This window comes from Phenylobacterium sp., assembly GCF_030680185.1.
Classification (GTDB): Bacteria; Pseudomonadota; Alphaproteobacteria; order Caulobacterales; family Caulobacteraceae; genus Phenylobacterium.
This window is the reverse complement of the sequence record NZ_JAUXVZ010000015.1, coordinates 1-56,778: the sequence shown is the minus strand read 5'-3', so window position 1 is coordinate 56,778 and position 56,778 is coordinate 1. Positions and strand designations below refer to the sequence as shown.

The window sequence follows — 56,778 nt, the reverse complement described above, 5'->3', positions numbered from 1 at the left end:
GAAGGCCGGCGCCATGCAGAACACGGGTTCCGGCAACCCCCAGCCGAACACGCGAATGGGCAGGCTGAACAGCAGGGTGGCCAGGAGGCACTGCAGGATGGGCAGGCCAAGCCAGCTCAGAGGATCAAGACGGCCAGCCGCGAGGCTCAAAACACCGGCTCCAGGGCGGGCGGCGGGGGCTCTGCTGCGGGCGCAGGCGTGGGCTGGGCCGGCGCCTTCTGAGCCGGAGGCCTGGCCGCGGGCGCCTTGGGCGCCGGCGCTCGGGTCGCAGGCGCCTTCTGAGCGGGGGCCCGGGCCTCAGGCGCGGCGGCCGAGGGGCTGGGCGGCGGCGGCGAGGTGACCCCCACGGCCGGCAGGGCGTTGTTGGCCGGCGGTTCGGAAGGCGCGTTCAGCTCCTCCTGGTCGACCAGCTGGGAGAAGTCCTCGAACAGCAGGATGCGCACGAAATCCACCGCCTCGGAATCGGCGCTGAGCACCACCCGCCAGGCGCCGTCCACGCCGCGCACCGCCACCCCCACCGGCAGGCCCCGGGGCATCAGGCCGCCGTCGCCGGACGTGACGATACGGTCGCCTTCCTTCACCGGGTCCTGGCCGCGCAGATAGTCGAGCTTGGGATTGGGGCCGCCGTCCCCGGTCAGGATGGCCCGGGCGTTGGTGCGATCGACCATCACCGGCGTGCGCGAGGCGATATCGGTCAGCATCAGCACACGGCTCGCCCCGCGGGTGACGCCGACCACACGCCCCACCAGGCCGTGCTCGCTCATCACCGGATTGCCGATCCGCACATTGCGCTCGCGCCCGGCATTGGCTAGGCGGGTGTTGGCGAAGGGCCCTCGGGCGTCGGCCACCACGCGGGCCGAGACCATGGGGATCGGCGGATTGGTCTGCAGGCCCAGCAGATCGCTGTAGCGCTCATTGAGGTCGCGCAGGCTCAAGACCTCCTGCTCGAGGGCGGCGGCGGCTTCCAGCTGCTGGCGAAGGCGGCGGTTCTCCGACACGGCGAAGAAGTAGTTCCCCACCGCGCTCGAAAGCGAACCCAGCCAGTGGAGCGGCGCCGAGACCACGCCGGTGACCGGCGCGCTGACCGCGTCGCTGACCTCCCGGGTAACCCCATAGGCCTCGTTGCGGAAGGTCTCCCGGCGGTCCCCCAGCAGCAGGGCGGCGGCCACGACGACGGCCACGATGAGGGCGACGCCGGCGGTCCAGACCAGCGGCACTCGGATCTCACCGAAGGGATTGTCCCGTAAGGACACCTAAGCCCGTCTCCCCGCAGACACGAAGACGGCCAAGCGCCGCCTGCGTCAGTTCAGCAAATCCTAGACCGACCTTGCCTGATTCCGACGGTTTCGTCCGAACCGGAACCCGCTTAGGCCAGGGTGGATTCCAGAACGCCCTTCATCCACTTGGGATGTTCCAGAACCTTGCCGCAGCCCAGCGCCACGCAGGACAGCGGATCATCGGCCACGGTCACCGGCAGGCCGGTGTGGTCGCGGATCTCGGCGTCCAGACCGCGCAGCAGCGCCCCGCCGCCGGTCAGCATGATGCCCTTGTCGGCGATGTCGGAGGCCAGTTCGGGGGGAGTCGCCTCCAGCGCCATCTTCACCGCATCGACGATCTGGCCGACCGGCTCCGACAGGGCGTCGGACGCCTGCTTCTCGCTGATACGCACTTCGCGGGGCACGCCCTGCATCAGGTCGCGGCCCTTGACCTCGATGGACAGACCCTCGCCGTCGGCCGGGGCCCGGGCGGTGCCGATTTCCTTCTTGATCCGCTCGGCGGTGGTCTCGCCGATCAGCAGGTTATGGTTGCGGCGCATATAGGAGATGATCGCCTCGTCCATCTTGTCGCCGCCGACGCGGACCGAGCGGGAATAGACGATGCCCGAGAGCGACAGCACCGCGACCTCGGTGGTGCCGCCGCCGATATCGACGACCATGGAGCCGGTGGGCTCATGGATCGGCAGGCCCGCGCCGATGGCCGCGGCCATGGGCTCGTCGATCAGGCCCACCCGGCGGCCGCCGGCGTTTAGGCAGGAATCGTTGATCGCGCGACGCTCGACCGCCGTGGCGCCCGACGGCACGCAGACGATGACCTTGGGGTTCACGAAGCCCTTGCGGTTGTGAACCTTGCGGATGAAGTACTTGATCATCTCTTCGGCGACTTCGAAGTCGGCGATGACCCCGTCGCGCATGGGGCGGATGGCCTCCATGTGGCCCGGCGTCCGGCCCAGCATCTGCTTGGCCTCGATGCCCACGGCGTGGACGATCTTTCGGCCGCCGATATTTCTGAGCGCCACCACCGAGGGCTCGTTCAGCACGATGCCCTTGCCCTTCATATAGATGAGCGTGTTGGCGGTGCCGAGGTCGATGGCGATGTCGTTCGAGATGGCGCCGAAGAGGGACGAAATCATGCAGGGCCCTGGTGAAATGGGGGGCTTGGAGAACGCTTTCCAACGAATGCCCGACCCTATGGACGCCGACTCAGGCGCGTGGGCGGATCAGGCTGTCGCGAGAAGGACTTGGGGTTCGTGTGCCCCGCCCCTTTGTTGATTTCAAGGCTTATTCACCTATCGCCTCAAGACCGGCCCTCTGCGGGGCGCGGAGCCGTGAGAAATTCAACCGCAGCGGGACCGGGCGGACCGTGCGGCGCGCGGTCGCGCCGACCGGTGATTCTCAGGGCCCGGAACATCTAGCCCAGCGCCGTCAGGATAACGCCTGTTGCGGTGGCCGCCCCGGCCAGGGCCTGACGCAGGGTGAGTCGCTCCTGGAACAGTCGGCGACCGGCCGCAGCGGCGATGGGCGCCTCGATCACGCCGACCGCCCGGACCATGCCCGCCGGCGCCAGGGCGAGCGCGGAGAACCAGCAGGCTGAGGCCGCGGCGCCGAAGAACCCGGCCCCCAGGGACGAACGCCACGCCCGCGCCACGGCCACCAGCGACTGGGGTCGGGTCACCGCCAGATAGGCCCCCAGCCCCAGGGTCTGCAGCGCCTGGGCCACGCACACCGCCGCCGTGGCCGCGTAGATTGGATAGTTCGGCTCCAGGGCCAGGCCGGCCTGGCGATAGCCGTTCAGCGCCACGGCGAAGGCCGCGCCGGAGGCCAGCCCCATCGCGCTGCCGATCAGGGCGCCGCGGGCCGCCGCCCGGCCGGGCCAGGACAGGATCACCAGGCCGACGGTGGTCAAGGCCACGCCCGCCCAGGCCTGCGTCCCGAGCTGGTCGCCGAAGACCACCAGCCCCATGATCGCCGCCAGGGGCAGAGAGGCCTGCTGCATGAAGGTCGCCACCGCAAAGCCCGACCGGCGCATGGCCACCAGCAGGGCCGCGGTGGCCAGCACCTGACCCAGGGCGCCGGCGCTCACCGACACCCAGAACCTGGCGGTCGGGGTCGGATCAGCAAGCGGGTGAAGGGCCGCCACGACGGCGAAGATGGCGAGCGCGAACGGCAGGCCGAACAGGAAGCGGACCAGGGTCGCGCCCCACGGCCCGGCCTCGGCCATCAGGCCGCGCTGCAGGGCGTTGCGGGCCACCTGCAGGGGCGCAGCGGCGATCGTCAGGACGATCCAGAGCATGGCAAAGCCTCGCCCCTCCCCCTTGCGGGGATGGGTTGGGGTGGGGGTGCTGGCGAAGGCCTAGGATGAGGGCGCGCAAGCCCTCACCGCGGTCTCCGTCCGAACGGGGATCGACGTCGCGCGATCAGAAGCCGCTGGCGATGGCGTCCGGCGCGGTCTTTTCCTTGCGGGCGAAGAGGTTGTTCAGCGCGTTCACATAGGCCTTGGCCGAGGCCGTCAGCGTATCGGTGTCGGCCGCCTGGCCGGTGGCTATACGGCCGTCCTCCTCCAGACGGACGGAGACCTGGGCCTGGGCGTCGGTGCCCTCGGTGACCGCATGCACCTGGAACAGGCGCAGGATGGCGGTGTGCGGCACCACCTCGTGGATGGCGTTGAACACCGCATCCACCGGCCCGTCGCCCGTGGCCGTGGCCGCACGCTCGACGCCCTCGACCGTCACCGTCAGATGCGCCTCCTGCGGCCCTTCAGTGCCGGCGATCACCCGCAGGTGCTTGACCTGGATGCGGTCTGCGCCGGAGGCCAGGGCGTCGTCGACCAGGGCCACGATGTCGTCGTCGAAGACGTGCTTCTTCTTGTCAGCCAGGTCCTTGAAGCGCTGGAAGGCTTCGTTCAGGGCGTTCTGGCCCAGCTCGTAGCCGAGCGCCTTCAGCTTTTCGCGGAAGGCATGGCGGCCGGAGTGCTTGCCCATGACCAGGTTGGACGCGCCCTGCCCGACGCTTTCCGGCGTCATGATCTCGTAGGTGCCGCGGTCCTTCAGCATGCCGTCCTGGTGGATGCCGCTCTCATGGGCGAAGGCGTTCTTGCCGACGATCGCCTTGTTGAACTGCACCGGGAAGCCGGTGATGGCCGAGACGTAGCGGCTGGCGCGGGTGATGTGCTGGGTCTCGGCGCCGGTGAAATAGGGCAGACGGTCGCCGCGCACCTTCAGCGCCATGACCACCTCTTCCAGGGCCGCATTGCCGGCCCGCTCGCCGATGCCGTTGATCGCCACCTCGACCTGGCGCGCCCCGCCCTGCACGCCGGCCAGGCTGTTGGCCACGGCCAGGCCCAGGTCATTGTGGCAGTGGGTGGACAGGATGATGTTGTCGATACCGGGGACGTTCTCCACCAGGTCGCGGAACACCGCCTCATATTCCGACGGATAGGTGTAGCCGACGGTGTCGGGGATGTTCACCGTCTTGGCCCCGGCCTTGATGGCGGCCTCGACGCAGCGGCGCAGGAAGTCCTGCTCCGTGCGGGTGGCGTCCTGGGCCGACCATTCCACGTCGTCGCACAGGTTGCGGGCGTGGGTCACCGAGCGGGTGATGGCCTCCAGGATATCCTCCTGGCTCATCTTCAGGATGTGATCCCGGTGCGAGGGGCTGGTGGACAGGAAGGTATGGATGCGGCCGCGCTTGGCCGGGCGGATCGCCTCGGCGCAGCGCTCGATGTCGATGGCCGCGGCCCGGGCCAGGCCGCAGACGGTGCTTTCGGTGACGATCTCGGAGATCTGGCGCACCGCTTCGAAGTCGCCGTTGGAGGCGATGGGGAAGCCGGCCTCGATCACATCGACGCGCATCTCCTCCAGGATCTTGGCGAGCTCCAGCTTCTCCTCCAAGGACATGGAGGCGCCGGGCGACTGCTCGCCATCACGCATGGTGGTGTCGAATACGATGACGCGATCGCGTTCGGGCGCGGCGTTGGAAGCTTGGAAAGTCATATCAGGATCTCTTCGCGGGAGCTCATTCTAGAAAGGTCGGGCGGCGGGGTCATCCCCTGAGCGCCCGGCCCCGCGAACTTTCGCGCGAGCCTACAGGGGCGCCCAGGGGCGGCTAAGCCCCAGCGAACGGCCAAGAAGCAGGTTGTCGCGCTGCGTAGACATGGGCGAGTTCTTAGCGAACCGCAGGCCTTGGCGCAACAGAATTGCTCAGAAGATCTCGAGATGGCGGGCGCGAGGGATGATCCTTGCGCCGAGGCCTCCAGGCTTCAGGCGCCGGGCTCGGGCGGCCCCTTTGCCACGGCGGCGGCCTCGCGGGATTTCAGCCACTTGCGGGCGAACCAGCCCATGACCACCCAGCCGACAACGATGGCGACCAACAGGCCGATGTGCCCGGCTCCCCCGCCCCGCATGGCCTGGGCGATAGAGTTGCCGGCGAAGGCGGTGACGCCGATCTTCGGGATGATGCCGAGCGCGGTGCCGGCGAAGAAGTGGAACAGCCGCATCGGCGTCACGCCGGCGGCCATATTGACGACGATGAAGGGGGCCGAGGGCACCAGCCGCACGATCAGGCTGGCCCAGAAGCCGTTACGTCCCACCAGGGCCATGAACTGCCGGACGCCGTCGCCGGCGAACGCGTCCAGCACCTTCCCCCCGGCCACCCGGCCGATGAAGAAGCCCACCAGGGATGAGGCGAGCGTTCCGATCCAGCTATAGGCGAAGCCGGTCCAGGGGCCGAAAGCCACCACGGCGGCGGCGATCAGGACGAACTGCGGCACCCCCACAAAGGCCAGCAGGGCGAAGGCCGCCACGGCCGCCGGCAGCGCCAGCGGGCTATGGGCGGCCATGCCCAGCCACTGTTCCACCGTGGCTTCGCCGTCAAAGCCCAGCACCTGGGCGCCGAACAGAAAGACCAGGCCGACGCCGCCGAACAGCACGAAGGAGACCGCCACGCCCCGCCAGGCGCGGGCGTCCATATTGGTCAGAAACCGAAACAGGCGGCGCATGGCGCACGCCTCGCCGATCCTGAGCCATGGGTCAAGCGTGCCGCCGCCCCGCCGATGGCCTCGCCTCAGGTCTCGCAGCGAACCAGGGTGGGGGCCTCGCCGCCCGGCGCGCCCTGGACGCTCATGGTCCACCCCGTCGACCCGAAGCTGAGATTGAGCCGCCGGCTTTCAGGCGGCGCCTGCGAGGTGCAGAGGGCGGCGATCTCATAGCCCTTATCGAGAGCCGCCACGCCCTCGAACCGGCACGCCACGTCCCCAGGCGCCGTCAGGCCGTCATGGCGAAACTCCCAGGCCCGGTTGGCGCACAGGGCCGGATTCGCCGCCCAGCGCCCCACATAGGGCGGCTGACCTGTCGGATTCGACGCCGCTTCAGTCCCCACAGGCGATGGGTCTGCCGCCGGCGTGGGCTCGGGCGCGCCCTCGCCACAGGCGGCCAGCGGCGTCAGCAGGGCGAGGATCAGGATCGTTCGGATCATGGAAGACTTCTGTCGTCATACGGCTGTGCTGTGGCCGAGACGCAAACGGCCGCGCCTATCGCGCCGTTCCCACCGCAGCCGGGTTTGCGCGGGCCATACCTTGAGTTAAACCCGCCGTCTTCCCCACTCGCTCCAAAGGGAGTCAGCCCCCATGTCGCTGCAATCGTCCACGCTCGCCCGCGTCAAGCCGTCCGCCACCATGGCGACCGACCAGAAGGCGCGTGAACTGAAGGCCCAGGGCCGCGACATCATCAGCCTGGGGGCCGGCGAGCCAGACTTCGACACGCCGCAGAACATCAAGGACGCGGCCATCAAGGCCATCCAGGACGGCAAGACCAAGTACACCACCGTCGACGGCATTCCCGAGCTGAAGGAGGCCATCGTCGCCAAGTTCGCCCGCGAGAACGGCCTGACCTATAAGGCGAGCCAGGTGAACGTGTCGCCCGGCGGCAAGCCGGTGATCTTCAACGCCATGATGGCCACCCTGAACCCGGGCGACGAGGTGGTGATCCCGACGCCTTACTGGGTCAGCTATCCCGACATGGTGCTGCTGGCCGGCGGCACGCCTGTCTTTGCGCCGACCACCGCCGAGACCGGCTTCAAGCTGCTCCCCGAAGACCTGGACAAGGCGATCACGCCCAGGACCCGCTGGGTGTTCCTGAACTCGCCGTCCAACCCGTCAGGCGCGGCCTATACGCGCGCCGAGCTGAAGGCGCTGGCCGATGTGCTGATGCGCCATCCGAACGTGTGGATCCTCACCGACGACATGTACGAACACCTGCTGTTCGACGACATGGAGTTCGTGACCATCGCCCAGGTCGAGCCTGGCCTCTATGACCGCACGCTGACCATGAATGGGGTCTCCAAGGCCTACGCCATGACCGGCTGGCGGATCGGCTATGCGGCCGGCCCCGAAGAGCTGATCAAGTTGATGGCCAAGGTGATGAGCCAATCGACCTCCAACCCCTCGTCGGTGTCGCAATGGGCGGCGGTGGAGGCCCTGAACGGCCCGCAGGACTTCATCAAGCCCAACGCCAAGCTGTTCCAGGGGCGTCGCGATCTGGTGGTCTCGATGCTGAATCAGGCCACCGGCCTGAAGTGCCCGACGCCGGAGGGCGCCTTCTATGTCTATCCGTCCTGCGAGGGGCTGATCGGCAAGACGGCGCCGAGCGGCAATGTCATCGGCTCGGACAAGGACTTCGCCAACGAACTGCTCGAAGCCGAGGGCGTGGCGGTGGTGTTTGGCGAGGCCTTTGGCCTGTCGCCCTTCTTCCGCATCTCCTACGCTACCAGCAACGCCGTGCTGGAGGACGCCTGCGGACGCATTCAGCGCTTCTGCGCCTCGGTCAAATAGGCGAACGGCCCCTCCGCGTCGGAGGGGCCGAACCGCCCACAGGGCCTGTCGAGCCTAGTGCTTTTCGCGCCAGGACGACTTTGCCGCATCCTTGGTCAGGTTCAGGCAGACCTTGTCGTCTTCGATGCGGTCCACCCAGGTCAGGGGAATCATGTGGTGCTTGAGACCGGCGCCCATGTCGAACTTGGCCAGCTCGATCTCCGTGCCGACCACGTGGTCGACGCGGCCGACATGGTCGCCATCCGAGCCCACGACTTCCATATGTTCCTTGATTTCAGCCGCTTGGATCATCTTGCATCTCCGTCTTGAGGGGCTTGCAAGACGAACGCCCTGAGACCGATCCGGTTCACGCCACCTGGCCGACCGCCATCATCTCGTTGGCCACCTGACTGGGCGCCAGGAAGGTGATGACGCAGCGCACGCCCTGGGGACGAAAGCTCAGATCGACCTCCCCGTCCAACTGATGGGCCAAGCCCCCGACAATCAGGCGTGAGCCGAATCCCCGCCGCTTCGGCGGCGTGACCGGCGGGCCGCCGTGCTCCTCCCACACCAGGGTCAGGCGCTCCTGATCGGCGCTCACCGGGGTCAGCGTCCATTCCAGGGCGGCATGGCCCTCGGCGTTGGACAGGGCGCCGTACTTGACCGCATTGGTGGTGAGCTCGTGCAGCGCCATGCTCATGGCCACCGCGGTGTTCGGCGACAGCCAGGCGGCGGGTCCGACGATCTCGATCCGCGCGCCATCGGCCCCGGCATAGGGCCGCAGCTCGATTTCGGCCAGTTCGGCCAGGTTGGCGCCGCGCCAGGCGTCCCGGGTCAGCAGGTTGTGGGCGTGGGACAGGGCGATCAGCCGATCCTCGAAATTACGCCGCACGCTTTCCACATCGCCGGTCTGCCGCAGGCTCTGGGCGGCGATGGACTGCACAGTGGCCAGCGTGTTCTTGACCCGGTGGTTCAGCTCGTCGAGCAGCAGCTTCTGCCGGGCCTCGATGGCGGTGCGGGCCGACAACTCCCGCTCGGCGGCCATGCGGGCCTTGCCCTGCCGCCAGGTGGCGATGGCCACAAGGCCTGTCGCCAGAAGCCCACCGAAGGCGAAGACCCAGGCCAGCTGGTGGGCGGCGCTGGGTCCGAACCGGGGGCCTGCCTCATAGACGATCGTCCAGGTTCCGCCGGCCACCGACACCTGGCGCGTCGCCGACATGGCCGATACGGGAACTGCGCCCCCGGGCGGGAGGCTCGCCGCCAACAGATTTTCCGGCGCCACCTCGCCATTGTAGACGGCGTAGCCGAACTCGCCCTGGTCGATACCAGCGAACACCGCCTGCAGCAGGTCATCGGCGCGAAACGGGGCGTAGACGAAGCCCAGCAGGGCGCTGCGCCGCGCCTCCTGCGTCTCCGGCCGGTCGCCGCCAACATAGACCGGCTCGTAGATCAGGAAGCCGGCCTGCTTGTCGGCGTCGATTTCCTGGATCAGCTCGACCTTGCCCGACATGGCCGCCAGTCCGGTGTCGCGCGCCCGGGCCATGGCCTGACGGCGGACGGGATCGGCGTACATGTCAAAGCCGATGGCCGCCCGGTTTCGCGCGTCCTCGGGCTCCAGGAACAGGACGGCGTGCCGTTCGTCGGCGGGCGGGCCTGGGGGGCGATGGAAGGTGAAGGCCGGCCGCCCCCCTGCTCGCATCCGCGCCGCCAGGGCCGCGTCGCCGCCGGGCGGAATCCGCGCCGAAAAGCCCAGGCCCTGGATGCCGACATAGCGCCCGCTCAGGTCGACCCGCTCGGCGAAGGCGCGGAACTCATCATGGGTCACCTCCTGGCTGGCGGCGAACAGCCCGGCGCCGGCGTGGAGGATGGCGACATAGGTCTGGAGCTGGCCGCCCAGGGCGTTGTTGGCCTGATCGACCACGCTGTCGAACCGCTGGCGGTCGCGGATATCGCCCAGGCGATCGACCAGCAGGGCGCCGGCGACCGTTGCGGTCAGGCCCAGGACCAGGATCAGGACGGGCAGGACCGGCGTCGTACGACGCAGCCGCCTGAGCACCGTCGAAACTGATCTGCCGGCCAATTCGGCCCCCCTTCACACAGCCCCTGAGTGCACCATTCGCGCATCGGTGTCGAGAATGCGCCGGGTCCGGATGGCGTCGCGCGGCCTTGCGAAACCCGTCGGCGCGGCGCAGGCTTTCCCGGACCGGCGGAGAGGACCGATGGGCGAAATCGTCAATCTGAACAAGGTGCGCAAGGCCAGGACCAAGGCCGAGACCCAGGCGCAGGCCAAGGCCAATCGCGTGAGCCACGGCCGCGCGAAGGCCCAAACCCTGGCCGAGCAACTGGAAGCCGAACGCCAGCGCAGCAAGCTCGACCAGGCCCGCCGCGACGACGACTGACCGTCCTCTCCGCTTACGCCTGCGCCTCGTCGCGGGCCTCAGGCGGGATGGCGTCATAGATGGTCGGCGGGGTGATGTTCAGCCGCCGGCGCGCCGCATCCAGGGGTTCGGCCATCAGGGCCTCATAGTCTTCGCCCAGCAGCCAGGCCGCCGCCCTGCCCCGCTGATAGCCCTGCCAGATGGCCTTGGCGTAGGGGTGTTTGGCCTTGCGGCCGCGAAGGGCGCCGCCCACGGCGATCAGCGCCCAGCCCAGGCCTCGGGTCTGGGCGTAGGAAAAGGCCACCAGACACGCCTCCCCCAGGCCGTCACGATGATAGCCGCTGAGGATGTGCCAGATGTCATGCACGTCGCGCGTGCGCCGGCCGAACCAGGCATAGGGATGCATCACCTCGATGGGCTTGGCGCCCACCCGGCTGATCTGGGCCAGGCCCTCGGCCGAGAGTTGCTCGCTGCGCACGAAGTCGCGATAGGCGTGGCCGACAGAGCCCTGCGGCAGACTGTCGAGCCAGGCGTCATCCATCAGCCGGGCCTCGAGCTCTGCCCGCTCATAGGCGATACGGCCGCCCTGCGGCGTCTCCAGCAGGCGGTGATAGCCCCAGGCCGAGGCGCCGCCATTCAGAGCGCGCATGATCTCGAACACCTGGACGGTGTCGTCCTTGTCGGCCAGCAGGCGGCGCAGGGCCTTGAGCGCCGCGCCCCACTGGAGCCTGGGCTTGGGCAGGCGCTCTGGCGCAGGGGCTCGGGCCGATGTGGGGGCGTACCTGTCTGAGGCGAGGCTCATGGGTCAGATCTCCCGGGCGGACGCCAAAGATGACGCCAGCGTCACGATCTATCAATGCCCAAGAAGGATTGCCGCGGTGTTTCCCCCGCGCAAGAAAAGGCTCAGGAAAGAGCCATGACGCGCCTGAAGAAGAGATCCGTCCTGCTGGCCGGCCACGCCACCTCGGTGGCGCTGGAGCCCCAGTTCTGGGCGGCGCTGGAGGACCTGGCCGCCCATCGGGGCCTGAGCCTGGCGGCCCTGGTCACCGAGATCGACCTGGCCCGCGGGGACCAGGGCCTGGCCTCGGCCTGCCGGCTGGCGGTGCTGGCGCACCTGAGCGCCAGGGCCGGGTAGCGCATCGAGGCGGGAGCCGCCGCAGGCGGCGACGGCTCCCCCTCAACTCGATCAGAAGGTGCTGCTGACCCGCACGCCGATGCTGCGCGGACGGGGCGAGAAGACCCGGATGCCGTCGGGGGATTCCACGACGCCGATATAGGCCGCCTCATTGCCGAGATTGTTCGCAAAGAGGGCCAGGTCCCAGTTGTCCCGGCGCACGCCGATCTTGGCGTTGACCAGGGTGTAGGCCGGAAGCTTGGTGTAATACTCGTTCTGGCTGTTGAAGGTGGTGAAGGACTCCCCGCGATAGGCGAGGCCGCCCTGCACATAGCCATCCAGGCCATAGGCCAGCGGCTGTTCGTAGCTGGCCTGCAGCGAATAGGACCAGTTGGGCGTCAGCGGGATGTCGTCGCCCTCATAACCGAAGGTGCCGGCGGCGAAGACGTCGGCGGGCAGATCCTCGGCCAGCTTCGCGTCCACATAGTTGATGCTGCCGGCGATGTTCAGGCCAGGCATGGGATCGAACGAGCCGTTCACCTCGACGCCGTTCACCTCGGTCTTGCCGGCGTTGATCGTGTAGCCGAAGGCGCCGGCCGCCTGGGCCGAGAGCTGCTGGTCGCTCCAGTCGATCCGATAGACCGACACGTCGGCATAGAGCCTGCGGTCGAGCCAGTAGCTCTTCACGCCGGCTTCGTAGTTCCACAGGCTGTCGGGATTGTAGGTGCCGGGGAAGACGACGCCGGCCTGCTGGGCCAGGGAGGTGGCGGTATTGACCCCGCCCAGGCGGAAGCCCGACGCGGCGCGGGCATAGACGTTGATGTCCGGGGTCGCCTTCCACATCAGCGAGTAGTTGTAGCTGGTGTGCGAGTTGGAGCCGCGGCTGTCGCCGGTGATCGAGGGTGTGGTCACCTGGCCGAAGATATAGTCCGGGAACACGGTCTGCAGATTGACCACCGTGTCGTGGATGCTGGCCTCGAAATACCGGATGCCGACCGTGGCCGTCAGCGTGTCGGTGATCTCGTAATCGCCCTGGGCGAACAGGGCGTACTGGCCCACGCCCCGCTTGGTGCGGGTGCCGAACTCATAGAGGCTGTTGCCGCGGCCCGGCCGGTGCAGGCCCTTGGCGACGCATTCGTCATAGCTGTAGCAGAGGGCCGTGCCAGTCGAGGTCGCGAGCACCGAATTGGTCTGATAGGTGCTCTGGCTGTTTTCGTAATAGCCGCCCGTCACCAGCTGGAACGGCCCGTCGAAGTCCGACGAGAAGCGCAGCTCCGACACCACATTGCGGAAGTCCACCGAGGCGATGAACAGGGTCGAACCCGGCAGGCCGAAGCTGTTGGCGGTCGGCGTGCTGTCCTTGGGGTTGGTCACCCGCTGGCTGGAATAGGAGGTGGACGCAATCACCGAGCCGAAGCCCAGATCGTACTCGCCGGTCACCGAATAGAGGTTGTAGTTGTCCCGGTAGAACTCGATCGTCGGCGAGGTGGTCTCATAGGCGCCGTCGGCCTGCAGCCAGGCCTGGGTCCCGTCGACATCGATCTCCTGATGCAGAGCCATGGCCGTCAGGTTGAAATTGTCGGTCGGCCGCCAGAGGCCGACGATGCGGCCGCCCTTCACATGGGCGTTGTTGTTGTTCTCATACAGCGCGCCATTGATCGTCTGATCCACATAGCCGCCGCCGCTCTCGCCCCAGCCGGTGATGCGCACGCCCAGGGTGTCCTCTGTGATCGGCACGTTCAGGGTCGCCGAGCCGTCGAAGAACTCGTCGCCGCCCTTGACCGTAGCCGCCGAAGCCTCGACCCGACCGCCGAACTCGAGAAGGTCGGGCTTGCGGGTGATCACCCGCAGGGTGCCGCTCATGGAGCTGGAGCCGAACAGGGTGCCCTGCGGCCCCTTGAGAACCTCCACATGCTGGATATCGTGCAGGCGCACGCCCGGCTTGCCGTCGCCCAGGATGTTGCCACCCAGGCCGCCCACCAGGGGCGCTTCGTCGAGATAGACGCCCGACGTGGCGCCGACGTTCGATTCGATGCCGCGGATGACCACCTTGGTCTGCGAGGCGCCGAAGCTCTGGACGTTGAGGGACGGATCCAGGCGGGTCAGATCCTGCAGGCTGCTGATCCCCTGCTCTTCCAGCTGCTGCCCCGAAAAGGCGGTGACGGCCAGCGGCGTGTCGGCCACCGAGACCGCGCCGCGGCGGGCGGCGGTGACCACCAGCTCCGACAGGGTTTCAGGCTCGGCCGCAGCCTGAGCCTGGGCCTGTCCGGCCATCAGCCCCAGCGCCACCGCGCTGGTCGAGGCCAGAAGCCCCAGGGACCGGCGAAGCCGGAAGCCGCCTTGGCGGCGCAGTGCGGTGTGCGACATGTTGATCTATCCCCAATCTATGTCTTGCGGCAGGGCGGCCCTCAGGGAGACGCTGACGGGACGCCTGGTTTTTTTGCGCCTCGCCATGCCCCCGTCTCCGTCTGGAGGCCTATAGTTTGTCAGACAAACCTACAGTCATACACGCGGGCCGACCCGCCCGCGCCGTCCGCATCCGGTCGATTTCCGCCTGACGCCAAAAGCTTGGGCGCCCAGCTTTGCCTTTGTGCAGCCGACGGGCGCCTCGGCCGCAATTGCGGCTCTCTGGTGCGCCCGGCGGCCGCTTCGACCCTGGAAAATCGCCTGGGATGACGAGCGATCCCGCCTTTTGGTCACATCCCAGGCGCCTCGAGACGGCGCATTATATTGTATGACAATCATATTGACCCCGCTGGTGCGGCGGGCGAGGTCGGGAGACCAGCCAGGAGCCAGCCATGTTCACCACCCGCCCGGAGATCCGCGGCACGTTCGGCGTCGTCACCTCCACCCACTGGATCGCCTCCCAGGTGGGCATGGCCATGCTGGAGCGGGGCGGCAACGCCTTCGACGCCGCCGTGGCGGCCGGCTTCTGCCTGCAGGTGGTGGAGCCGCATCTGTGCGGACCGGCCGGCGAGGTCCCGATCATCTTCCACAGCGCCGCTACGGGCAAGATCGAGGTGCTCTGCGGCCAGGGCCCGGCGCCGGCCGCCGCCACCATCGCCGCCTTCCGCGATCTGGGCCTCGACGCCGTGCCGGGATCAGGCCTGATCTCGGCCGTGGTCCCTGGCTCCTTCGGCGCCTGGCTGACCCTGCTGCGCGACCACGGCCGCCTGCGGCTGGAGGAGGTGATGGCGCCGGCCATCGGCTATGCCGAGCACGGCCATCCCCTGCTGCCCGGCGTCTCCCGCGCCCTGGCTGAACTGAAAGACGCCTTCACCACCGAATGGCCGACCTCAGCGCCGGTCTGGCTGCCCGGCGGCGAGGCGCCCCAGCCCCACGCCCTGTTCCGCAACCCGACCCTGGCCTCGACCTGGAAGCGCATTCTCGCCCAGGCCGGCCAAGGCGCGCGGGAGGTTCAGATCGAGCGGGCGCTCAGCGCCTGGTACGAGGGCTTCGTGGCCGAGGCCATCGGGCGGTTCGGCCAAGCCGAGGCCCTGATGGATTCCAGCGGCCACCGCCACAAGGCCCTGCTGACGGCCCAGGACATGGCCGGCTGGCGGCCCGCCTATGAAGCGCCGGCCACGCTCGACTATCACGGCTGGACGATCTGCAAGACCCGGCCCTGGGGCCAGGGGCCGGTGCTGCTGCAGGCCCTGAGCCTGCTGCGCGGCTTCGATCTCGCCAGCCTCGATCCCAATGGCGCGGACTTCGCCCACCTGGTGCTGGAGGCGTCCAAGCTCGCCTTCGCCGACCGCGAGGCCTATTACGGCGACCCCGATTTCGTCGATGTCCCGCTGGACGCGCTGCTCGGCGAAGACTACGCCGCGGCCCGTCGCGGCCTGATCGGAGAGGCGGCATCCCACGAGCTCCGCCCTGGGGTCCTTCCCGGCTTCGAAGACCAGGTGACCCGGGCGCTAGGCATGGTTCGCGTGGCGTCGGGCGACGGCGGCGGTCTGGGCGTCGGCGAGCCGACCATGGCCCACCTCAAGCCCACCCTGAAGCCCGGCGACACGGTGCATCTGGATGTCATCGATTCCTGGGGCAACATGGTGTCGGCCACCCCGTCCGGGGGCTGGCCGCAGTCCTCGCCGACCATTCCCGAGCTGGGCTTCGCTCTGAACACGCGCGCGCAGATGTTCTGGCTGACCGAGGGCCTGCCCGCCAGCCTGGCGCCGGGCAAGCGGCCCCGCACGACTCTGACCCCCACGCTCGCCCTGCATGACGGCCGCCCGGCCCTGGTCTGCGGCACGCCCGGCGGCGACCAGCAGGACCAGTGGCAGCTCGCCCTGCTGCTGCGCCGGATCCATCACGGGTTGGGGCTGCAACAGGCCATCGACATGCCCCTGTTCCACACCGTCCACTTCCCCTCCTCCTTCTATCCGCGGGAGGCCATGCCGGGCGTCTCGGTGGCCGAGGAGTCCATGGGCGAGGCGGTGATCGCCGACCTGCGCCGCCGGGGCCACGACATCCAGGTCGCGCCAGCCTGGTCGGCGGGCCGGCTGACCGCGGCCGAGCGCGGCGCCGACGGCGTCCTGAAGGCCGCCGCCACGCCCCGCCTGATGCAGGCCTACGCCGTCGGCCGCTAGCGCGACGCCAGGGCGCGGAAGCTGGGGCGGCCCAAGGTGATCAGGCCGGCCGCGATCAGGCCGGCGGTCAGGCCGACCAGTCCCATGGAGCGGCCGACCGCCAGGGGATCTGCGAACGCATAGTCGGTCAGCAGCGCCACGGCGGTGGGGCCGACGCCCATGCCGATCAGGTTCAGGGCCAGCATATAGACCGCCGCGATCCGCCCGCGCAGGTCCGGCGGACAGATGATCTGCAGGGCGGCCGGCGCAGCGCCCATGGGAAACATCATCATGAAGATCGCCCCGTAGAGCAGGACCACGGTGGCCAAGAGGCCCGGCGACAGGATCAGGCCGCTGAGCATGGCCGCGGCCCCCAGGGCGCCGATCAGGGCCATGCGCAGATTGGCGTCGATACGCCCCGCGGCCAGCCAGCGGTCGGCCACCCAGCCGCCGAGCAGCAGGCCGACGCAGCCGGGACCGAGGAAGCCCAGGCCGAGGATCAGGCCGATCTGGCCCTGTTCCAGCTGATGGACCCGTCCCAGCAGGGTCGGCGCCCAGGCGCTGAGGCCGTGGAAGGCGATATTGACCACCGAGCAGCCGACGATGACGACCCCATAGGCTTGCCAGTGGCGGCGCAGGGCGCTCAAAGCCGCAGCCGGCCGGGCGGCGAGCGAGGGACTGGCGAGTGAAGGACTGGCGAGCGAGGGACGCGCCGCCTTGCGCCGCGGCTCGGCCACGGCCAGCACCAGCAGCGCCACCAGCAGGCCCGGCGCGCCGACCACCAGGAAGACCAGGCGCCAGCCGCTGAATTCGCCGAGCAGCGGCAGGCTGACCGGCGGCAGGCCCGAGACGGCCATGATGGTCCAGCCGCCGATCAGGAAGGCGAGCCCTGAGCCGAAGCAGGCGCCCATGGCGTAGACCCCTTGCGCCCGGCTGCGATGCTCGGGCCGGAAGAGGTCCGGGATCAGGGAATAGGCCGCCGGCGACAGGGTCGCCTCCCCGGTCGCCACGCCGATGCGGGCGGCCAGCAGGCCCCAATAGTTGGTCGCCGCGCCGCAGAGCACGGTCATCAGGCTCCAGACCGCGACGCCGGCCGCGGCCAGGCCCCGCCGGCTGGCCTTGTCGACGATCATGCCGAACGGCAGGCCAAGGGCGGTATAGAAGATGGCGAAGGCCAGCCCGGTCAGCAGGCTGATCTGGGTGTCGCTGAGATGGAGCTCAGCCTTGATCGGCCCCACCAGCATGGCCAGGATCGTCCGGTCGATGAACGAGAAGGTGTAGGCCAGCACCAGGATGGCCAGGGACGACGAGGCCCGCGCCAGGCTGGGATGGCTTATGGTCGCCGGCATGGCCTCGCCTGGGACCGACATCAGGCGGCCCCGTCCAGAAGCCAGACATCGCCGCCTTCGACCTCGACCTTGAAGGTCTTCAAGGGGAATTTGCAGGGCAGGCTGCAGGCCTTGCCGGACCGGACATTGAAGCTGCCCCCATGCATCGGGCAGAAGATCACCTCGCCCTCCAGCCGGCCCTCAGACAGGGACGCGATGGCGTGGGTGCATTCGTCCTCGACAGCCAGGAAGGCGCCATCCACATGGCAGAGCGCGATGGGGTCCATGCCCTCGGGCTCCACCTTCAGGATCTGGCCCTCAGCCACGTCGGCCGCCGTGCACAGTCGAATTCGCCCCATTTCATAGCCTTCCAGAATCGTAAGCTCAGACACACAAGACTGGCCACGACCCTGATCGGCCGCGGCGTTTGACGAACAATTGTCCGATTGTCATACAATGCAAGCGCCTGGAACGCTGCCGGGGCGAAAATCTGCAACTGATCGGAGATTGGGCATGAGCCACGTCCTGGTGCTGGACGCCGGTGGAACCATCAGTTCGCAAGCCGACGCACGCGGCGTTCTGGGCGGCGGTCAGGGCCTGTCCCTTGGCGGCGAAGCCGGGGCCGTTCGCCTCAGCCTGCGCCAGGTGCATGCAGGCCTCAGCGACGAACTGAGCCTGGCCGACGCCGCGGCCATCGTGCGCGCGGCTCAGGTGGCGGCGGCCGAGGGCGCAGACGACCTGGCCGGGATCGTCGTCGCCCATGGCACCGACACCATGGAGGAGACGGCCTTCCTCGCCGATCTCGTCTGGACCTCGCCCCTGCCCCTGGTCTTCACCGGCGCCCAGCGAGCGCCGGCCCACCCGGAATTCGACGGCGCCCAGAATCTGGCCGACGCGGCGGCCCTGGCCGCAGATCCGGCGGCGCGTGACCGCGGCGTGCTCCTGGCCTTTGGCGGCCGCGTCATGCCGGCGCGCGGCGCGCTCAAGGCCCACACCTCTGAGCTGGCGGGATTCGCCAGCCGGCAGGGCGAGGCGGGAAGCGTGGAGGACGTCCTGGCCCGGCTCCCGCGCCTTGGAGATCGACCGTCCGCCCTGCCCGACCTGCGCCTCGACACATCGGTGGAGATTCTCGCCGCCAGCCAGGGCTCCGGCGGCGGCCTAATAGATGCGGCGGTCAGCCTTGGCGCCCGGGGGATCGTGCTGCAGGCGCTGGGCCGCGGCAACGCCAGCCCGGCCGTGGTCGAGGCTGTCGCCAGAGCCTGCGCCGCCGGCGTCGTCGTGCTGGTGGCCTCCCGCTGCCCGTTTGGCCAGGTGGCTCCGGACTATGCGTCGGGCGCCCGGCTGGCCGAGGCCGGCGCCATCTTCAGCGAAGACCTGGGGGCGAGCCAGGCGCGCATTCTGTTGAGCGCGATTCTGGGTCTGGAAGCGGTCTCCGAGACCGCTTCGGCCCGCATCCGCGCCTGGCTGGCCCTTTAAGTGCTGGGCAGGTAGCGCTCGGCCCGGATCGCAGACAGGGGCGCGCCCAGCACCGCGAGCGTGGTCCGCGCCGCCTCGACCATGGCCGGGGGTCCGCAGAGATAATAGGCGCTGCCGGCCGCCACATCGGACGCCTTCAGCAGCGAGACCGCCGTCCCCTGGCTCGCGGCGGGTCCGGGCTCGCCGATGAAGACGGCGAACCGCGCCTGGGCCTGGCCATGGGCGGCGGCCAGGGTCTGAAGTTCGGCCACATGGAAGAGGTCCAGCGCGCTGGTCACGCCGAAACAGACCACCACCTCGCCCTCGCCGGGCGCCATGTCGCGCAGCATGGACAGCGCCGGGGCCAGGCCCGTTCCGCCGACCACGAAGACATGGCGGCTGGCCCGCGGATCGCTGGCGAAGGCGCCCAGCGGCCCCTGGATCTTGACCGCGTCGCCGGGGCTGGCCGCCGTCGCCACCCATTCCGACGCCAGGCCGCCGGGCACGTGGCGGATCAGGAATTCGAGCTGGCTCTCGTCGGACGGGGCGCTGGCGATGGAGTAGATCCGCGCCCCGCTCTTGCCGGGGGGCCGCAGGCGCACATACTGGCCGCTCTGAAAGCTGAATTCCTCCGGCCGCTCCAGCGACAGGCGATAGACACTCTGCGACAGGCGCTCCACCTTCTTCACCCGGGTCGAATGGCGCGCGGGCGCCGAGGGCTGCGGCTCGAGCGCATAGGGCAGATCGAAGGCCGCATCGCCGTTCAGCCGCGTCTGGCAGGTGGGCCGCAGACCCGTCGCCGCCTCGGCCGCCGAGATCGGCGAGGGGCCGGCGGCGTCGAACTCCGCCTCGCCCGAGGTCAGCTGGGCGATGCAGGCGCCGCATTCCCCAGAGGCGCAGTCATAGCGGATCGGCGCGTCGATCTGCATCGCCGCCTCCAGCACCGTCTGGCCCGGCGCGACCGGGACCGAGGTGACGCGACCATCGGAAAAGGTGAAATGCGCGGCGTACATCGCCCCTCGCCATTTGACTGAAGTTTGTATGACGATATGACATTACGGCGTGAACACAAGAGGCGGTCTTGCAGGCCGCGCGAGCCCCTATGGAGGATCTCATGAGCCCGGCCAGCCAGACCGAACAGCTCGCCCGCCAACTGCTGGACGCCTATGAGGGGCCGCGCATGGCGCCGATCCGCGACGCCTTCGCCCCCGGCGACGTGACCGCCGCCTATGAGGTGCAGCTGGCCCAGGTCCGTCACTGGACGGCCCAGGGACGGCGCGTCGTCGGGCGCAAGATCGGCCTGACCTCCAAGGCCGTGCAGGCTCAGCTGGGGGTCGCCGAGCCCGACTTCGGCCACCTGTTTGCCGACATGGTGTTTGGCGACAACGAGGAGCTGCCCTTCGCCCGCCTGCAGCAGCCCAAGGTCGAGGCCGAGGTGGCGCTGATCCTGGCCCGCGACCTGGACCTGCCCGACTGCACGGTGGCCGATCTCTATGAGGCCGTGGCCTGGGTGGTTCCGGCCGTGGAGATCGTTTCCAGCCGCATCGCCGACTGGAAGATCAATATCCTCGACACCGTGGCCGACAACGCCTCGTCCGGCCTCGTGGCCCTGGGCGGGCCGGTGCGGCGGCTGGACGGGCTCGACCTGATCGGCTGCGCCATGACCATGAGCGTCAATGGCGTGCGGGCCTCCCAAGGCACGGGCGCCGACTGCCTGGGCAGTCCCCTGAACGCCGCCGCCTGGCTGGCCCGGCGCTCAGCGGCGCTCGGCCATCCCCTGCGCAAGGGCGAGCTAGTCCTGACAGGCGCGCTCGGCCCGATGGCCAATGTCTCGCCTGGCGACAAGGTGGTGGCCGAGATCGGTGGCCTCGGCGCCGTCAGCCTGAATTTCAGCCTCTAGGGCGCCTGAAGAATAGGCGCCGCGCATCCCTGCGGTTGCAGGGCTAGGCCTAGGCTTGCCTCAAGCTCTTCCGTCATATTGTCATACAAACAAGATCGCCAAAGTCGGCGCCGCGTCAGAGTAGGAATCCCATGAGTGAGGATCATTTCGTCAATCCTGAGGTCGCCAACGCGGTCGGCGACTGGAAGGGTTATGTGGAGGCCAAGCTCGGCTTCCGGAATCACTGGTACCCGGTGCGCTTCTCCAAGGAGATCGCCGAGGGCGAGGCGATTACGGTCAAGCTGCTGGGCGAGGCCCTGATCCTCAAGCGCATCGACGGCAAGGTCTATTCGATCCGCGACCGCTGCCTGCACCGGGGCGTGCCCCTGTCGAAGAAGCTGGACTGCTACACCCGCGACACCATCACCTGCTGGTACCACGGCTACACCTACCGGGTTCAGACCGGCGAGCTGGTCAATATCCTGGCCGTGCCCGACAGCCGCCTGATCGGCCGGCGCAAGATCACCACCTTCCCGGTCGAGGAAGCCAAGGGCGTGATCTTCGTCTTCATCGGCGACACCGAGGAGGGCCCGCCCCCGCCCCTGGCGCACGACGTGCCGCCGGGCTTCCTGGACGACGACGTCATGATCCTGGGCAAGCACCGGGTGGTGAACTCCAACTGGCGCCTGGGGGCCGAGAACGGCTTCGACGCCCTGCACATCTTCATCCACAAGGACACCACCCTGCGCCACTACCGGGTGTTCAACTTCCCCATCGGCCATACCCCCCTGCCCGGCGCGGTGGAGACGGTGGAGGCGCCTGATGGGCCCAAGGGCGTGATCGACGACTTCGCCCTCCACAAGCCGGCCTGGGAGGGCGAGGTGGACGGCGAGGTCGTGGTCCGTGGCGTCCGCACCGGCGAGGCCAGCGGCACGTCTGCGGCCATGAAGACCTCGTGCTGGCTGCCCGGCGTGCTGAAGGTCGACTCCTTCCCGGCGCCCGGCCTCACCCAGTTCGAGTGGTACGTGCCGATCGACGCCGACACCCACATCTACTTCCAGACCATCGGCCACGAGGCCAAGACCGACGAAGCCCGCACCAAGTTCGCCAACGACTTCGAGACCATCTGGAAGCCCCACGGCCTGGACGGCTTCAACGCCGACGACATCTGGGCCCGCGAGGTCACCCAGCCCTTCTATCAGGACGACTATGGCTGGCTGGACGAGATGCTCTGCGAGCCGGACGTGACGATCCTCGAATGGCGCAGGCTCGCCAGCCGCTGCAACCGCGGCATCCAGACCCCGGAGCACCTGCGATGAGCGCTGAGATGAAGCTGGACGGAACCGGCGTCGCCAGCCGGTTCATCGACGCAGGTGGCGTCCGCACCCACTATCTGGAGGCCGGCGAAGGCCCGCCCATGGTCCTGGTGCATGGGGGCGGCGCCGGCGCCGACGCCTATGGCAACTGGATCGAGTGCCTGCCGATCTTCGCCCGCACCCACCGGGTGATCGCCCCGGACATGATCGGCTTTGGCCACACCGACAAGCCCTCGCCCGAGACCTATCTCTATGACCAGCCGGGCCGGAACGCCCACCTGGCCGCCTTCCTCAAGGCCATGGACCTGGGCCCCGTCGTCCTGGTGGGCAATTCCATGGGCGGCGCGGCCTCGATCGGCGTGGCCCTGGATCATCCGGAGATGGTGGAGCGCCTGGTGCTGATGGGCAGCGCCGGCCTGCCGATCCCCGAAAAGCCCTCGCCCGACCTGATGAAGAACCTGCAGTACGACTTCACGGTCGAGGGCATGCGCCGGGTGGTCTCGGGCCTCACCGGCCCGGCCTATGTCCCGCCCGAGGAGATGATCCAGTACCGCTACGAGATCGTCGACGGGCCTGAGGCCCGCGCGGCGCTGGCGGCGATCAACGCCCAGACGAAGACCGGCACGCTCAACTATCCCGAAGAGCGGCTGGCGACGATCAAGCACCCGATCCTGGTGGTGAACGGCAAGGAGGACGGCGTCTCGATCCTGCCGCGAGCCTACCGGTTCCTGGAGCTGTTCGAGAACTCGTGGGGCTATATCGTCCCCCACTGCGGCCACTGGGCGATGATCGAGCAGCGGGACGATTTCTGCCGCGCCGTGCTCGACTTCGTTCAGCCCCGGAGCCTCTAGGCATGGCCGCGCCCGAGGGCGTTCACGCCATGATCCACCACCTGATCGCCACCCCGGCCGACCGGGGGCTGATCAGGACCGATCCCGCCCAGCTTTACGACCGCTTCGGCGTGCCGGAAGGCGCGCGGGACGTGCTGAGCCAGGGCGGGCGCGATGATCTGCATGGCCTGGGCATCCATCCGAACCTGATCATCAAGTGGCTGATCTGGTCGGGCCGGGCGACCATCACGCCGTTTTCTATCAGCTATTATTTCGACCGGAGGTAGCCCATGGGCCAGATCGTCGGAGCCTTCGCCACCTCCCATGTGCTGGGCGCGCCGGACGGCGTGGAGGACCAGGCCGAGCGGGTCTTCCAGGGCATGCGCGAGATCGGCCGCCGGCTGCACGCCGCCCGGCCCGACGTGCTGGTGGTGATCACCGCCGACCATCTGAACAACTTCCACGCCGACCAGCCCGCCCCCTTCGCCGTGGCCCTGGACGACGTGCTGGTTCCCTATGGCGACATGGGCCTGCCCACCGACCCCATCCCCGGCGCCGCGGCCTTCGCGAAAGGCCTGGCCGATTTCCTCGATGACCAGGGCCAGGCGGTGCAGACCCTGACCGGCGCCCGCCCCGACCATGGGGTGATGATCCCGCATGGGGTTGTGGACCCAAACCGGACCCTGCCCACCGCCCTGCTCTATGTGAACGCCGCCATAGCGCCGCCGCCCGAGCCCGAGGCCTGCTGGCGCCTGGGCGGCTTGCTGAAGGCCTATGTGGAGACCGTGCGCCCGGCGGGCGAGCGGGTGGCCCTGCTGGCCGGCGGCGGTCTGTCCCACTGGCTGGGCGTGCCAGAAGAAGGCCAGGTCAACGCCGACTGGGACCTCGCCTTCATGGACGCCATGGTCGAGGGCCGCGGCGTCGAACTCGCCCGCATGACCAACGCCGAGATCCTGGAGGCGGCCGGCAATGGCGGCCTGGAGGTCAGCGCCTGGATCGCCCTGGCCGGCGCAGCCCCCGGCGCCCTTGGCGAGCGCCTGTACTATGAGCCCATGCCCAGCTGGGCCTCAGGCATGGGCGGGGTGGCGCTGACGCTCTAAGCCGCCGGGCAGCCCGGCGTGGTCGGGTCAACCCGCACCGCATCGGGGCGCGCCGGACCCAACAGCGGCCGGCCGGGCATGGCGCCCGTGAGCGCGCCGGCACGGATCACCGGCACGCCATTGATCACCACATGGCGGATGCCGACGGCGTACTGGTGCGGGTCCTCGAAGGTCGCCTTGTCGGCGATGGTGTCGGCGTCGAAGACGGTGATGTCGGCGAAGGCGCCTTCCGCCAGCCGGCCGCGCTCGGTCTGGCCCACCTGGTCGGCGGCGAGAGAGGTCATGCGGCGCACGGCGTCCTCAAGCGTGATCACCTGCTGTTCGCGCACATAGCGGGCCAACACCCGGGGGAAGGCGCCATAGGTGCGCGGATGCGGGAGGCCGTCGCCAAAGCCCACCGGGTCGCCGTCGGTCTCGATCATGGCCAGGGGGTGCTGCAGGATGCGCACCACGTCGGCCTCGTCCATCACGTGATAGATGGCGGTGAAGCCGCCCTTGAGCTGCAGCTCGATCAACAGCTGGATGGCGTCCTCCGGCGTGCCGGCCAGGCCACGATCCTTGGCCAGATCCGCCAGGGTCCTGCCGTTATACGACGGGTCGGCCGCCAGGCTGCGGAACTGCAGGCGCTCCAGATCCGCCCCGCCCCGCTGGACCATCAGGATCCGCATCATCTCGGCCTCGACCCTGGCGCGGACCTCGGCGTCCTCCATCCGGGCCTTGAAGCCTTCGGGGCCGCCAGCCAGGGCCCAGCCGGGGAACATCACCGCCGAAGACGAGCTGGAGGCCGAATAGGGATAGAGGTCGTGGGTGATGTCCAGGCCGCGGGCGCGAGCCTCGTCGATCATGGCCAGGGTCTTGACGCTCCAGCCCCACTGGGTGGAGCCCATGGCCTTATGGTGGTTGATCTGGCCCGGCAGGCCGGCCTTGTCAGCGACCTCGATCACCTCGGCCACGGAGTCCAGAACGCCGGCCCCCTCGTCGCGCATGTGCGAGACATAGATCCCGCCCCAGCAGGCGGCGACCTTGGCCATGGCGATCACTTCATCGGGCTCGGCGTAGTTGGCCGGGACATAGACGAGGCCCGTGGACATCCCCAGCGCCCCATCGGCCATGGTGTCGGCGATGATCTTCTGCATCCGCGCCAGCTCGGCGGGGCTCGGCGCGCGGTTCTCCATCCCGAGCACCTGGGTGCGGGCGAAGCTGTGGCCGGCGAAGAAGCCGACATTGGGCGCGACCTTCAGGGCCTCGACATAGGGCTTGAGCGGATAGGGCTGCGGCCCGCTGTGCAGGCTTGCGATGATGCTGGTTATGCCCTGGCGGACGAAGTTCTCGGCCAGGGGGTATTCGTGGATGTTGTCGGCGATGTGGGCGTGGTTGTCGATGAAGCCCGGCGCCACGACGAGGCCGCGGGCGTCCAGCACGGCGTCGCCATCCTCAGGCCTAAGGCCGCCCGGTGCGATCCTCACGATCCGGTCGCCCCGCACCGCCAGGTCGGCGCGATAGGCAGGCTTGCCTGTGCCATCCACCACCTGCCCCCCCAGGATCACCAGGTCGAACTCGGCGGCCTGGGCGGCGCTGGCGCCCATCAGGGCGGTGGCGAGCAGCAGGGATTTCAGGGTCGCACGGCGCATGAATGTGGTCCTGGACTGGAGGAGGCCTGATGAAGACGTTCGGGCCGGAGCCGCCTGTGGGGCGACGGCTCCGGCCCTGGCCAGCGCGGCTAGCGGCCGCGCAGGATGACGCGGCCGGCGCGTTCGGCGGTGACTTCGCCCTGCGCCAGGGCCGCCTTGCCGTTGACGAAGACGTAGTCCATCCCCTGGGAATAGGCGTGCGGCTTGGGATAGGTGGCCACGTCGCGCACCGTCTCGGGATCGAAGACCAGCACGTCTGCATAGGCGCCGGCGCGGATCACGCCGCGGTCGGGAATGGCGAACACCTCGGCCGGCAGGCCGCTGGACGAATGGATCGCCTGGGCCATGCTGATCACCTCGCGCTCGATCACATAGCGCCGCAGCTTGCGGGGATAGGCGCCGTAGGCCCGGGGATGCTCGGCGCCCTCGCCAAAGGTCACCAGGGCCCCGTCGGACGACGTCATCATCCAGGGCTGCTTCATCAGCAGCTCCAGATCGTCCTCGTTCATGTTGAACGACACGATGCCGGCCCCGCCCTTGATCAGCAGGTCGATGGCGGTGTCCAGCGGGTCCTTCAGGTCACGCCTGGCGATCTCGTCCAGGCGCATCCCCTCCAGGGAGGGATCGGCGCTGTAGCTCGAGATCATGATGGCGTTGGCGCCGGCCCGGCGGGCCAGATTCTCGACCATGCCCTCGCGGATCAGGGCCCGCTGTTCGGGGTTCTGCAGGCGCTTGGACAGGGCCTCCTGCCCACCCTCCTGCGCCCAGCCGGGGATCAGGGCCGCCGACAGGCCGGTGCTGGAGGCGGCGTAAGGATACTGGTCGGCCCAGATGGACAGACCTTCCGCCCGGGCGGCCTCGATCATCTGCACCGCCTCGTCCGACTGACCCCAGACGGTGGGGCCGAGCATCTTCATGTGGCTGACGACGCCGATGATGCCGGTCTGGCGGGAGACCTCGATCAGCTCGGCCACCGAAGCCAGGACGCCGATGTCATAGCTGGACTCGTCGCGGATATGGCTGGTGTGGAAGGCGTTCGGAAACTCGGCCGCCACCTTGGCCAGGGCGGCGATCTCGGACGTGTCGGAATACTTGCCCGGCACATAGAAGGGGCCGCTGGACATGCCCAGCGCGCCGAAGGTCATGGCCTCGCGCACCAGGCCCTGCATCTGCGTGAGCTCGGCGGCGGTGGGCTTGCGGTTCTCCAGCCCCATGACGGCGCGACGCACGCCGTTGTGGCCAATCATCGGGAGCACATTGACGCCGGGCTTGTTCGCTTCGATCGCCGCCACCTGCGGGCGCAGGTCGGCCGGGCCGCCGCCGTCGGGATTGATCATCGCCGTGGTGATCCCCTGCGTGAGGACCGAGATGGCCGGCGCCAGTTCCGGGGTCTCGATGCCCGGGGCCGCGTGGGAATGGGTGTCGATGAAGCCGGGGGACACATACTTGCCCGTGGCGTCCACGACCGTAGCCGCGGTGGCGGCGGCCGGGATCTCGCCGACCTCGACGATGCGGTCGCCCTTGATCGCCACGTCGGCGGCCCGGCCCTCGGACCCCGTCCCGTCGAACAGCAGGCCGCCGCGGATCAGGACGTCATAGTCCTGGGCCAGGGCCTCGCCCGAAACTCCCGCCATCAGACCGAGCGCCAGACCCGCTGCCAGGACCCGGCGGCGGAGGAAGAATGGGGGCGTCTTCATGTCGGATCCTTGTTCAAACTGGGCCGTCCGAATTTGGACCATCCGGGCTGGCGACGCGGCCAAATACCGGCGCGCGGCTGAATATTGACAGGATGACTGCCCGAATCTTCGCGCGGACGCCCCGGCGCCGAAGACGTCTTGCCCCGGCCCTCAGGAAGGGTGTCAGTCCTGTGACATTAGTGTCAATCGAGATGGCCCTTCCGAATATTGCGCGATCAATAGCCTGACGCCATGGGCCGCTCCAGGCAGGCCGCCGATCCGCTGCGGCGCCCCGAATCCGTCCCTGGCGCGCCCGGAATCGGGCGAAGTCTCCGTCGCAGCGTGCGCGACCTCGCCCCGTTAAGGGCTTTGAGACTCCTGTCGAGCAGGTCCCGCAAAGGTAGGCCCGCCAAGGCCTCCTTCAGTCGCCACGCCGACCGCAGCCGCCACACCTATGTCTGTGGGTTATAGGCCCTGCAATATTCCGAAGGGGAGCCGGCGTTGACACCCGAGAGGGGGGCCGACAACCTCGATATGAATACGGACGCAGATCATCTCTGTTCCGGCGAATAATAATAAAGCCGGCCGTCAGATGAACATTCTGCTTATCGTCAATTCCGAGGGGGCTAGTCATGTCAAGAAATCTTCAGATGCACAACGTCCGAGCGCAGGGGCTTAAATCTGCCCGGAAATTGGGCCTGGCCCACGGGGCGTCGGCTATGGCCCTGCTGCTCGGCGTCGCCGCAGCCGGAGCGGCCAGCGCGCAGACCGCGGCGCCGGCGGACGTGGCCAGCGTCGAAGAACTGGTGGTCACCGGCACGCGGGTCGTCCGCGACGGCTATCAGGCGCCCACCCCGCTGACGGTGATCAGCGAGACCGAAATCCTGGCGGCGGCCCCCTCCAACGTCGCCGACTTCGTCAACGACATCCCCTCCATCGTCGGCAGCGCCACGCCGCAGACCTCCAACGCCTCGATCAGCGCCGGCACATCGGGCGTCAACGCCCTGAACCTGCGCGGCTTGGGCGCCACCCGCACCCTGGTGCTGCTGAACGGCCAGCGCTCGGTGGGCTCGACCATCACCGGCGCGGTGGACGTCAACACCTTCCCGCAGGGCCTGATCAGCGGGGTTCAGATCGTCACCGGCGGCGCCTCGGCGGCCTACGGCTCCGACGCCGTCAGCGGCGTGGTCAACTTCATCCTCGACACCGACTACCAGGGCTTCAAGGGCTCGATCGAAGGCGGCCAGACCACCTACGGGGACGATGACCAGTACCGGGTCAACCTGACCTACGGGACCCAGTTCGCCGGCGGCCGCGGCCATCTGCTGCTGAACGGCGAGATCGTCGATCGCGAGGGCATCTATGGGGTGCCGCGCGACTGGAACAACGACGGCTGGTACATCATCACCAACCCGAACTACGTTCCGGGCAATGGCCAGCCCGAGCGCTTCGTCACCCGCGGCGCCGGCCTGTCCAACGCCACGCCGGGCGGGATCATCGTCAACACCCCCCTGCGCGGCACCACCTTCGGCGTCGGCGGCGTGGTGGGCCAGCAGGCCTATGGCCTGACCCGCGATCCCTGGATGATCGGCGGCGACTGGCAGTCCGTCCAGGTCAATGACAAACAGTCCCTGAACGCCGACGATCGCCGCAAGGGCTTCTTCGGCCGGGTCAGCTACGACCTCACCGACAATATCGAGATCTTCGGTCAGGTCTCGTACAACGAACACGCCTCGCTCGGCTGGACGGGCGTTCAGTTCAACCAGGGCAATGTCACCATCCGGTCCGACAACGCCTTCCTGCCGGCCAACATCCGCCAGCAGCTGGCCGCCCTGAACATCGCGAGCTTCAGCCTCGGCACCACCAACGCCGATCTGCCGATCCGCAAGACCGACAACGAGCGCAGCGTCACCCGCTATGTGGTCGGGGCCGAGGGCGACTTCACCGCCCTTGATCGCGACTGGCGCTGGGACGCCTATTATCAGAGGGGTGAGACCGAGACCCTCGAGATCGCCAAGGACATCACCAACAATGCTCGCCTGGCCCTGGCCCAGGATGCGGTCTTCGCGCCGAACGGCGACATCGTCTGCCGCTCGACCCTGACCAATCCGACCAATGGCTGCGTGCCCTTCAACCGCATGGGCATCGGCGTCAATTCCCAGGCCGCCCTGGACTACATCCTGGGCGATCCGCAGCGGAAGCAGTTCTTCACCCAGCAGGTGGCTGCCGCCAACATCTCCGGCGACCCCTTCTCCACCTGGGCGGGTCCGGTCTCCATGGCCGCAGGTATCGAGCACCGTAAGGAAGAAGTCTCCGGCGAGGTGCCGACCGAGTATCGGTCCGGCTGGTTCGTCGGCAACTACCTGCCGACCTTCGGCTCCTACACGGTCACCGAGGCCTATCTGGAAGCGGTCATTCCGCTGGCTGATAACTTCGACCTGAACGCCGCGGTCCGCGGCACCGACTACAGCACCTCCGGCTATGTCACGACCTGGAAGGTGGGCGCGGTCTATTCGCCCATCGAAGACATCCGCTTCCGCGTCACCCGTTCGCGGGACATCCGCGCGCCGAACCTGAACGAACTGTTCGCGGCGGGCACCAGCCGCACCAACACCCTGCTGGACCCGTTCAACAACAACCAGTCCACCCAGTTCCTGGAAGTCACCACCGGCAACCTCAATCTCCAGCCCGAGCTGGCCGACACCTGGGGCGTCGGCGTGGTGCTGCAACCCACCTTCCTGCCGGGCTTCGCCGCGGCCATCGACTATTTCGACATCCAGATCGAAGGCGCCATCGGCTCGGTGCTGGCCAACACCATCGTCGACCGCTGCTTCCAGGGGAACCAGGAGTACTGCGCGGCCATCACGCGGTCGGGCAACCAGATCAGCCAGGTGTCCGTCAGCCCGTTCAACTTCGCGGTTCAGAAGTCCCGCGGGCTCGACCTGGAGGCCTCCTACCGGTTCAACCTCGGCGATGGCGCCGTGGCGCTGCGGGCCGTCGGCACCTACTACCTGGAAAACTACGAAGACAACGGCATCGACGTTCCGACCGACAACGCCGGCTCGATCGCCCTGCCGGAGTTCATCTACCGGGCCACGGCGACCTATACGGCCGATCCCTGGACCATCCAGGTCACCGGTCGCGGCGTCAGCGACAGCAAGCTCGACAACGCCTTTGTCGAGTGCACCACCGGCTGCCCAGCCTCGACCATCGCCAACCGCACGATCAACAACAACCATGTGGACGGCGCCTTCTATGTCGACCTGGCGATGACCTATGACCTGAAGGTTCTTCAGAAGACCGAAGCCTTCGTCAGCATCTCCAACCTGTTCAACCGCGACCCGGAGATCGTGCCGCAGGGCCCGGCAGGCACCGCCTATGGCAACCCATCCACCAGCCAGGGGATCTATGACATCCTCGGCCGCGTGTTCCGGGTGGGCGTGCGCTTCGAGTACTGATCAAGGCCAGACGAGCCCCGGGCGAAAGCCCGGGGCTCTTTTCATAACGACGGCCAGGCTCGCCTCGCGTTCCAAGGCGCAAGGGCCCGGCGAGGAAACGACGCCCCAACAGTTCCAGTTCGTGGAGACCACCATGACCCCCGACCGCCCCGTGACGACCCCGCCGAGATTTATCCGTCGCCGCTTGCTGGCGGCCGGCCTTGCGCTCGGCCTGATGTCGGGAGTCTCAACCCAGGCCCTGGCCCAGGCCTACGACGTGCTGATCCGCGGTGGCATGGTCTATGACGGCACCGGAGCCGAGGGCCGCACCGCCGACGTGGCGATCAAGGGCGAGCGCATCGTCGAGATCGGCGCCATTCCCGCCACGGCGACGGCCACCACCACCGTCGACGCCACGGGCAAGATCGTCTCGCCGGGCTTCATCGATCCCCACTCCCACGCCGCGCCGGAAATCGGCACACCCGAACTCTCGGCCGCCGTGCCGATCCTCTATCAGGGGATCACCACGGTGATGATCAATCCGGACGGCGGCGGCCCCGGCGACCTGCGCCCCCAGATCGACGCCATCGAGACCAATGTGCCGGGCGTGAACGTCGTGCCGATGATCGGCCACAATGGCGTCCGTCGCGACGTGATGGGCCTGGAGAACCGCAAACCGACCGCCGCCGAGCTGGCCCAGATGGAAACCCTGGTCAAACAGGCCATGGACCTGGGCGCCTTCGGCTTCTCCAGCGGCCCCTTCTACATTCCCGGCAAGTTCTCCGACACCTCTGAGCTGGTCGCCCTGGCCAAGGTGGCCCAGACCTATCCAGACGCCTTCCACATCAGCCACATCCGCGACGAGTCGAGCTATGACGTCGGCGTGCTGGGGGCGATCGAGGAGTTGATCGAGGTCTCCCGCCAGACCGGCATCATCGGCGTGGTCACCCACATGAAGATGCTCGGCCCCAGCGTCTGGGGGCAGTCCGAGCAGGCGGTGGAGATGATCAACGCCGCCCGCGCCGAGGGCCTGTCCATCTGGGCCGATCAGTATCCCTATGCGGCGTCCGGCTCGTCCCTCCAGGCCTCCCTGGTCCCAGGTTGGGCGCAGGAGGGCGGACCCGAGGCGACGGCCAAGCGCCTGCAGAATCCCGAGCAACGCGCCCTGATCCGCCAGGAGATGGTGGCCAATCTGGAGCGCCGGGCCGGCGCCAACGCCATCATGATCCGCAACTACCGGGCCGATCCCTCCCTGAACGGCATGCGCCTGGACGAGATCGCGCGGCGCAACCTGCAGGACCCGCTGGACACCGCCATCGACATGCTGATCGAGGGCGGCGCCAGCATCGTGTCGTTCAATATGAACGAGAGCGACGTCGAGCGGCTGATGCAGCAGCCCTGGACCATGACCTCCAGCGACGGCGCCCTGGGTCCCTTCGGCGTCGGCGGCGAGCACCCGCGGGCCTATGGCGCCTTCCCGCGGAAGTTCCACCGCTACGTCAAGGAGCGGGAGGTGATCAGCATGGCCCAGGCGATCCACGCCTCCAGCGGCCTTTCGGCCGAGGTGTTCTCGATCAAGGATCGCGGCGTCCTACGCCCCGGCGCCTATGCCGACGTGCTGGTCTTCGATCCCGAAACCATCCGCGACGTGGCCACCTATCAGGAGCCGCACGCCTATTCCGAGGGGATGGCGTACATCTTCGTCAACGGGAAGCCCGCCGTCATCGACGGCAAGGTGACCGACGAGCGGCACGGCCGGGTCCTGCGGCGCGGCCAATAGTATTGTCTGGAAGACCCGGCGCGCCCGGCATGGGGCGCGCCGGCCGTATCTGTAAAGCGTGGATGGTCCCCGATGAGTCACCCGCAGCCCGCCTCGTCCGCCACCCTGCCGGGTCCCGCCTGGGCCGCGCGCCTGTCGGCCGAGATCGGCAAGGCGGTGCTGGGCCAGACCGAGGTGATCGAGCGGTTGCAGATCGCCCTGCTGGTGGGCGGCCACGTCCTGCTCGAAGGGATGCCGGGCCTGGCCAAGACCCTGCTGGTCAAGTCCCTGGGCCAGGCCATGGGCCTGGATTTCGAGCGCATTCAGTTCACGCCGGACCTGCTGCCCAGCGACGTGGTCGGCACGCTGGTCTATTCCCCCCACGACGGCAGCTTCACCCCGCATCTCGGGCCGGTCTTCGCCAATATCGTCCTGGCCGACGAGATCAACCGCTCGCCGGCCAAGGTGCAGAGCGCCCTGCTGGAGGCCATGCAGGAGCGGCAGGTGACCATCGGTGGGACCCGCCATCCCCTGCCCGATCCTTTCCTGGTGCTGGCGACGCAAAACCCGGTGGAGCACGAGGGCACCTATCCCCTGCCCGAGGCCCAGACCGACCGCTTCCTGTTCAAAGTGCTGCTCGACTATCCGTCAGACACGGACGAGTTGGAGATGCTGCGCCGCTGGGGCTCGGCGACCCGGTCGCCCTCGGTGGAGGCCGCGTCCAACGGGCCTGAGCTGCTGGCCCTGCGCCAGGGCGTCGATGAGGTGTTCGTGGCGCCGGAGATCGAGGCCTATCTGCTGGCCCTGGTCCGCAGGACCCGGGACATGGCCGCGCCCGCGCCTAGGGGGGGAACGCCTGGCCTGCGCCAACTGGCCTTTGGCGCCTCGCCGCGGGCGACCCTGGCCCTCTATCAGTCGAGCCGGGCGCTCGCCTTCATCCGCGGCCTGGCCCAGGTGACCCCGGCCCTGGTGCAGGAGGTGGCCCGCGACGTGCTGCGCCACCGGATCGGCCTGACCTATGAGGCCGAGGCCGCCGGTCTGAGCGCCGAGACCGTGGTCGCCCAGGTGCTCGCCGACGTTCCCGTCCCGGGCTGACGCCAAGTCCCATGACGGCCTCCCCGCCCGAGATCGATCCCCGCGCCCAGACCGCGCTGCGGCGGCTGGAATGGCAGCTGCGCCGACGCTCGGTGCAGACCCTGCTGGCCGGCGGATATCGCTCGGTGTTCCGGGGCCGGGGCATGGAGTTCGACCAGGTGGTCCGCTACGAGTTCGGCGACGACATCCGCGACGTGGACTGGAACGTCACCGCCCGGCTCGGCGACCTCTATCGCAAGGTGTTCGTCGAGGAACGCGAGCTGACCGTCTATGCCGTGGTCAGCGACGACCCGGCCCTGCAGTTCGGATCCGGCGCGGCCAGCAAGCGCGAGGTGCTGCTCCAACTCGCCGCGCTGACCCTGATGCTGGCGGTGGTGAACCGCGAGCGGGCCGGCCTGCTGCACGTCAGGCCAGACGGCTCGACCGCGTTCAGTCCCACGCGGCGCCGCGCCCGCATCCTCTCGGCCCTGGCCGCCCTGTTCGCCGCCCCGCCGCCGGACCCTGCGCCGCCGACGCCCTTCGCTCCCTGGCCGTTGATCTCGCAACAGGCGCCGCAGGGCGCGCTGGTGGTCTGGTTCGGCGAGGTTCCAAACCAGGCCCCACCGCCGGAATGGGCCGCCTTCCGCAAACGTCATCCGGTGATCGGGGTTAGGGTGGAGGACCCCTGGGAGCGGGACGGCCCCACAGCCCAGGGCGTCACCGCCTATGACCCCGCCGCCGGCCAGCTGGTCTGGATGAACGACACGCCGGCGCGCCGCGCGGCCCATGCGGCCTGGCGGGCCGAGCGCGAGGCCCGCTGGGCGGCCTGGTGGCCCAATCCCGGCGATCGGCTGGTCGTGCGCGCCGATGAGGATCCCCTGGCCGCCCTGGTGGGCTTTCTGCGCGCCCGCAGCGCCGGCGCCCTGCGCGACGCCTCATGAGCCAGTTCCAGCTCGCCGCCCCGGCCTTCCTCCTGCTGCTGGCCCTGATCCCGGCGCTGATCGCCTGGCGGCTGTGGCGCGGTCGGGCGCCCGTGTGGCTCGTGCCCTATGCCGCAGCCTGGAACCCACGCAGCCGCACGCCCGCCGCCCCCTGGCGGATGGTCGCCCTTTGCGTGGGTCTGGCCCTGCTGGCGCTGGCCCTGGCGCAGCCGCAGCGCACGGATCAGCGGCAGGAGGCGGTCTCGCGGGGCTATGACCTGATGCTGGCCATCGACCTTTCCACCTCGATGCTGGCCGAGGACTATGTGGGGCCGGACGGGCCGATCAATCGGCTGGAGGCCGTCCGCCCGGCGATCCAGGCCTTCGTCACCCAGCGGCCCAACGACCGGATCGGCGTGGTCGTGTTCGCCGCCCGGGCCTATACGCTCGCCCCCCTAACCACCGACCACGCCTGGCTGGAGGAGCAGCTGGCCGCCATCCAGATCGGCCTGCTGGACGACGGCACGGCCATTGGCGACGGTCTGGCCATTGCGCTCGCTGGCCTCGAGAACGAGCGCGACGGCGACGAAGCCGCGGTGGGCAAGTTCGTCATCCTGCTCACCGACGGCGCCAACACAAGCGGCAGCCTGACCCCGCCCCAGGCCACCGCCATCGCCCGCCACCGGGGGACGCCGGTCTACGCCATCGGCGCCGGGCGCAACGGCATGGTCCCCTTCCCCATTTTCGATGATCAGGGCCGACGCGTCGGCACCCGCCAGTTCCCCTCGGCCCTGGACATCGAGGCCCTGCAGCGGATGGCCCAGGAGACCGATGGCCGCTTCGTCCAGGCCGGCGACGTCCAGGCGCTCACCGAGGCCTTCGCCGCCATCGACGCGGCCCAGAAGACCGCCTTCAGCACCCGCACCCGCGTGGTCACCACCGAACTCTTCCCCTGGCCGCTCGGCGCAGCGCTGCTCGCCCTGCTCATGGCGGCGCCCATCTGGAGCGGTCTGGGCGCGCGCCTGAACGGCCGCCATCGCCGCAGGGCGCCGGCATGAGCTTCCTCTGGCCCATGGTTCTGTGGCTGGCGGCCCTCGTCCTGATCCTGGCGGTTCTGGACGCCTGGCTGTCGCGCCGCGGCGACGGCAAGACCGCCTGGCCGCAGATCCGGCGGGGCGTAGCGGCCGGTGGGCGGGTGCGATTTGACAGCCGTCGCGCCGGCGGACCGCCCTTGGCCTGGCGGTTCTGGCTGGCGCTGCTGCTGGTGGTCCTCGCCCTGGCGCGCCCCCAGTGGGGCCAGGCGCCGCCGGCCGAGGGCGACCAGGCGCCCGGCGAGGTGATCATCGCCCTGGACCTGTCGCGCAGCATGCTGGCGGCTGACGTCTCGCCGACCAGGCTTGCCCGGGCCCGCAGTCTGGCCACGCGCCTGGCCGAGGACCTGCCCGACCGGCGCATCGGCCTGATCGGCTTCGCCGGCACGGCCCACCTGCTGGCGCCGGTTAGCGAGGACCGGGCGATCCTCGCAGCCTATCTGCCGCAGATGGGGCCCGAGCACATGCCGGTGCCGGGCAGCGACTTTTCCGCCCTGCTCGACCTGACCCTGGCCAGCTTCAGCGACGCTGATCAGGGCCGGGTCCTGGTGATCCTGACGGACGGCGAGGCCGAGCCCGGCGCCTGGCGCGAGCGGCTGGCCGACCTGCGAGCGCGGAATGTGCGGATCATCGCCGTGGGGCTGGGGACCGAGGCCGGCGCGACGCCGCCGGGGCCGGACGGCCAGCCCCTGGCCCTGCCGTCGGGCGCGCCGGTGGTTTCCCGCCTGACGCCGGCCGCCTTAAGCGAACTGGCCAGCGCGACCGGGGGCCAGGTGGTCCCCCTGGCCGAGGCCTCTGGTCTGACCGAGCTTGTCCGCGCCGCCAGCCTCACCCCGCCCGACAAGGCCGGCGCCATCGAAGGCCGCCCCACCGCCAAGGCCGACCAGTTCGCCTGGTTCGCCCTGGCGGCGCTGGCCTTGCTGGTCTGGAGCGCGGCGGTGGAGATCCCTGCGCGGCCCAGGCTGAGACAGAGGCGCGCCCAGGCGGTGGTCCAGGCCGCCCTGGTGGCCCTGCTGGCGCTCGCCTTCCTGCCCCTGGACCGTTCCCTGGCCCAGGCCCCCTTGCTGACCGAGGCCGACCTGCAGGGCGAGGAGGACCCGCTGGTTCAGATGCGCGAGCTGGCCGAAGAGCTGATCGCCAAGCCGCGGCTGGGCGCGGCCGACCATCTGCGGATCGCCGAGGTGGCGACCCGCTATGGCGAGATCCACCGGGGCCACGGCCACGCCCTGGAGGATGGGGTCATGCGCGACGGTCTGATGGCGGCCAGGCGCGGCCGCGCCCAGGACCCCGACCTCGCGGACTGGGCGGCTATCGAGGCCAAGCTGGAACGGCTGCTGGTTCCCCCGCCCCCGGCTCCCATGGAGGACCCCGGTCCCGCCGATCCGGCCAACGAACCCATGGGCGCCCAGGGCCAGCAGCCGGTGGCCGGCGAAGACGCCCGCGACAGCGGCGGCGACGGTCCGCCGGAAGATCAGAAGGAACCCACCGCCGGCGAGCAGGGCCTGCAGAATGTGGGCGGCTCGCAGGAGGACGTCTACGACCCCGCCGAGTGGAGCAATCCGGCCCTGGTCCAGCCCCTCGACGAACTGCGCCGCCTGCGGGCCGCCGATTCGCCGGCCGAGCTCTTCCAGCGGCTGCGCGCCGCCGCAGCCGAGCCCCGCCCGCCGGGAGCCCAGACATGGTGAGGCTACGCCGCGCCGCCGCCGCGCTCATGGCGCTCGCCGCCCTGTGGGCCGCGCCCGCCCTCGGCCAGAGCGTCACCGGGGCCTTCGAGGCGCCCGACAAGCCCCTATGGGCCGGGGAGGTCTTCGACCTGACCCTGGCCTGGACCGTGGACTGGGCGACCTTCGGCAATCTGGAGGGCGAGCTGGAATGGGCGTCCGAGCCCCTGGTCGCCGAGCCCTGGGGGGCGCCGGCGCTCCGCAATCCGCCCGCGCCGGGGGCGTCCCGGGCGGTGATCGAATTCAAGACCCGCGCCATGGCGCTTCAACCCGGCGAGATCAGGGTCGAACCGGCCAGCCAGGTCATGCGCCTGCAGACCGGTGTCGTGGACATGGAAGAGTACCAGCGGGCCATCACCGAGACCCGCACCATCCAGAGCGCGCCTGGCGAGTTCGCCATCCGGCCCCTGCCCCCCGCGCCGGAGGGCTTCACCGGCGCCGTCGGCCAGTTCGCCGTCAGCTCCGAGGTCGAGGCCGAGGAGATCCGCGTCGGCGAGAGCCTGACCTGGCGGGTCACCCTGTCTGGGACCGGCAACTGGCCCGCCATCCGGGGCCTCTCCCCTCGCCAGGTCTCCCGCGACTTCGAGGTGGTCGGCGCCCCCGAGCTGCAGGAGGCTGAGGGTTCAGGCCTGTTCGAGCGGACCTTGGGCGAAACCGTGACGCTCGTCCCCCAGCGGGCTGGCCGTTATGTGTTGAGCGACTTCGAGATGGTGGTCTTCGATCCCCAGGCTGGCCGCTTTGAGCGGATACGGGCCGACGCGATCACCCTGGACGTCCTGCCCGGGGCCAATGGCGACCTGCTTCCGCCATACGCCCCGCCGCCCAATGCGGCTGACGATGAAGCCCGTCTTCCCCCAATGCTGAAGGGCCGGGGCTCTGCCATGCCGCCGCCCGCCGGGGGCTTGTGGATCGGCGCCCTGCTGGCCCTTCCCCTCATCCTGGCCGGCTTGTGGGGCCTGCTGGCCCTGTGGCGCGCCCACCAGACCGACCCGGACCGCATCCCACGGGCCGCCCATCGTCGGCTGGCCGCCACCCTGGCCAGATTGGCCCTCAACCCCGAAACGCCCGAGCGCCGGCGCCTGGTGCGCGCCTGGCAGGCTGACGCCGCCCTGCGCTGGCGTCTCGGCCTGGCGGCGCCCGCGCCGGACGCCTTCGCCGATCCCCAGTGGCGCGACCTGTGGGCGCAGGCCGACCAGTTTCTCTATGCCCGCTCCGGCGCGCTCCCCGACGACTGGACCCAGCGCGCGCAGGCGGCCCTGGCCGACCTTGGCCCGCCCCCGCCCTTCAAGCCGGCCACCGCCTTGCGGCGAGGCAATCTGCTGCCGGCCGCGGCCATGGCCGGGCTCGCCCTGGTGGTGATGAGCGGTCAGGCCCTGGCGCAGGACATGAGCGCCGAGGCCTTGCGAAAGAGCGTGGCCGAGGCGCCCCTCGACTGGCGGACGCGGCACAATCTGGCCATTGCGCTGGCCGCCCAGGATCGCTGGGAAGAGGCCGCCGGTCATGCGGCCATCGCCTGGGTGCAGAACCCGGCCGATCCCCAGACCCGCCAGCTCTGGATGACCACGGGCGCCAAGGCCGGCTACAGCCTGGAGCCCGGCGCCAGCGTGCCCCGTCCCCGGGACTGGCGCGGCCGGGCTATCGCCCTCGCCTCGCCGGCCGCCTGGCGCTGGCTGCTGATCGGCTTCGCCCTGATGCTCACCCTCGGACTGGGGGCGGCCCTCTATGCCCGGTATCGTCCGACGCCCTACCTGACGCGGGCTGGCCTGACTCTGGCGGGCATGGCCGTCATCGGCGGCGTAATCAGCGCCACGGCCCTGAGCGGCTATGGCGTCCTGGCCAGCGACAAGGCCGTGCTGGTCTGGGGCGCCGGCCCCCTGCGTCCCCTGCCCGTGGACACCCCGGCCGAGGAGGCGGAGATTCAGCTGGCGGGCGGCACGGCGGGGCGGATCGACAAGGCCTATCTGGGCTGGCGCCGCGTGCGGCTGGCCGATGGTCGCTCGGGCTGGACACGGGTGGAAAGACTGCTGCCGGTCTGGGGCGGCTCGAACTAGCCTACTCGACCGGCTTGGCGCGATAGGCGACCTCGTCCAATTCGCCCTCCCACTTGGCCACGGTGACGGCCACCACCAGGTCGCTGGTGGCGTTGGGCACGGTGCGGGTCATGTCGAGGATGCGGTCGAAGGGCAGGATGAAGCCCACCACCAGGGCGGTCTGCTCGGCGGTGAGACCGATGACCTGCAGCACCGCAGCCAGCATGAACAGCGAGGCCGAAGGCACCGGGGCGGTGCCCACGGCGACGATCACACAGACCAGGCCCATCATGAAGTACTGGGCCGCGCTCATATCGACCCCGAAGGCCTGGGCCGAGAACACCGCCAGCAGGGCCACATAGAGGGCCGTGCCATCCATGCTCAGCGTCGCCCCAAGCGGCAGGGTGGTCGAGGCCACCGTGTGGCTGACCCCCAGGTTCTTTTCCGCCACCCGCATGGCCACGGGCAGGACCGCGGCGCTGGAGGAGGTGGAGAAGGCGACGATGACCGCATCGGCGATGTCGCGGAAAAAGGGGACTACCGGCAGGCGCGCAATCAGGCCGATGACGCCGCCGTGGACGATCACGCTCTGGATGGCGCAACCCAAAACGAGGGCGCAGGCCAGCAGGAAGACATGGATGAAGGTCTCCGGCCCCGACGTCCCCATCACCCAGGCGACCAGGGCGAAGACGCCGAAGGGCGCCAGCTCCATGATCACCCGGACCAGGACCAGCATGATGTCAGAGCCGATCTGGAACAGGCGCACCGCCGGCGCGGCGGGCTCGCCGACGATCAGCACGCCCAGGCCGATCAGGATGGCGAAGAAGATGACCGCCGGAATGTCGCCATTGCTCAGGGCGGCGAAGGGGTTGAGCGGCACGATGCTCATCAGATAGGCCCCCAGCGTCGGCGCCTCGCCCAGCACCTGCGGTGTCGTGCCGACGAAGTCCATGCCGGCGCCCGGCTGGAAGAGGACGCCAAGCGACAGCCCAACCGAGACCGCCACCACCGTCAGGGCCAGGTACATGAACAGGGTCTTGGCGCCGATGGAGCCCAGCCGCTTCACATCGCCCATGCCGGCGATGCCCGAGACGATGGAGAAGAAGACCAGCGGGGTGACGATCATGCGGATCAGCCGCACGAAGAGGTCGCCGATCCACTTGATGCCCATGGCCTGCTCGCCGATGGCCAGCCCCAGGATCGTGCCCAGGACCAGGCCGAGCAGGATTCGCTTCCACAGGGTGACCTCGAGCCAGTAGCGCCGGACGAAACCCCCGACGCCCTTGCGGTCAGGCGTGGCGGGGGCCGCGGGCTCGGGCGCGAGGTCGCTCATCTGCAGATCTCCAGGCGAAAATGGCGGCGATCCTTGAGCTGGTCGACCCCAGGGGATCAGGCCGCGCTGTCTGGCGCCGCGGAGTCGGGCTCGCCCCAGAGGGCGGTTGGCGGCAGCAGCTCAGCGCCCCGTTGGACGGCGCCGCCTTCATAGTCGTCGGCGATCCAGGTGGGGCCGTCGAGATCGACGAAATCGGCATGGCGAGCCACGTGGAAGGCCGGCGCGATCGACATGGACGAGGAGACCATGCAGCCGACCATCACGCCAAAGCCCATGCGCCGGGCCTCGGCCAGCAGGTCGAGGGCCTCGGTCAGCCCACCGGTCTTGTCGAGCTTGATATTGACCACCTGATAGCGGTCCTTCAGCCCCGGCAGGTCGCCGGCCACGTGGCAGGACTCATCGGCGCAGATCGGCGCGCAGCTCTCGAAGCCCAGAAGATCGCCATCCTCGTCGGCCGACAGGGGCTGTTCGATCAGGGCGACCTTCAGGTCGCGAAGAACGGGCTGGAGCTGGGCCAGGGTCTCGATCGTCCAGCTCTCATTGGGATCGACGATCAGGGCGGCGTCGGGGGCCGCGGCGCGGACGGCCTTCAGGCAGTCGGCGGGATTCTTCCGGTCGACCTTGACCTTGATCAGGGTCGCGCCGGTCATCCGTGCGGCCGCCTCACCCATCGCCTGTGGGGTGTCCAGGCTCACGGTCAGCGCACTCACCAGGGGATGGAGCGGAGGCTGGCCGAGGGTGTCGGCGACCGCACGGCCGGCCAGGCGGGCTTCAAGATCCCACAGGGCGCAGTCGATGGCGTTGCGGGCCGCGCCCGGACCCAGCCGACCGGCCAGATCCGTGCGCGTCATCCCGTTGGTCAGTTCGGTCGACAGGCTGTTCACCTGTTCCAGGACCGACTCGATGGTTTCCCCGTAGCGGGCGTAGGGCACGCCCTCGCCCCGCCCCCGCCGTCCGTCCTGGACCAGGGTCACGGCCACCACGTCAGCGGCGGTCTTGACCCCGCGGGAGATGCGGAAGGGCGTGCTTAGCGGCCAACGCTCTGCTCGGACTGCAATGGTGCGAAGCATTCAACTAACCTGTCGACGATCTGGTCCACGCCCATGGAGACGGGGTCCTGGCAAGGAAGGTTGAAGCGCGCGGAGGTCTCGTCGCAGAGACGGCGCGCCTCATCGGGGGCGAGGCTGGACGTGTTGAACGCAATCCCCACCGGCGTCACGCCCGGATTGGTCAGGGCGGCCGAGGCGAGATTGGCCTCCAGGCAGGCCTTGAGGTCCGGCAGGGCCCGGCCGGTGATCCCACGCATGTGCGGGCGGCCCGGCTCATGGCAGAGCACGATGGCGTCCGGCTGGGCGCCATGCAGCAAGCCGAGCGACACCCCGGCGAAGGAGGGGTGGAACAGGGAGCCCTGCCCCTCGATCAGGTCCCAGCCATCATCGTTGCGGGCCGGAGAGATGGCCTCGATGCCGCCGGAGATGAAGTCGGCGATCACGGCGTCGATGGGCACGCCCGACTGGGCGATGAAGATGCCGGTCTGGCCGGTGGCGCGGAAGTCGGCGCGCAGACCGCGGCCGCGCATCTCCCGCTCGATGGCCAGCGTCGTATACATCTTGCCGACCGAGCAGTCGGTGCCGACGGTCAGCAGGCGGTGGCCCGCGCGGGGACGGCCATTGCCCACATCCATCTTCTTCGGCGGCTCCCGCACGTCGAACAGGGACAGGCCGTTGCGCTGGGCGGCGGCGACGATCTCGGGGTGCTCGGTCAGGCGTTCGTGCAGGCCCGAGGCCACGTTCATGCCGGCGTCCAGAGCCTTGACGGCGTCGGCGACGATCTTGGGACCCAGCACGCCGCCGGCGTTGGCCACGCCGATGATCAGGGTCTTGGCGCCCTTGGCGGCGGCCTCGGCGAAGTCCATGTGCGGCAGGTTCAGGGTGACCGTGCACTCCGGGCCACGGTGCTCGCCCAGGCTCCACTCGGGACGCCAGTAAGCCACCCCGCGGGAGGTCTTCACGGAAAGCTCGTTCTGGGAGTCCCCAAGATAGAGCAGGTAGGGGGGCGGTATCATAATGCCTCACTTCGGGCCGGCGCAGCGATGTTGCGCAATCATCGCGCAACCAGGGCGCGCGCGAAGCTCGAAAGAGAGAGGAGTGTTATAGCCCCGGGTTATGCGCCTGTTGCTGGTCCTGGATATCGGCCTTGAGCGTATTCACGAAAGCCTTTGCGATCTTGGATAGCGGGCGATCTTCCAGGTAGATGCAATAGACGCCGAAATTCACCGGCTGCTCCAGGGGCCTGAAATCAAGATCAGGGCCGAGGTTTTCCCGCGCCGTAAACTCATCGACAATCGCCACGCCCGCCCCATGACGCACCAGGGCGGCGGCGACATAGTAGGTCTGGACGACGATGCCTTCCGGCCGTCGAACATTGCCTTGGACGACTTCGCTGGCATAGAGGGCGCCGACGGGGCCGCTGCCGGTCAAGCTTATCAGTTCATGGCCGGCGAAGCGGTCGAGACTGACCCGCGGCGGGGCGTCGGGCAGATACTCGCGCCGGTAGAGCACCACGAGCTCGCCCGTGCCAATGCGGACATGGGCCAGGCGGGGATGGCGCGGGGCGTCATAGGCCACCGCCAGGTCGGCCTTGCGCTCATAGAGGGCGCGCAGCACGTCCTCGTCATGCAGGGTCTGCAGCCCGAAGGTGACGCCGGGGTTCTTCTTGCGGAACTGGGCCACGGCCCGCGGCGCGACGCCGAGCCCGAGCGACGGCAAGACCGCCAGGCCGATATGGGCCGAGCCGCCCTTCAGCAGGTTGCGGGTGGTCTCCTTCAGGGATTCGATCTTGGTGTAGATCTCATCGACGTCGCGAAAGAGGGCGTGAGCCTCCTCGGTCGGGGTCAGACGGCCCTTAACCAGCCGGAACAGGGGAAAGCCCAGCCGGCCCTCGGCGTGCTTCAGCACCTTGCTGACCGAGGGTTGCGACACATAGAGGGCGCGGGCCGCCGCACTGATCGAACCGGCCCGATAGACCGCGTGAAAGACCTCGATGTGTCGCAGATTCATCGAGGGAAGGTTGGCGCCGCTTGGTTCCATGCCCTTCTCAGACCATACCGCCGTGGGCGCCGCAACCCGCCGGGATCAGCCGCCGCCCAGGTGTGCGTCACGGCGTTCGAACAGGCTTTCATCGGCGAAGCCCGCCGTTTCCGGTCGCCCGCGGCCCAGCATCACCTGCAGGTAGCAGTCCTCCTCGGTCTCGTTGACATAGCCGTGGATGACGCCCGGCGGGCACGAGATCATCTCCCAGGGACCAAGCTCCTGAGACAGCCGCCGGCCGTCCTCGTCCTCGATGAACACCACGCAGCGGCCCTGCAGGATGAAGAACACCTCCTCGACCTCGTGAGTGTGCGGGGCGTTCCCCTGCCCTGGCGGCACCAGCATGATCGACAGGGTGAAACCGGTGGCCGGAATCACGCCGGCGTCGTCATGCTTGCCCGAGGCGCCGGCCCCGATGAAACGGTGCTGTGCCCGGCGATAGCCCTCGATGCTGGCGTCGGAAAAGGCGTTCCAGTCAGGCGTGCGGGTTTCGAACTTGGCCACATAGCGGGCCATCAGGTCTTCAAGGGAGGCGTCGGCGAGTTCGGGCGGCCGGGGGTGGCGGGCGACGGACATGGGGCGGTGTTCCTTGTGGACTAGAGGACGGCGTCGGCGACCTTGACGCTGTCGATCAGACAGGCTCGGCCGATGAAGGCGTCGTGCAGGTCGGGGTCGAGGCCGGCCTGGCGGATGGCCTCCAGGCCCTTGACGCGGGCCTCGGGGTCCTTTTCGCCGAGGGTCTTCTTGTTCTGGATGCTCTGGGCCTGGACGAAATCGGTCTGAGCTTTGCGCCGCTGGCGGGAATAGCGGTCCAGGAGGGGCTGGGCTTCGGCTCCGCCATTGAGGATGTCGTCCAGCTTGGCCGCCAGGTTGACGGCGTCGTGGATGCCGCCGTTCATCCCCATGCCGCCCACAGGGTTGTTCACATGGGCCGCGTCCCCGGCCAGCAGCACGCGGCCCTTGTTGAAGGTCGCCGCCACCCGCTGGTGCACCCGGTAGAGGGCCACCGTGGCGATCTCATAGGGGCCGTCCTTGGGGCAGAACTTCTGCAGGCGGGCTTCGATGGCGTCGGGCGACAGCAGCTCCTCATCGGTTTGTTCCGGCAGGGTCGGGCTCACCGCTCGCCAGAGGCCGCCGCCGTCCGGCCCCCGGGCCTTGAACAGGTTCATCCACTCGTCTGGGTCGGAGAAGTAGTTGCGGTTGCTGAGGTCGGGCCGCAGGGACATGAAGTCAAAGTGGGTGTCGACCTTCAGGAAGCGCTCGGGCCAGGTGAAGCCCTCGAACTCGATCTCGGCCAGGCGGCGGACCGTGCTGCGGCCCCCGTCGCAGCCGACCAGATAGTCGCCGTCGATCTCGACCACGCCCTCGGCCGTCTCCAGCACGGCGCGGACCTTGTCGGCGTCCTGAATGATCTCGGTGAGGCGGGCGCCCATCATCACCTCACAGCCGGCGTCGGCCTGCAGGCGCTCCAGGATGGTGGCGGAAATCTTGTACTGCTCCCACTGCAGCACATAGGGGTGCTCGGGCGGGGACTGCATCTCGCGGATGTCGAAGCGGGCGATCCGCTGGCCGGTCGGGCGATCCATGTAATGGAAGACCGGCGAGACCAGCCCCTGCTCCAGGCCCGCCTCCAGAAGGTCAAGCTCGGCCAGCATGGCGATGGTCGGCGGGTGACAGGAGGCGGCGCGGCAGTCGATCTCCGGCGCCAGCAGCGCCTCGACCAGGACCACCGGCACACCCCGTCGGCGCAGGGCGTAGGCGGCGATGGTCCCCACGGGGCCGGCCCCGACCACGATCACTTTCGACCCAGACGCCATGGTGTGCACTCCTCTTGAGGAGGGCGACGCTAGCGACCCCAAGTTTGTATGACAATATTAGATGTTGGCGCCGACGGCGGCTTTGGGCGGCGCCTAGGAAGCAGCCTTCCTTTTCGCGGGAATGGCGGTTTTTTCATCGGCTTCCAGACGGGCGACGATGGCCGCCCGGGCGTTGCGCAGATGAACGGCCATGGCCTCGGCGGCGCGATCAGCGTCGCCGGCCTGCACCGCATCCATCATGGCGTCCCATTCCTTGAGGCCCCCGTCGAGGCGTCCGGGCTCGGCCATGGAGCGGATGCGGAGATAGTTGACCCGCGCCAGCAGCGGCCGGGCGACCTCATAGATGACCCGGCTCTTGGCCCCGATCAGGACCCGTTCATAGAACTCGCTGGCGATGGCCGAGAGTTGGGGCATGTCGTTCTTGCTGAGCGCCTTGACCAGCCGCTTGTGCACCGCAGCCAGGGCCTTGCGCTCGGCCTCGTCGGACAGGGCGACGAAGCGCCGGATGGCCTGGGTCTCCAGCATTTCCCGGATCATGTAGATGTCGGCGGCGTCCTGGGCGGTGATCACCGCCACATTGATGCTCCGCCGACGGCCCACCTCGACCAGGTTTTCCGACTGCAGCTGGCGCAGCGCCTCGCGCACCGAGGTCCGGCTGACGCCCAGGGCCTCGCACAGTTCCCGCTCCACCAGGCGCGCGCCGGGGGGATAGAGGCCAGAGCTGATGGCGTTGCGGAGCTTCGAGATCGCGTGGTCGCGCACCAGCGACGGCGTATCGACAATCCTCAGATCTTCGTATTCCAAATCAGCCCCTTGTCACGCGGCCCTGTGGTTCGCCGCGTTGCGATTCCGTGTCCGACAACCCTACCGTGGATTTGGCCCAGTCAGGGCTCAGGAAACAAGCCCGCCTTAAGCCGCGACGCCGGCAAGCCGATCCCCAGACGCGCACATTGCAGCAGGCTGTGGGCCGTCAAAGCCGAGGTCTTGGGGTTGTCCGGCGCCGCCACGGCGAAGATCTCGAACAGGAAGCGGCCGAAATCGCCCTCGGCGGTGATGACGCCCAGGGGATCGGTCACCTTGCGCGACGAGATCAGCCGCACCCGCGTACGGTCGAGCCCAAGCCCCGCCAGCGAGACAGCCACCGAGACATTGGCGTTCTTGGGATAGGCGGCCGCCGCCTCCCGGGCCGTGCCTTCGAAGAAGACCTGTTCGTCGGCCGGATCGTTCAGGTCGATGGCCTGTTCGGCCGGCGTCCCGCGCCAGGCGTGGGGCGGCTTGTAAGAGTCGTAGGTCACGGCGTTTAGCCCTGCGAGGCTGGCGGCGACGAGGCCATCCAGGCCCGCCACCGCACCGGCCGGAATCAGCAGCCGCCCGCCCCCGGCCGCCTCGGCGGCCAGCAGGCGCCGCGCCAGGTCGGTATCGGTCAAGGCGCCCACCGAAGAGACCACCAGATCGACGCCGGCGGCCAGGATTTCAGCGCCGAACGCGCTCACCGCTCCATGGCCGGCGCACTCCAGCACCACGTCCGGCGCAGTGGCCAGCAGGGCTGCAACATCGTGGACGCCCGGCGCTCCCACAGCCTCGCGGCCAGGGCGGACGAGTACGCCACAGAGGCTGTCGGCCTCGCCCAGGCGCCCGGCTGTGGCGATGATTTCGTGCCCGATCGCTCCGAGGCCGATCAATGCGATGCGTTTGTCACTCGCCATTCTGAAACTCCCCTGCGCGCCCTTGACTTATAATATTGTATGACAAGATTGCCACCTGATTAGAGGGCGCTTCGGCGCTTGCGAACAGGAGCAGCGCCGTGGAGTCCCCATCCTCGCCGGTCAAGGTCGCCATCCTTGGCTCGGGCAACATCGGGTCGGACCTGATGATCAAGATCATGCGCCTGTCCAAGACCCTGGCCATGGGCGCGATGGTCGGCGTGGACCCGGCGTCCGACGGTCTGCAGCGGGCCCAGCGCATGGGCGTGGCCACCACCGCGGGCGGCATCGACGGCCTGGTGGCCATGCCGGAATTCCAGGACATCCAGATCGTCTTCGACGCCACCTCGGCCGGCGCTCACCAGCGGCACGACGAGGTGCTGCGCGCCCATGGCAAGACGGTGATCGACCTGACGCCGGCGGCCATCGGCCCCTATGTGATCCCGCCGGTGAACGGCGAGGCCAATCTCGACCAGCCGAACCTGAACATGGTGACCTGCGGCGGCCAGGCGACCATCCCCATCGTCGCGGCGGTCAACCGCGTCTCGCCCGTCATCTATGGCGAGATCGTCGCCTCCATCGCGTCCAAATCCGCCGGCCCCGGGACGCGGGCCAATATCGACGAGTTCACCGAGACCACCTCGCGGGCCATCGAACAGGTGGGCGGCGCGCGGCGCGGCAAGGCGATCATCGTGCTCAATCCCGCCGAGCCGCCGCTGATCATGCGCGACACGGTCTATTGTCTCTGCGAAGGCGGCGACCCGGCCGCCATCGAGGCCTCGATCCTTGCGATGGTCGCCGAGGTGCAGACCTATGTGCCCGGCTATCGCCTGAAACAGGCGGTGCAGTTCGAGCCCATCACCGACAACGCCCGCCTGCTGATCCCGGAAATGGACGAGGCCTTCGCCGGCCTGAAGGTCAGCGTCTTCCTGGAGGTGGAGGGCGCGGCCCACTACCTGCCGGCCTATGCGGGCAATCTGGACATCATGACCTCGGCGGCCCTGCGCACCGCCGAGCGCATCGTCGAACGCCGCGGCGCAGGAGTTTCCGCATGAGCGCCCCTGCCCCCGCCTTCGCCCCCGCCCGCAAGCTCTACGTCCAGGACGTGACCCTGCGCGACGGCATGCACGCCATCCGCCACCAGTATGGCCTGGATCAGGTCCGAGCCATCGCCCGCGCCCTGGATGAGGCCCGGGTGGACGCCATCGAGGTCTCCCATGGTGACGGCCTGTCGGGTTCGTCCTTCAACTACGGCTTCGGCGCCTGCACCGACTGGGCCTGGATCGAGGCCGTCGGCGAGGTGCTGGAGCACGCCGTCCTGACCACCCTGCTCCTGCCCGGCATCGGCACGGTGCATGACCTGAAGCGCGCCTATGAGCTGGGCGTCCGCTCGGTGCGGGTGGCCACCCACTGCACCGAGGCCGACGTCTCGCGCCAGCATATCGAGGCCGCCCGCAGCCTCGGCATGGACGTCTCTGGCTTCCTGATGATGAGCCATATGAGCGCCCCCGACGTCCTGGCGAGCCAAGCCCTGCTGATGGAGAGTTACGGCGCACACTGCGTCTATGTCACCGATTCCGGTGGGGCGCTCACCATGGAAGGGGTCGCCGACCGGCTGCAGGCCTATGACGCGGTGCTGAAGCCTGAGACCGAGCGCGGCATTCACGCCCACCACAACCTGTCGCTGGGTGTCGCCAACTCCATCGCCGCGGTCCAGAACGGGGCCATCCGCGTGGACGCGTCGCTGGCCGGCATGGGCGCCGGCGCCGGCAATGCGCCCCTGGAAGTCTTCATCGCCGCAGCCGACGTCTATGGCTGGGACCATGGCTGCGACCTCTTCAAGCTGATGGATGCGGCCGAGGACCTAGTCCGTCCGATCCAGGACCGCCCCGTCCGGGTCGACCGCGAGACGCTCAGCCTGGGCTATGCCGGGGTCTATTCCAGCTTCCTGCGCCACGCCGAAAAGGCCGCCGAAACCTACGGCCTAGACACCCGCGCCATCCTCATCGAGCTCGGCCGCCGCCGCATGGTCGGCGGCCAGGAAGACATGATCGTCGACGTCGCCCTCGACATGGCCCGCGCCCGGGAGGCTTAAAGGGCGCGGCCTGTCATGAAGGCGGCCGACGCTCCGCGCTAGGCTGCAGCGATGAGCAGCAGCACGCGCGATGTGATCGACCTCTACCAGCGCCACGCTGCGGCCTGGGTGCGCAACCGCGGCGACCGGCTGACCGAAGGCGTCTGGCTCGATCGGTTTCTGGCGGTGCTGCCGGACGGCCGTCGCGTGCTGGATCTCGGCTGTGGGTCTGGCAGTCCGATCGCGCGCCGCCTCATCGCGCAGGGTTGCGCGGTGACCGGCGTCGATGGGTCAGCGGACCTGATCGCGGTCTGTAAAGCGGCCTTTCCCGAGCACACCTGGCGCGTCGGGGACATGCGCCTCACCGAGATTGATCAGACCTTTGACGGCGTGCTCGCCTGGGACAGCCTGTTCCACCTGGCTCACGACGAACAGCGGCGCATGTTCGATGTGTTTCGGCGCCACTGCGGACCCAACGCAGCCCTGATGTTCAACAGCGGCCCGGCCCACGGCGAAGCGATCGGCGTCTTCCAGGGCGAACCCCTCTATCACGCCAGCCTTGATCCGGCGGAATACAGATCCCTCCTGGCGGAGCACGGATTCGAGGTGGTCCGGTTTACGCCCGAGGATCCCGAGTGCGGGGGACGTTCGGTCTGGCTCGCGCGGCGGCTCTGAGCGCCCCCTAAACCCTTGGCGGGTCGGCTTCGAAGTGGGCCAGGAGGGCGTCGATGAAGGCCTCGACGGCGGCCTCGGCGGCGTCGGGGTCGCGCTGCTCCAGGGCCTGGAGGATGCGGCCGTCACAGAGCAGGGTCAGCTCGCGGTTGGCGGCGGTCTCGTGCAGGCGCCCGCGCATGGTCTGGAAGACGTCGTCCACCATGGCCGCACAGCGCCGCAGCAGCGCGTTGCGGCAGGCCTCGCGCAGGGCGCTGCGGAACTCGGTGTTGCGCTCGACGAAGACACGGGCGCGGCCGGCCTCGTGAGCGGCCCGCTGGCGCTCCAGGGTCTTGCGCAGGGCGGCGATCTCGCCCTCGGTGGCCTCCAGGGCCGCATGGCGGGCGATGCGGGCGTCCAGCAGGCGGCGGACCTCCAGCCGGTCGACCACGTCCTTCTGGGTGTCCACGGGCACCAGATAGCCCCGCTCCTGCGGGGTGAGCAGGCCCTCGCGGGCCAGTTGCAGCAGCACTTCGCGCACCGGCGTGCGGGAGACGCCATAGGCCTTGGCCAGTTGCAGCTCCACCAGCCGCGCGCCGGGCTCCAGCAGGCCCGACTGCAGCTCTTCGCGCATGCGCCGATAGACCTGGTCACGCAGGCGCTCGGTGGGGGCGACGGCTCGCGAACTTCCCGGCAAGGCGCTGGATTCCCTCAAGTGACGCAAGATCGAGGTCCCTCGACTAGGCCATAGACGCGCCCGCCGCAACGGCGCCCCAACGACGGGCGCCTGACAGGAAATACGGGATACTGTATACAATAGTCTTGAAGCGGAGGCGGCTGTCCCATCAGATGGCGCATCGCTCCACGCACCATGTTTCGATCAATGGGATTTCAATGTCGTACAGGACCCTCCAGGCCCAGCCGCTTACCCCCACCATCGGCGCCGAGATCTCCGGCGTCGACCTGACCCAACCCCTGAGCGACGAACAGGTCGCCGAGGTGCGTCAGGCCCTTCACGACCACGGCGTGATCTTTTTCCGGGACCAGCCCCTGGATCCGGCTTCGCTGAAACGGGTCGGCCAGTATTTCGGCGAGTTGCAGATCCACGCCCTGAAGGGCCTGCCCGACCATCCGGAGGTGCGCAAGCTGCACGCCGACGCCACCTCCAAGCATGTGGCCGGCGAGGAGTGGCACACCGACATGTCGTGCCTGCCGGTCCCGCCCATGGGCAGCGTGCTCTATCTCCACACCCTGCCGCCGATGGGCGGCGATACGGCCTTTTCCAGCATGTATGCGGCCTATGACGCCCTGTCGGCGCCGATGAAGGCCTATCTGGAAAACCTCACCGCCACCCATGACGGCAAGCTGGCCTTCGGCCGCTTCGATCCTGACGGCAAGTATCCGGTCGCCGTCCACCCTGTGATCCGCACCCACCCGGCGACGGGGCGCAAGCTGTTGTTCGTCAACCGCGGCTTCACCAGCCATATCAACGACGTGCCGCAGGACGAGAGCGAGGCCATCCTGCAGTACCTCTTCAAGCACGCGGAGAACGCCTACTTCCAGGTGCGCTTCCGCTGGACGCCCCATGCGGTGGCCTTCTGGGACAACCGCTGCACCCAGCATCTGGCGATCTGGGACTATTTCCCGCACGAACGCTCGGGCTTCAGGGTGCAGATCGAGGGCGATACGGCCGACTACGCCGCGGCCTGATCACAGCCCTCACAACTGGAACGACAAAGGGCCCGCGCCAGGGGATGGCGCGGGCCCTTCCTTTTCTTTGCGACGACCGGGGAGAGCCGCGCAAGGAAAGCTCACGTCACCGAGACCGGGCCGCCGCGGCGGCGCTCCTGATAGGGGCGCAGGGTCAGAACGAGGCTGGAGGCCACCAGGCAGAGCCCCGCGCCCACGGCCAGCATGGCCTGGTAGGAGCCGGTCATGTCGAAGACGAAGCCGAAGGCCACCGGACCAAGCCCCATGGCGATCATGACGGCCCCGAACAGGACGCCGAAGATCTGGGCGAAGCACTTCAGGCCGAAATAGCGGCTGGCCAGATAGGCCAGCATGTCCACCTCGGCCCCCAGGCTGCCCCCCAGCAACAGGGCCGGGAAGATCATCGCCCAGGCCGGCAGCGGCGCCCACAGCAGGGCCAGACCCACGGCCGAGAGGCTGAAGAACACCAGGCCGATGTGCCGGGCGTCGAACTTGTCCAGCAGGAAGCCGATCAGAATCCGCCCGCCAAAGGTGGCCAGGCCGAAGATCGAGGCCACGCCGGCGGCGGCCTCGGGGCTCATGCCCCGGTCGCCGAGCAGGGGGACCATGTGCGGGATCAGGCCGTAAAGCACGAAGGCCAGGACCACGAAGATGGCGATCAGCATCCAGAAGTCGCGCTTGGCCATGGCCTGCTTCAGCGTATCGCCGAGGGCCGAGGCCGGCGGCGCATCGGCGCCCTCCCCGGCCGGCGCGCCGGGCTGTTCCTGCAGCAGGAAGACCACCATGGGCAGGGCCACGCAGAGCAGCAGCAGGCCCAGCGCCACATAGCCGCCCTGCCAGCCGAACTGCGAAATCGCCCCCTGGCCCACCAGGGGGACATAGGCGAAGCCGAGGCCCGTGCCGCTGCCGGCGATGCCGATGGCGAGGCCCCGGGACTTGTCGAACCAGGTCGCCAGGACCCGCATATAGGCGACGCTGTTGGAACCGGCCGCCACCGTGCCCATGGCCACGTAGATAGCCATGAAGTGCCAGAGCTGACTGACCTGGGTCAGGGCCAGCATGCAGGCCGCCAGGATCGCCAGGGAGGGGATCAGCACGCGGCGCGCGCCGAACCTGTCCACCAGCCGCCCGACGACGGGCATGGACACCGCCGAACACAGCATCATCAGGGACGCCGCCGCGCTCATCTCCGCCCGGCCCCAGCCGAACTGCTGCTCGAAGGTCCCGATGAACAGGCCAAGCGAGGCGATCCCGAAGGCCGCCGGCCCGGCCGAGATCCCCACCAGGGAGACCGCGACGATCAGCCAGCCCCGGATGGTCGGCCTCGCGGCGCCGGGCTCGCCGGTTTCGGCGAGAGAGACCGCGGTCATGGGTTCACCATCGGCACGTAGATGTTCTCGCCGCCGGCCTTGTAGACCACCCCGCCCTTCATCACGAACTGGACGCGCTCAAGCTCAGTGATGTCGCTCAAGGGATCGCCGGCCACGGCCACGATGTCGGCATAGCGGCCGGCCTGCACGGCGCCGATCTCGCTGGAGCCGATCAGGTCGGCGGCGTTGGCCGTCGCGGCCAGGATCACCTCGGCCGGCGTCATGCCGGCCTCGACCATCAGGGCGGCCTCCTGCAGGTTTTCGCCCAGGCCCGTGTCGCTGCCGAACGCGATCTTCACCCCGGCGCGGTGAGCCTTGGTCAGCTTCGTCAGGCTCGGCCCCATGGCCAGGACCTTGGCCACGGTCGAGGGATTGAGAGTCTCAGGCGCCCGTTGCGCCAGCTCATAGAGTCGCTGGGTGGTCAGAAGGGTCGGCACGAAATAGGTCCCATTGGCCTTCATCAGCCGCCAGCTCTCATCATCGGCATAGGTGCCGTGTTCGATCGACGACGCACCCAGGCGCACGGCGATGTCGATGGCTTCCTTGCCATGGCCGTGGGCGGCGACCTTCATGCCCATGGCGTGAGCAGCGTCGATGGCGGCCCTGATCTCGGCCTCGGTCATCAACTGCGCCTTGGGGTCGTCGCCCTGGCTGACCACGCCGCCGCTGGGCATGATCTTGATGATGTTGACGCCGAGCTTGTGCTGGGTGCGCGCCAGGCGGGTGACGGCGTCGGGCCCATCGGCCAGGCCCGCCCCCCAGTCGCGGCGGGAGATATCCTCGGCATAGCCGTGGCTCCAGTCGGTGTGGCCTCCGGTCGGACCAATGGCTTCGCCGGCCACCCACATGCGCGGGCCAGCCACCTCGCCAAGTTCGATCGCCTTTTTCAGGGCGATGTCGGTCCCGTAGTTGCCGCCCAGGTCGCGCACCGTGGTGACGCCCGAGCGCAGGATGGCCTCGGCGTTCACCGTGGCGGCCAGGGCCATGTCCAGCGGGGAATAGGTCACGCTCTTGGCGATGCCGTTGCCCGTACGCCGCAGGGAGGTCACATGGGTGTGGCCATCGATCAGGCCCGGCAGCACGGTGGCGTTCGACAGGTCGATCACCTCGGCGCCCGGCGGCGAGACGAAGCCACCCTCCACCGCCGTGATCCGGTCATCCTGGATGAGGATGGTGACCTTGCTCTGCAGCCGCGCCGAGAGGCCATCGATCAGGCGGCCGGCGTGGATGGCGGTGGTCTTCGGCGTCGGCGCCGGGCCTGGCGCCTGGGCGAGGCTGGGGCCGGCGGCCACGGCGCAGGCCAGGGCGACGCCTCTGGCCAAGGTTCTGAACAAGCTCGCCATAGCACAACGCCCTCCACATCATTTCCGTATGATTGTCATACATCAATGCGGGTCTGAGCCAGACGCCTATAGGCCGGTCCCGGCGGCGCGGCGTCCGGCGCCCGAGGCGACGGCGTTCGAGGCCAGCGGCGCCACTTTCCTGGGCGCCCCTGCCCTGTCGGCCGCCGGCGCGGGGACGAGGCCGGGCCCCGTGAGGTTCAACCCCAGCGGGCGCAGCGGCGGAATGCTCGGGACAGACGCAGAAAGCTGTGCTTTCATCTAACACCGGATTCTCAAAAACGGCGTCCCAAGGGGGGAGACTATGGGGAGTTTGCGCGTCCTGGCCGCAACGGCGGCGTTGGCATGGGGATTTTGGGCCGCCACCGCCGCGGGCCAGACGCCGCCTCCGGGCGATCCGGAGGAAAGGCTTCGCACCCCGGCCGAATGCGTCTGCGCCCACCCTAGGGGCTTTCTCCGCAACGAGTGCAAGCGACGGGACCTCTCCTGCCCCGTCACCGCCCCGGGGGTCGTCAAACTCACGGACTTCGTCCAGCTCAGCGAGCAGACATGGGCCGGCGCTCCGGTGTCGCCGCAGATCGCCTATGGGAGACTGAAGTTCGTCTTCGCCGCCGCGCCGGAACTGACAGGCGCCCTGTCCAGGCGGGACAGCTTTTTCCGCCGCTTCCGGCCCCAGTCGCGCGGAATCCTGATCTCGGTTGCCGCCAAGGCGGGCGCGGTGGAGCTGCTGCCGACCACGCCGATGCTGGCCATGGAGCTTCCCGCGCCCGGAGCCGACGGCAACACCAGGACCTATAATGTCAAACAGGAGGTCTATACTGCCTGGGTTCGCGTCGACGGCGCCACGGCGCTCACCCCGACCATCGCCTTCGACAGCGTCTCGGACACCAGGATCGTCTTCATGGAGCAGATCCTCGGTCGCGTGGCGTCGATCTACGGCACGGTGACCGGCGATCAGATCCTGGCCAATGTGTCCAATGCGGTCCTGACCCAGAAGGCGCAGGAGATCGATCAGCAGATTGACTGGCTGGTGGATCCAGATGGACGGGATACCCGCCGCTTCAAGGATGACAGTCTCGGGATTTCGCCGGCCGCCGGCGGGCGAAGGGGGCTGGTCTTCGACATCCGCGACGAACGCAATCCGGGGGTCAAGCTTGCGACCCTGACGGTGACGGCCGAGCTCATTCCCTCCATGCTGCTGCCGGCGCCAAGGGCCGACGCCGCCAGTCTGAAGCTCGAACAGGTCGCCACAGCCACCAAGATGCGCAATGTCCAGGGCGTCGCCACCGCGACGGGTCCGCGCCTGTTCGGCGCGCAGCCGGAATATGGCCAGTTGCGCTCCGATATGCAGGCCGCCTCGGCGACGGCCACCAGCATCACGCAGCGCTGTCAGGCCTTTTCCACCGCAGCGATCGAGACCTGGCGGCTCGTGCCGGTCGATGCCGACCTGCTGATCTTTGAGGCTCTTGAGGACGCCGCCCAGCTGGTCAGCGGCCCCACGGCCACGGCGCTGACCCAGAACCGGTGCTTCAATGGCGATCAGCGCGCGCAGCTCAAACTGATGGGACGGACGGTCCGTGGCCCGATCGTTCCGCCCAATCCCCTCTCCATCCTCGACATGCGCCATATCGGCCTGGCCTTGAAGGGCGACGGCGCCTTGCCGGCGGGATCCAGCGCCAAGTTCGCCGACTCATTGCAGATCGTCTCCCAGGACGAAGCCTATGGCTTCCTGGGCGACTCCATGGTGTCGCGGGCCGAGTCGGTCGATGTCATGGCGCTGGCCGAACCCAAGCGGTTCTGCTGCTATAATGGCCTAACGCCGGGCCGCTGGACCATGGGGCTCGACATTGCCGCCGAAGGCGGCGACGCGCGGCCCATGGCGATCGACTTCCTGACCGTGGACGAAAGCCGGATCGGCCGCATCGTCCTCCGCGCGCCCACCGCCGACGAACGTGTCCAGATGCTTAATGCCTGGACCACGCCCGCCCCCGCTCGCGCCAGCGCCGCCGAGGCCGCCGCCGGAGACAGCTGACTCAGGATGGCGGCCCTCAGCGCCGGGCTGATCGCCATAGTGTTGGTGGCGTGGGCGGTGGTGGCTTAGCGGGGTGGGCGTGTGTTGAACGCGAAAACGCCCGCGGGGCTTTTGGCCATGCGGGCGTTGTCTGGATGTTTGGGTGCGGGGACAGGATTTGAACCTGTGACCTTCAGGTTATGAGCCTGACGAGCTACCGGGCTGCTCCACCCCGCGGCAGATGTGTTGGCGCGCTGAGGTGCGCCATGTGTGCTGGCAAGGGTGATCTGA

At 68.9% G+C, this 56,778-nt stretch carries 49 protein-coding genes and 1 tRNA gene (1 of these 50 only partly in view); 22 read left to right on the top strand and 28 right to left on the bottom strand.

Annotation, left to right across the window (positions count from 1 at the left end; all coding sequences use genetic code 11):
* The 7 genes from Q8L83_RS03330 to Q8L83_RS03300 all read right to left on the bottom strand — a co-directional run.
* Positions 1-150, bottom strand: the beginning of a protein-coding gene (locus Q8L83_RS03330; RefSeq protein ID WP_305284727.1) for a hypothetical protein. 363 nt of this gene lie to the left of the window's left edge; only the first 150 of its 513 coding nucleotides appear in the window; its start codon is at positions 148-150; its stop codon lies beyond the left edge, outside the window.
* Complete coding sequence (mreC, locus tag Q8L83_RS03325; RefSeq protein WP_305284726.1) at positions 147-1,253, bottom strand: rod shape-determining protein MreC; 1,107 nt, start codon at positions 1,251-1,253, stop codon at positions 147-149. Before mreC ends, Q8L83_RS03330 begins: the two co-directional genes overlap by 4 nt.
* A 113-nt stretch (positions 1,254-1,366) precedes the next feature.
* A complete protein-coding gene (locus tag Q8L83_RS03320; RefSeq protein WP_300574823.1) occupies positions 1,367-2,410 on the bottom strand; it encodes a rod shape-determining protein in 1,044 nt (347 codons plus the stop codon).
* 278 nt (positions 2,411-2,688) lie between these two features.
* Entirely contained in the window at positions 2,689-3,570 is an 882-nt protein-coding gene (locus Q8L83_RS03315; RefSeq protein ID WP_305284725.1) for a DMT family transporter, read from the bottom strand.
* Positions 3,571-3,694: 124 nt separating this feature from the next.
* A complete protein-coding gene (locus Q8L83_RS03310; protein WP_305284724.1) occupies positions 3,695-5,269 on the bottom strand; it encodes a 2-isopropylmalate synthase in 1,575 nt (524 codons plus the stop codon).
* 266 nt (positions 5,270-5,535) lie between these two features.
* Positions 5,536-6,273: a TVP38/TMEM64 family protein gene (locus Q8L83_RS03305; RefSeq protein WP_305284723.1), complete on the bottom strand. Its 738-nt coding sequence runs from the start codon at positions 6,271-6,273 to the stop codon at positions 5,536-5,538.
* Between the two features lie 65 nt (positions 6,274-6,338).
* The gene (locus Q8L83_RS03300; protein WP_305284722.1) at positions 6,339-6,749 is read right to left on the bottom strand and encodes a hypothetical protein; all 411 of its coding nucleotides are present in this window, start codon (positions 6,747-6,749) and stop codon (positions 6,339-6,341) included.
* 151 nt (positions 6,750-6,900) lie between these two features.
* On the opposite strand from Q8L83_RS03300, the gene Q8L83_RS03295 reads away from it, so the two are divergent.
* A complete protein-coding gene (locus tag Q8L83_RS03295; protein ID WP_305284721.1) occupies positions 6,901-8,103 on the top strand; it encodes a pyridoxal phosphate-dependent aminotransferase in 1,203 nt (400 codons plus the stop codon).
* Between the two features lie 54 nt (positions 8,104-8,157).
* Here Q8L83_RS03295 and Q8L83_RS03290 read toward each other — a convergent pair whose 3' ends face one another.
* Complete coding sequence (locus Q8L83_RS03290) at positions 8,158-8,394, bottom strand: DUF2171 domain-containing protein (RefSeq protein ID WP_305284720.1); 237 nt, start codon at positions 8,392-8,394, stop codon at positions 8,158-8,160.
* 55 nt (positions 8,395-8,449) lie between these two features.
* Positions 8,450-10,162: a CHASE domain-containing protein gene (locus tag Q8L83_RS03285; protein WP_305284719.1), complete on the bottom strand. Its 1,713-nt coding sequence runs from the start codon at positions 10,160-10,162 to the stop codon at positions 8,450-8,452.
* A 139-nt stretch (positions 10,163-10,301) separates the two neighbouring features.
* Here Q8L83_RS03285 and Q8L83_RS03280 point away from each other — a divergent pair, with 139 nt between their 5' ends.
* Entirely contained in the window at positions 10,302-10,481 is a 180-nt protein-coding gene (locus tag Q8L83_RS03280) for a DUF4169 family protein (RefSeq protein ID WP_305284718.1), read from the top strand.
* A 13-nt stretch (positions 10,482-10,494) separates the two neighbouring features.
* Here the strand turns inward: Q8L83_RS03280 and Q8L83_RS03275 are convergent, their stop codons facing one another.
* Entirely contained in the window at positions 10,495-11,262 is a 768-nt protein-coding gene (locus Q8L83_RS03275) for a Coq4 family protein (protein WP_305284717.1), read from the bottom strand.
* Between the two features lie 114 nt (positions 11,263-11,376).
* On the opposite strand from Q8L83_RS03275, the gene Q8L83_RS03270 reads away from it, so the two are divergent.
* Entirely contained in the window at positions 11,377-11,595 is a 219-nt protein-coding gene (locus tag Q8L83_RS03270) for a ribbon-helix-helix domain-containing protein (RefSeq protein ID WP_305284716.1), read from the top strand.
* Between the two features lie 51 nt (positions 11,596-11,646).
* On the opposite strand, the gene Q8L83_RS03265 is transcribed toward Q8L83_RS03270, so the two are convergent.
* A complete protein-coding gene (locus Q8L83_RS03265; protein ID WP_305284715.1) occupies positions 11,647-13,941 on the bottom strand; it encodes a TonB-dependent receptor in 2,295 nt (764 codons plus the stop codon).
* 431 nt (positions 13,942-14,372) lie between these two features.
* Between Q8L83_RS03265 and Q8L83_RS03260 the strand changes: the two genes are divergently transcribed.
* Positions 14,373-16,163, top strand: a complete 1,791-nt coding sequence (locus tag Q8L83_RS03260; protein ID WP_305284714.1) for a gamma-glutamyltransferase family protein — start codon at positions 14,373-14,375, stop codon at positions 16,161-16,163.
* Here Q8L83_RS03260 and Q8L83_RS03255 read toward each other — a convergent pair.
* Both Q8L83_RS03255 and Q8L83_RS03250 read right to left on the bottom strand, forming a co-directional pair.
* Positions 16,160-17,491, bottom strand: coding sequence for an MFS transporter (locus Q8L83_RS03255; RefSeq protein ID WP_305284713.1), 1,332 nt, complete (start codon positions 17,489-17,491; stop codon positions 16,160-16,162). The genes Q8L83_RS03260 and Q8L83_RS03255 overlap by 4 nt on opposite strands.
* Positions 17,492-17,511: 20 nt before the next feature.
* The gene (locus Q8L83_RS03250; protein WP_305284712.1) at positions 17,512-17,862 is read right to left on the bottom strand and encodes a non-heme iron oxygenase ferredoxin subunit; all 351 of its coding nucleotides are present in this window, start codon (positions 17,860-17,862) and stop codon (positions 17,512-17,514) included.
* Positions 17,863-17,983: 121 nt separating this feature from the next.
* On the opposite strand from Q8L83_RS03250, the gene Q8L83_RS03245 reads away from it, so the two are divergent.
* Positions 17,984-18,946 (top strand): asparaginase, encoded by a 963-nt coding sequence (locus tag Q8L83_RS03245; protein ID WP_305284711.1) that lies wholly within the window; start codon positions 17,984-17,986, stop codon positions 18,944-18,946.
* On the opposite strand, the gene Q8L83_RS03240 is transcribed toward Q8L83_RS03245, so the two are convergent.
* Positions 18,943-19,938, bottom strand: a complete 996-nt coding sequence (locus tag Q8L83_RS03240) for a 2Fe-2S iron-sulfur cluster binding domain-containing protein (RefSeq protein WP_305284710.1) — start codon at positions 19,936-19,938, stop codon at positions 18,943-18,945. The two genes, Q8L83_RS03245 and Q8L83_RS03240, sit on opposite strands and share 4 nt — an antisense overlap.
* A gap of 101 nt (positions 19,939-20,039) precedes the next feature.
* On the opposite strand from Q8L83_RS03240, the gene mhpD reads away from it, so the two are divergent.
* From mhpD to Q8L83_RS03215, 5 genes are all read left to right on the top strand, one after another.
* Complete coding sequence (gene mhpD, locus Q8L83_RS03235) at positions 20,040-20,825, top strand: 2-keto-4-pentenoate hydratase (RefSeq protein ID WP_305284709.1); 786 nt, start codon at positions 20,040-20,042, stop codon at positions 20,823-20,825.
* A 131-nt stretch (positions 20,826-20,956) separates the two neighbouring features.
* Positions 20,957-22,123, top strand: a complete 1,167-nt coding sequence (locus tag Q8L83_RS03230) for a Rieske 2Fe-2S domain-containing protein (RefSeq protein WP_305284708.1) — start codon at positions 20,957-20,959, stop codon at positions 22,121-22,123.
* Positions 22,120-22,971, top strand: coding sequence for an alpha/beta fold hydrolase (locus Q8L83_RS03225; protein ID WP_305284707.1), 852 nt, complete (start codon positions 22,120-22,122; stop codon positions 22,969-22,971). The genes Q8L83_RS03230 and Q8L83_RS03225 overlap by 4 nt, the downstream gene beginning before the upstream one ends.
* Before the next feature lie 2 nt (positions 22,972-22,973).
* Positions 22,974-23,237, top strand: coding sequence for a hypothetical protein (locus Q8L83_RS03220; protein ID WP_305284706.1), 264 nt, complete (start codon positions 22,974-22,976; stop codon positions 23,235-23,237).
* Between the two features lie 3 nt (positions 23,238-23,240).
* Positions 23,241-24,050, top strand: coding sequence for a hypothetical protein (locus Q8L83_RS03215; protein WP_305284705.1), 810 nt, complete (start codon positions 23,241-23,243; stop codon positions 24,048-24,050).
* Here the strand turns inward: Q8L83_RS03215 and Q8L83_RS03210 are convergent.
* Positions 24,047-25,681: an amidohydrolase family protein gene (locus Q8L83_RS03210; RefSeq protein ID WP_305284704.1), complete on the bottom strand. Its 1,635-nt coding sequence runs from the start codon at positions 25,679-25,681 to the stop codon at positions 24,047-24,049. The genes Q8L83_RS03215 and Q8L83_RS03210 overlap by 4 nt on opposite strands.
* 89 nt (positions 25,682-25,770) lie before the next feature.
* Entirely contained in the window at positions 25,771-27,378 is a 1,608-nt protein-coding gene (locus Q8L83_RS03205) for an amidohydrolase family protein (protein ID WP_305284703.1), read from the bottom strand.
* Positions 27,379-28,076: 698 nt separating this feature from the next.
* On the opposite strand from Q8L83_RS03205, the gene Q8L83_RS03200 reads away from it, so the two are divergent.
* From Q8L83_RS03200 to Q8L83_RS03170, 7 genes are all read left to right on the top strand, one after another.
* The gene (locus tag Q8L83_RS03200) at positions 28,077-30,815 is read left to right on the top strand and encodes a TonB-dependent siderophore receptor (protein WP_305284702.1); all 2,739 of its coding nucleotides are present in this window, start codon (positions 28,077-28,079) and stop codon (positions 30,813-30,815) included.
* Positions 30,816-30,948: 133 nt separating this feature from the next.
* Entirely contained in the window at positions 30,949-32,574 is a 1,626-nt protein-coding gene (locus Q8L83_RS03195) for an amidohydrolase family protein (protein WP_305284701.1), read from the top strand.
* Between the two features lie 72 nt (positions 32,575-32,646).
* Positions 32,647-33,648 carry a MoxR family ATPase gene (locus Q8L83_RS03190; protein ID WP_305284700.1) on the top strand — a complete coding sequence of 334 codons (1,002 nt, stop codon included), beginning with the start codon at positions 32,647-32,649 and terminating at the stop codon, positions 33,646-33,648.
* Between the two features lie 11 nt (positions 33,649-33,659).
* On the top strand, positions 33,660-34,568 hold the full coding sequence (locus tag Q8L83_RS03185; RefSeq protein ID WP_305284699.1) for a DUF58 domain-containing protein: 909 nt from the start codon (positions 33,660-33,662) through the stop codon (positions 34,566-34,568).
* Complete coding sequence (locus Q8L83_RS03180) at positions 34,565-35,605, top strand: VWA domain-containing protein (protein WP_305284698.1); 1,041 nt, start codon at positions 34,565-34,567, stop codon at positions 35,603-35,605. The genes Q8L83_RS03185 and Q8L83_RS03180 overlap by 4 nt, the downstream gene beginning before the upstream one ends.
* Positions 35,602-37,323 carry a VWA domain-containing protein gene (locus Q8L83_RS03175; RefSeq protein ID WP_305284697.1) on the top strand — a complete coding sequence of 574 codons (1,722 nt, stop codon included), beginning with the start codon at positions 35,602-35,604 and terminating at the stop codon, positions 37,321-37,323. Before Q8L83_RS03180 ends, Q8L83_RS03175 begins: the two co-directional genes overlap by 4 nt.
* Complete coding sequence (locus tag Q8L83_RS03170) at positions 37,317-39,410, top strand: BatD family protein (RefSeq protein ID WP_305284696.1); 2,094 nt, start codon at positions 37,317-37,319, stop codon at positions 39,408-39,410. The genes Q8L83_RS03175 and Q8L83_RS03170 overlap by 7 nt, the downstream gene beginning before the upstream one ends.
* Position 39,411: 1 nt before the next feature.
* Here the strand turns inward: Q8L83_RS03170 and Q8L83_RS03165 are convergent, their stop codons facing one another.
* From Q8L83_RS03165 to Q8L83_RS03130, 8 genes are all read right to left on the bottom strand, one after another.
* Positions 39,412-40,722 carry a dicarboxylate/amino acid:cation symporter gene (locus tag Q8L83_RS03165; protein WP_305284695.1) on the bottom strand — a complete coding sequence of 437 codons (1,311 nt, stop codon included), beginning with the start codon at positions 40,720-40,722 and terminating at the stop codon, positions 39,412-39,414.
* A gap of 56 nt (positions 40,723-40,778) precedes the next feature.
* Complete coding sequence (dgcA, locus tag Q8L83_RS03160; RefSeq protein ID WP_305284694.1) at positions 40,779-41,792, bottom strand: N-acetyl-D-Glu racemase DgcA; 1,014 nt, start codon at positions 41,790-41,792, stop codon at positions 40,779-40,781.
* Positions 41,750-42,787, bottom strand: coding sequence for an N-acetyltransferase DgcN (gene dgcN, locus Q8L83_RS03155; RefSeq protein ID WP_305284693.1), 1,038 nt, complete (start codon positions 42,785-42,787; stop codon positions 41,750-41,752). The genes dgcA and dgcN overlap by 43 nt, the downstream gene beginning before the upstream one ends.
* 85 nt (positions 42,788-42,872) lie before the next feature.
* Positions 42,873-43,811, bottom strand: coding sequence for a LysR family transcriptional regulator (locus tag Q8L83_RS03150; protein WP_305284692.1), 939 nt, complete (start codon positions 43,809-43,811; stop codon positions 42,873-42,875).
* Positions 43,812-43,856: 45 nt separating this feature from the next.
* Positions 43,857-44,387, bottom strand: a complete 531-nt coding sequence (locus tag Q8L83_RS03145) for a cupin domain-containing protein (RefSeq protein ID WP_305284691.1) — start codon at positions 44,385-44,387, stop codon at positions 43,857-43,859.
* Positions 44,388-44,407: 20 nt separating this feature from the next.
* Positions 44,408-45,628, bottom strand: coding sequence for an NAD(P)/FAD-dependent oxidoreductase (locus tag Q8L83_RS03140; protein ID WP_305284690.1), 1,221 nt, complete (start codon positions 45,626-45,628; stop codon positions 44,408-44,410).
* Between the two features lie 93 nt (positions 45,629-45,721).
* Positions 45,722-46,432, bottom strand: coding sequence for a GntR family transcriptional regulator (locus Q8L83_RS03135; protein ID WP_305284689.1), 711 nt, complete (start codon positions 46,430-46,432; stop codon positions 45,722-45,724).
* An 80-nt stretch (positions 46,433-46,512) separates the two neighbouring features.
* Positions 46,513-47,334 carry an aspartate dehydrogenase gene (locus Q8L83_RS03130; RefSeq protein WP_305284688.1) on the bottom strand — a complete coding sequence of 274 codons (822 nt, stop codon included), beginning with the start codon at positions 47,332-47,334 and terminating at the stop codon, positions 46,513-46,515.
* 98 nt (positions 47,335-47,432) lie between these two features.
* Here Q8L83_RS03130 and Q8L83_RS03125 point away from each other — a divergent pair, with 98 nt between their 5' ends.
* Genes Q8L83_RS03125 through Q8L83_RS03115 form a run of 3 tightly spaced genes read left to right on the top strand, consistent with a single transcriptional unit; the run spans position 47,433 to position 50,080 of the window.
* On the top strand, positions 47,433-48,386 hold the full coding sequence (locus Q8L83_RS03125) for an acetaldehyde dehydrogenase (acetylating) (RefSeq protein ID WP_305284687.1): 954 nt from the start codon (positions 47,433-47,435) through the stop codon (positions 48,384-48,386).
* Positions 48,383-49,426, top strand: a complete 1,044-nt coding sequence (dmpG, locus tag Q8L83_RS03120) for a 4-hydroxy-2-oxovalerate aldolase (protein ID WP_305284686.1) — start codon at positions 48,383-48,385, stop codon at positions 49,424-49,426. Before Q8L83_RS03125 ends, dmpG begins: the two co-directional genes overlap by 4 nt.
* A 51-nt stretch (positions 49,427-49,477) precedes the next feature.
* Positions 49,478-50,080, top strand: coding sequence for a class I SAM-dependent methyltransferase (locus Q8L83_RS03115; RefSeq protein WP_305284685.1), 603 nt, complete (start codon positions 49,478-49,480; stop codon positions 50,078-50,080).
* A gap of 7 nt (positions 50,081-50,087) precedes the next feature.
* On the opposite strand, the gene Q8L83_RS03110 is transcribed toward Q8L83_RS03115, so the two are convergent.
* Positions 50,088-50,753: a GntR family transcriptional regulator gene (locus tag Q8L83_RS03110; protein WP_305284684.1), complete on the bottom strand. Its 666-nt coding sequence runs from the start codon at positions 50,751-50,753 to the stop codon at positions 50,088-50,090.
* A 197-nt stretch (positions 50,754-50,950) separates the two neighbouring features.
* Here Q8L83_RS03110 and Q8L83_RS03105 point away from each other — a divergent pair, with 197 nt between their 5' ends.
* Complete coding sequence (locus Q8L83_RS03105) at positions 50,951-51,766, top strand: TauD/TfdA family dioxygenase (RefSeq protein WP_305284683.1); 816 nt, start codon at positions 50,951-50,953, stop codon at positions 51,764-51,766.
* 101 nt (positions 51,767-51,867) lie between these two features.
* Here Q8L83_RS03105 and Q8L83_RS03100 read toward each other — a convergent pair whose 3' ends face one another.
* Positions 51,868-53,136: an MFS transporter gene (locus tag Q8L83_RS03100; RefSeq protein WP_305284682.1), complete on the bottom strand. Its 1,269-nt coding sequence runs from the start codon at positions 53,134-53,136 to the stop codon at positions 51,868-51,870.
* Positions 53,133-54,479: an amidohydrolase family protein gene (locus tag Q8L83_RS03095; RefSeq protein ID WP_305284681.1), complete on the bottom strand. Its 1,347-nt coding sequence runs from the start codon at positions 54,477-54,479 to the stop codon at positions 53,133-53,135. Before Q8L83_RS03095 ends, Q8L83_RS03100 begins: the two co-directional genes overlap by 4 nt.
* Before the next feature lie 301 nt (positions 54,480-54,780).
* Here Q8L83_RS03095 and Q8L83_RS03090 point away from each other — a divergent pair, with 301 nt between their 5' ends.
* On the top strand, positions 54,781-56,508 hold the full coding sequence (locus tag Q8L83_RS03090; protein WP_305284680.1) for a hypothetical protein: 1,728 nt from the start codon (positions 54,781-54,783) through the stop codon (positions 56,506-56,508).
* A gap of 139 nt (positions 56,509-56,647) precedes the next feature.
* Here the strand turns inward: Q8L83_RS03090 and Q8L83_RS03085 are convergent.
* Positions 56,648-56,724, bottom strand: a tRNA-Met gene (locus tag Q8L83_RS03085).
* Between the last annotated feature and the right edge of the window lie 54 nt (positions 56,725-56,778).

Bases quoted from the DNA above. Each gene is read 5' to 3' on its own strand.
- Q8L83_RS03320 (WP_300574823.1), bottom strand. From the start codon at position 2,410: ATGATTTCGTCCCTCTTCGGCGCCATCTCGAACGACATCGCCATCGAC.
- Q8L83_RS03315 (WP_305284725.1), bottom strand. From the start codon at position 3,570: ATGCTCTGGATCGTCCTGACGATCGCCGCTGCGCCCCTGCAGGTGGCC.
- Q8L83_RS03310 (WP_305284724.1), bottom strand. From the start codon at position 5,269: ATGACTTTCCAAGCTTCCAACGCCGCGCCCGAACGCGATCGCGTCATC.
- Q8L83_RS03305 (WP_305284723.1), bottom strand. From the start codon at position 6,273: ATGCGCCGCCTGTTTCGGTTTCTGACCAATATGGACGCCCGCGCCTGG.
- Q8L83_RS03300 (WP_305284722.1), bottom strand. From the start codon at position 6,749: ATGATCCGAACGATCCTGATCCTCGCCCTGCTGACGCCGCTGGCCGCC.
- Q8L83_RS03295 (WP_305284721.1), top strand. From the start codon at position 6,901: ATGTCGCTGCAATCGTCCACGCTCGCCCGCGTCAAGCCGTCCGCCACC.
- Q8L83_RS03290 (WP_305284720.1), bottom strand. From the start codon at position 8,394: ATGATCCAAGCGGCTGAAATCAAGGAACATATGGAAGTCGTGGGCTCG.
- Q8L83_RS03280 (WP_305284718.1), top strand. From the start codon at position 10,302: ATGGGCGAAATCGTCAATCTGAACAAGGTGCGCAAGGCCAGGACCAAG.
- Q8L83_RS03275 (WP_305284717.1), bottom strand. From the start codon at position 11,262: ATGAGCCTCGCCTCAGACAGGTACGCCCCCACATCGGCCCGAGCCCCT.
- Q8L83_RS03270 (WP_305284716.1), top strand. From the start codon at position 11,377: ATGACGCGCCTGAAGAAGAGATCCGTCCTGCTGGCCGGCCACGCCACC.
- Q8L83_RS03265 (WP_305284715.1), bottom strand. From the start codon at position 13,941: ATGTCGCACACCGCACTGCGCCGCCAAGGCGGCTTCCGGCTTCGCCGG.
- Q8L83_RS03260 (WP_305284714.1), top strand. From the start codon at position 14,373: ATGTTCACCACCCGCCCGGAGATCCGCGGCACGTTCGGCGTCGTCACC.
- Q8L83_RS03255 (WP_305284713.1), bottom strand. From the start codon at position 17,491: ATGCCGGCGACCATAAGCCATCCCAGCCTGGCGCGGGCCTCGTCGTCC.
- Q8L83_RS03245 (WP_305284711.1), top strand. From the start codon at position 17,984: ATGAGCCACGTCCTGGTGCTGGACGCCGGTGGAACCATCAGTTCGCAA.
- Q8L83_RS03240 (WP_305284710.1), bottom strand. From the start codon at position 19,938: ATGTACGCCGCGCATTTCACCTTTTCCGATGGTCGCGTCACCTCGGTC.
- mhpD (WP_305284709.1), top strand. From the start codon at position 20,040: ATGAGCCCGGCCAGCCAGACCGAACAGCTCGCCCGCCAACTGCTGGAC.
- Q8L83_RS03230 (WP_305284708.1), top strand. From the start codon at position 20,957: ATGAGTGAGGATCATTTCGTCAATCCTGAGGTCGCCAACGCGGTCGGC.
- Q8L83_RS03225 (WP_305284707.1), top strand. From the start codon at position 22,120: ATGAGCGCTGAGATGAAGCTGGACGGAACCGGCGTCGCCAGCCGGTTC.
- Q8L83_RS03220 (WP_305284706.1), top strand. From the start codon at position 22,974: ATGGCCGCGCCCGAGGGCGTTCACGCCATGATCCACCACCTGATCGCC.
- Q8L83_RS03215 (WP_305284705.1), top strand. From the start codon at position 23,241: ATGGGCCAGATCGTCGGAGCCTTCGCCACCTCCCATGTGCTGGGCGCG.
- Q8L83_RS03210 (WP_305284704.1), bottom strand. From the start codon at position 25,681: ATGCGCCGTGCGACCCTGAAATCCCTGCTGCTCGCCACCGCCCTGATG.
- Q8L83_RS03205 (WP_305284703.1), bottom strand. From the start codon at position 27,378: ATGAAGACGCCCCCATTCTTCCTCCGCCGCCGGGTCCTGGCAGCGGGT.
- Q8L83_RS03200 (WP_305284702.1), top strand. From the start codon at position 28,077: ATGGCCCTGCTGCTCGGCGTCGCCGCAGCCGGAGCGGCCAGCGCGCAG.
- Q8L83_RS03195 (WP_305284701.1), top strand. From the start codon at position 30,949: ATGACCCCCGACCGCCCCGTGACGACCCCGCCGAGATTTATCCGTCGC.
- Q8L83_RS03190 (WP_305284700.1), top strand. From the start codon at position 32,647: ATGAGTCACCCGCAGCCCGCCTCGTCCGCCACCCTGCCGGGTCCCGCC.
- Q8L83_RS03185 (WP_305284699.1), top strand. From the start codon at position 33,660: ATGACGGCCTCCCCGCCCGAGATCGATCCCCGCGCCCAGACCGCGCTG.
- Q8L83_RS03180 (WP_305284698.1), top strand. From the start codon at position 34,565: ATGAGCCAGTTCCAGCTCGCCGCCCCGGCCTTCCTCCTGCTGCTGGCC.
- Q8L83_RS03175 (WP_305284697.1), top strand. From the start codon at position 35,602: ATGAGCTTCCTCTGGCCCATGGTTCTGTGGCTGGCGGCCCTCGTCCTG.
- Q8L83_RS03170 (WP_305284696.1), top strand. From the start codon at position 37,317: ATGGTGAGGCTACGCCGCGCCGCCGCCGCGCTCATGGCGCTCGCCGCC.
- Q8L83_RS03165 (WP_305284695.1), bottom strand. From the start codon at position 40,722: ATGAGCGACCTCGCGCCCGAGCCCGCGGCCCCCGCCACGCCTGACCGC.
- dgcA (WP_305284694.1), bottom strand. From the start codon at position 41,792: ATGCTTCGCACCATTGCAGTCCGAGCAGAGCGTTGGCCGCTAAGCACG.
- dgcN (WP_305284693.1), bottom strand. From the start codon at position 42,787: ATGATACCGCCCCCCTACCTGCTCTATCTTGGGGACTCCCAGAACGAG.
- Q8L83_RS03150 (WP_305284692.1), bottom strand. From the start codon at position 43,811: ATGGAACCAAGCGGCGCCAACCTTCCCTCGATGAATCTGCGACACATC.
- Q8L83_RS03145 (WP_305284691.1), bottom strand. From the start codon at position 44,387: ATGTCCGTCGCCCGCCACCCCCGGCCGCCCGAACTCGCCGACGCCTCC.
- Q8L83_RS03140 (WP_305284690.1), bottom strand. From the start codon at position 45,628: ATGGCGTCTGGGTCGAAAGTGATCGTGGTCGGGGCCGGCCCCGTGGGG.
- Q8L83_RS03130 (WP_305284688.1), bottom strand. From the start codon at position 47,334: ATGGCGAGTGACAAACGCATCGCATTGATCGGCCTCGGAGCGATCGGG.
- dmpG (WP_305284686.1), top strand. From the start codon at position 48,383: ATGAGCGCCCCTGCCCCCGCCTTCGCCCCCGCCCGCAAGCTCTACGTC.
- Q8L83_RS03115 (WP_305284685.1), top strand. From the start codon at position 49,478: ATGAGCAGCAGCACGCGCGATGTGATCGACCTCTACCAGCGCCACGCT.
- Q8L83_RS03105 (WP_305284683.1), top strand. From the start codon at position 50,951: ATGTCGTACAGGACCCTCCAGGCCCAGCCGCTTACCCCCACCATCGGC.
- Q8L83_RS03100 (WP_305284682.1), bottom strand. From the start codon at position 53,136: ATGACCGCGGTCTCTCTCGCCGAAACCGGCGAGCCCGGCGCCGCGAGG.
- Q8L83_RS03095 (WP_305284681.1), bottom strand. From the start codon at position 54,479: ATGGCGAGCTTGTTCAGAACCTTGGCCAGAGGCGTCGCCCTGGCCTGC.
- Q8L83_RS03090 (WP_305284680.1), top strand. From the start codon at position 54,781: ATGGGGAGTTTGCGCGTCCTGGCCGCAACGGCGGCGTTGGCATGGGGA.